A 56,254-nucleotide genomic window follows, 5' to 3' on the forward strand; every position below is an offset into this window, starting at 1 on the left:
TGGAAATACGCGCCGGCATGATGCCATAGTGAGAGGAGCTTCTTGTCATCACTGACGTGGCCCAGCCACTGGACGTTGGGATGTTCACCCAGCCGCTGGGCGGCCTCATCCAGCGGCCCGCCATATCCGCTGGATCCGACGATCACCACAGGATGTTGCTCCGCCAGGCGTTCAGCTGCCTGGAAAAACTCAGACACCGTGTTCTCGGGAACAAACCGGGCCACCATGAGCACATAGGACTCCGGTTCGAGGCCGGGAACCACCTCGCTGGGGCTGGCAAGGTTGGCGCCGTACGGAATGAAGACGCTTTTGCGCCCAAAGTCCCGCTTCCAGCGCCGCTGGATCTCAAGGGAGTCGCTGATCAGGATGGTGCCGTAGCGCGCCGTGAGCCGCGCGCCCAGCCGGAAGACGAACTTGGCGAAACGGTTCCACTTGGCGCGTTCCCATTCGATTCCGTCCACGTTCACCACGGTTGGTATTCCGCGAAGCTTCAGCAGCGGCAGGAAGAAGCCGTTGGCAACGTTCATGACGAGCGCCACCTGGGGCTTGTGCCACAGGGCGTGAAGGACCGAAGACAGCCCGAAGGAGAGGGTGCTCAGTGACTTGCTCTCAAGCCCCACTGTCCTGGTAGTTCGGATGCGTGGGTCGCGTGCCTCGTCGTCGTCCTTGGTTTGGCCTGCCCGGCAATAGACGTTAACGTCCCAGCCGGCATCGGCGAGGAATGGTGCCAGGCGCCGGACTGCAGTCTCAAAGCCGCCGTAGTAACTTGGGTAGCCGCGTGTCCCGATGACGACGACAGACTTGGACATGGGTTCTCCTAGATGAGTATGTCGGCCGGTGCGCGCGTAACCGGGTTGGCTCGGATATGGCGCACGTGGTAGCTGCAGGCGTTGGATGGTAACTAGAAGGAAGTGACGCTCCGCGAAGTCTGTTCCCTGCTGGAACCACGGAATGCAGGGGGGCTTTCGGGCTCAATCACCACAGGTGAGTCGTCCGCATCCCCGGATGGATCGCTGTCCGCAGAGTCCGGATCCGAGGAGTAGTACGAGTAGCCGTCAAACTCCTTGGCCGGCACGCAATTCAGCAGGGTTCCAAGAACGGCTCCATGCACCTTCCGGATGTTTCCAAGCGACTTTGTCAGCTGGTCCTTGGTTGTCCGGCCAGCCCTGACAACCACAATGGCGCCGTCCGCGATCCTGGCAAGGAGCACAGCATCAGTCACCGGGAGCAGCGGTGGAGCGTCAATGATCACGATGCCCTTTTCTGACAGGGATTCGATCAGCTGCTTCATGGCATGCGAGCCGAGGAGCTCGGTGGGATTGGGCGGGATCCGGCCGGAGCCCAAAATCGACAGGTTGGGCAGATCGCTCCGCTGCTGGAGAACGTCATCTACCTCTGCCTTTCCGGTGAGGACGTCGGTGATGCCTATTCCGGGAATTACGTCGAAGATCTTGGCCATGCTGGGGTGCCGCAGGTCGCCGTCAACAACTATGACCTGTTCCCCTCCGGCCGACATCGCGGAGGCCAGGTTGGCTGCAATAGTTGACTTGCCTTCCCCGCTCACCGAGCTCGTGACGACGATGATCCGGGGTGGGTTGTCCACGTCAAGGAACGTCAGGTTGGTGCGGAGTTCCCGGAGCGCCTCGGCGAAGGCAGGGCTCTGTGCCCGTGAACCAGGCGTAGGAGCTGCGGGGACGCCTCCCAGGACCTTGTTCTCGCCCGTCAGCCGGAGGTCGACCGGGAGGGCGCCGATGACCGGTACGGAGAAGAGATGTTCCACTTCAGCTGCGTTGTGCAGGCGGCGGTCCAGCCGGTCTCGAAGGAGCGCGGAAGCATAGGCCAGGAGGAGGCCCAGTGCTGCCCCGTAGAGAGCTGTCAGTGCCACGCCGGGAGAGACGGGTTTTGTTGGCAAAGCCGCTGGATCCAGCGGTACCAGGGAGAGGGGCGGCGTAACGGCTTCGAGGGCCTCGCCTGAAGCGGCAGTGGCGGCCCTCTCCCTTTCCTGGACCTGCTTGCTCAGCTCGACGATCCAGGCGTCCGCAACCCGCTGGGCAATGGTGGGATCCGGCGACTCTGCCGTGATCCGGATTTCAGCAGTGTCGCGGGGTACGGACACAGAGATGGCACCCAGCAGGGCATCACTGGACATGCTTAGCGCGGTGGACAGGCGCACGTTGTCCGCCACGAGCCGGGATTCAGCCAATGACTTGTAGTTCTTTGCCCTTGCTTTGGCCAAGGTATCGCCGGCCAGCAGGCTGCTGACGTTGTCCGTCCCCACCGCAATAACAACTGCGCTGGCTTCAGCGGCATATATGCGGGGGCGGAACGTGCTCCACGCTGTGGCCAGCAGGGTGACGATCAGGGTCACAACCGCAATGTGCTTCCAGTACGTCCTCGCGACCCGGGCGTAGTCCCTCAGTCCCATCCCCGCGGCTGGTACGTCGCCGCCGCTAATATCCTGATTACTCAAGGATCCGATCCCTCCTGCAGGTTGACGTGCTGAATGGGCAGGTGCGACGGAAGGGCCTGGTGCGGCCGGGTCGATTCGAAAGACCTTTTCTTCTGCCATGATTGCCCCTTTTCCGGCGGGTTTCCTGTGTCTCTGTGCCGCTTTGGCGTGTTGCAAAGCTAGTACGGGGCCGGATGCCGCGGTCCGATAAACCAGGGGGCTTGTGGCTGCCCGGGGGTAAGAATGTGGAAATTGCGGTTACCTGCAGCCCGAGGTCCCCACCCAGGCCTAGCGCAGGGTGAGGACGAGTTTGGGTGCGGTGGTGCTGCCGGCTTCCTTGGAGTTGAGGTCCAGGCCGTCGGTGCTGGTGGCGTCCAGGCCGAGGGAGAGTTGTTGGCCGGGCTCGCCGGCCAGGGCGCTGGCAGTGAGCGGGACGCTGTAGTTGCTGTTGGCTGCTGTGGGTCCGAGGGTGCCGATGCTGGTGCCGAGCGCGGGGCGGTTGTTGTAGGTGATTCCGCTTTCGGTCCAGCTGTCATCGGTGACGAGTTTGATGTTTTGTTTGCCTATTGATCCGCTGCCGGCGCTGCGCAGTTGCAGTGTTGCGCTTTCCACGGTCCGGCCGGCGTAGGCTGAGAGGTCGAATTTCAGGTAGGTGGTTTCCACGGGACTGTTGTCCACGCTCATTGTGGTGGAGGTGCCGTAGTTTGTGTTTGCTGCTCCGCCTGCCACCCAGCTGTCAGCGGTGGCGGTGAGGGTGACGGTCTCGGACGTCCCGCCGCCGCCGCTCGCTGGGGCTGTGGTGAAGGTCCAGGTCTTGTCCGAGGCCAGCGCGTTGCCGGCAGCGTCCTTTACCCCGGTGGAGCCGCTCTTGACGGTTGCGGTGTAGGTGGTGCCGGCTGCCAGGTCGGTGCCTGGGTTGAGCGTCGCGGTGTTGCCGGTGCCGCTGTACGTCACTGCGGCTGAAACCGCCGTCGTCCCTGTCTTGAGAGTGAACGTGGCCGCATTAATGGTCGAGGTGTTCATCGCCTCGGAGAACGTGGCAGTCACGTTTGCCGTCGCTGCCACGCCGGTAGCACCATCAACCGGGGACGTTCCCGAAACCGTCGGAGCCGCCGTATCACCGCCACCACCACTGCCGCTCCCGGACATCGTGAGGACGAGTTTGGGTGCGGTGCTGCCGGCTTCCTTGGAGTTGAGGTCCAGGCCGTCGGTGCTGGTGGCGTCCAGGCCGAGGGAGAGTTGTTGGCCGAGCTCGCCGGCCAGGGCGCTGGCAGTGAGCGGAACGCTGTAGTTGCTGTTGGCTGCTGTGGGTCCGAGGGTGCCGATGCTGGTGCCGAGCGCGGGGCGGTTGTTGTAGGTGATTCCGCTTTCGGTCCAGCTATCATCCGTGACGAGTTTGATGTTTTGTTTGCCCGTTGACCCGCTGCCGGCGCTGCGCAACTGCAGTGTTGCGCTCTCCGCGGTCCTACCCGCATACGCTGAGAGGTCGAATTTCAGGTAGGTGGTTTCCACGGGACTGTTGTCCACGCTCATTGTGGTGGAGGTGCCGTAGTTTGTGTTTGCTGCTCCGCCTGCCACCCAGCTGTCCGCGGTGGCGGTGAGGGTGACGGTCTCGGACGTCCCGCCGCCGCCGCTCGCTGCCGCCGTGGTGAAGGTCCAGGTCTTGTCCGAGGCCAGCGCGTTGCCGGCAGCGTCCTTTACGCCGGTGGAGCCGCCCTTGACGGTTGCGGTGTAGGTGGTGCCGGCTGCCAGGTCGGTGCCTGGGTTGAGCGTCGCGGTGTTGCCTGTGCCGCTGTATGTCACTGCGGCCGAAACCGCCGTCGTCCCTGTCTTGAGGGTGAACGTGTCCGAGGTGATGGTCGAGGTGTTCATCGCCTCGGAGAACGTGGCGGTCACGTTTGTCGACACTGCCGTGCCGGTGGCCCCATCAGCCGGGGACGTTCCCGTAACCGTGGGAGCCGCCGTATCACCCGGAGGGGGAGCCGTTCCAAGCGACCGGTCCGAGTACCAGTAGCGCGAGGTGGCCGTGTTGGTGGCCATAACCACAACACCCGTGGTGGCGTTCACCCCCTGCTTAGTGGTGGTGACATTGTTCATGTTTGCTGACGCGCCGTCCTGGATAACCGGTGTTCCCCGTCCGGTGCCGAAGACAGGACTGTCCATGGAGGCGGTCTTCTCGTAGATGCTGCCGGACATTCCCGAATATGCGCAGCCGGATACTGATGTTGACGGGGCTGTATAGAACGCCCTCACCTGGTTAGTGGCCGTATCCAACAGGATTTGAGGTCGGGAAACACAGTCAGCAATGGTTGCGATAGTTGATTTTGTGAACGCACCTGTTCCGGGTTTGAAGACCAGTAGCTGCAGCTGGGGCAAGGTCTTATCCGATGAGGTGCCGTCAAGGCTGGTCTTTGTCGCTGCGTAGACCCGTCCTGCCGAATCAGCCAAGAGGGCTTTAAGGTTCAGGTGATCGTCGGCCTGGCCTTTGCCCTGGACGGCGGGCTGCACCTTCCACGACGATGCTGCTGTTGGGGACGTCCCGTCGGTGCGGGTGGCCCAATAAACGGCTCCCGCAGGCTGGTCGCTCCACATTACGCCGATCTTGTTGTTGCCAAAGGCAACAACTGCCGAGATGTCATCGGGGGCGGGGTTTGGATCCGTAACAGGTAGCACGAACGGAGACCCCCAACTGGTCCCGCCCGGTGCGGACGAGTTCACGTAAACGCTGCTGGTGTAGCCGGAGCTTGAGCTTCCTGCCACCTGCGTCCACGTCGCCCAGATGGCGCCGGTGGTGTCCTTGTCGATTGTCAAGGACTCGCTGCTGTTGTTGTTGATGTTTGTGGGAAAGCCGGAGTCGAGCGTGTACTTGCCGGCACTGTAGCTGTACCTGTAGAGCTTGGCGGGCTGCCCTGGGACTGAAGCTTTTGCGCCGGAGTCCCCGGACACCGTCACCACATGGGAGGCGATGTAGAGTTTGTTCCCATCCCACAACGTGTCCGCTGACGCAGTGCCGCGGCTGTCATTCGTAACACCCGTGCTCACCCAGGTCCTCGTGGCCCTGTCCAGCCTGTAGATCTGCCAGCCGGTTCCGGTGGTCCACATCTGCGCCCACCACGATCCGTCATTCCACCACAGTTTGCTCTGCGGTTTATCAGCGGTCGGGGGGTTGTCCACGCCGGAGTAACTGATGCTCTGGTAGCCGTAATTCTCTGCCGCATGGGCTGGGCCGCCAGACGTAAGAAGGCCTAGGACAAGCGCAACGGCCAAGGCCAGGGCTTGCGGAACGGGATGGCGAACTTTTGCTGTGTGCATATTCAGGTCCTTGGTGGCGCAGGTAGTCCTTAACGGCGTACCGCTGCTCTGGCGTCCCTCGCTTGAGTGCGGGTGGAAGCCAATGTAGACCTCCGAAATTGCCGGGGGCAATGGGGGAAACCGGGAGTAAAACCACTAGGGGATACGGGGCTGCGGACTATTTCCTCCGTGTTTCCTTGTTGCCTGTCAGGCTCCACTTGTTTCGTGGGTGTACCTGCAGTTGGGCCAGGGCCAAAATTCGGCAGCCCAAGGCTGTGCCGATGCACAGCGCATCCGCTTATCGGCGCAATTTACAGTGAGAGAAATGTGTGACCGGCCCCACTGGAGGGAGCGGTCCTCAATCTTTCCGGCAAGCCCTGCCTGCCGATCCCATCTGCATAACCACCGAAGGACGGCACTCCCATGCCCGCTGACCAGCAATTAGCCAAGTCGCTTAAGCCGCGGCATCTTTCCATGATCGCGATTGCCGGCGTTATCGGCGCCGGCCTGTTTGTCGGCTCCGGCGCCGCCATCCAGCAGGCGGGACCGGGGATCCTGCTCGCCTACATGGCTGCCGGCGTCGTGGTCATCCTGGTGATGCGGATGCTCGGTGAGATGGCGGCGGCCAACCCGGAGACGGGCTCCTTTTCCACCTACGCCGACAAGGCGCTGGGCCGTTGGGCCGGTTTCAGCATCGGCTGGCTGTACGCCTGGTTCTGGATCATCGTGCTGGGCATTGAGGCGACGGCCGGAGCGGCCATCATGCACCGCTGGGTTCCCGGAATCGACCAGTGGGTCTGGGCGCTCATCCTGATGGTCCTGCTGACGCTGACCAACCTTGGGTCCGTGAAGTCCTACGGTGAATTCGAGTTCTGGTTCGCTTCCATCAAGGTCGCTGCAATCGTACTTTTCCTGCTCTTCGGCGCCGCCGCCATCCTCGGGCTCGTCCCCGGCGTCCCCGCTCCGGGGCTCAGCAACCTCATCGACAACGGCGGATTCCTTCCAAACGGGCCGGGTGCTGTGCTGGCCGGGATCCTGGTGGTGGTCTTCTCCTTCTTCGGTGCGGAGATCGCCACCATCGCCGCCGGCGAATCGGAGAACCCCGTGGACGCCGTCAAGAAGGCCGTCAAGTCCACCGTGTGGCGCATCCTGGTCTTCTACATCGGGTCGATCGCCATCGTTGTCACCCTGCTGCCCTGGAATGACGCCAGCGTTGCCAAGAGCCCCTACGTTGCAGTCATTGAACTGTTCGGAATCCCGGGCGCCGGCACCATCATGGACATCGTGGTCCTCACGTCCGTGCTGTCCTGCCTCAACTCCGGCCTGTACACCGCCAGCCGCATGCTCTTCTCGCTGTCCAAGCGGGGAGACGCCCCGGCCGCCTGGACCAGAATCTCCCGGCGGGGCGTCCCCGCTGCTGCCGTGCTCGCCTCCACCGTGGTGGGTTTCGTAACAGTGGGCCTCAACTACATTGCACCCGACACGGTTTTCCTCTTCCTGGTCAATACCTCCGGTGCCATCGCCCTGTTCGTGTGGCTTGTCATCGCGTCCTCCCAGCTGATCCTCCGCAAGCGCATGGGTGCCGCAGGCAAGGATCTTGCGCTGAAGATGTGGCTCTTCCCCTACCTGACGTGGCTTTCCATCGTCAGCATCGTGGCGCTGCTGATCGGCATGGTCATCCTGGAGTCCACCAGGGAGTCCCTGCTGCTGTCCGTGGCCCTGGCGGCTGTTGTGGTGGCCCTGGGCGTGTGGCGCTACCGCAAGTCGGGTAAGAGTCCGAAGGACGGGGAGCCGCAGGATCGCACAACCCGGGAGTCGGCTGTGGAGGCCGTTTCGGCGTCGTAATTTCCTTGTTTGTTCGCTTGCACATTTTCCACATAGGAGCCGTTGGTGCTGCAGCCCCTGCCAACACGGCCATAGCCTAGAGTCAGGCGCGAATCGCCTATCCGGTCCAGATGCACTAAGATATTGAAGTCTGTGCTGCGTCCTGCCTCCGTTCCGGCGGCGGGGCCTTGCATGGCATCGCAAATGAACCTCCTGTTACGGAAATGCCGTAACCGCTTAGCCCAAAGGAGGTGGGTTCACATATGCGTCCTTACGAATTGATGGTAATCATCGACCCCGAGGTCGAAGAGCGTACCGTTGAGCCGTCGCTTCAGAAGTTCCTGAACGTCATCACCAACGATGGTGGAACCATCGAAAAGGTTGACATCTGGGGCCGTCGTCGTCTGGCTTACGAAATCAAAAAGAAGTCTGAAGGTATCTACGCCGTGGTGAACTTCACCGCCAAGCCGGACACCGCCAAGGAACTTGACCGCCAACTGTCTCTTAACGAGACCATCATGCGCACCAAGATCACCCGCCCCGAAGAGCAGAAAGTTGTTGCTGAGTAATTTCAGCACCGATTCTTCAATCTCTAACGCAGGAACGCACCCTTCACCCAGGATCAACAAGGAGGCAGTAGATGGCAGGCGAGACCACCATTACGGTCATCGGTAATCTCACCAATGATCCGGAATTGCGGTTCACACCGTCCGGTTCAGCAGTAGCGAACTTCACCATCGCTTCCACCCCGCGTACCTTTGATCGCCAGTCCAACGAGTGGAAGGACGGGGAAACCCTGTTCCTCCGCGCCGCTGTCTGGCGTGAAGCAGCCGAGAACGTCGCCGAGTCCCTTACCAAGGGAATGCGCGTGATCGTGACCGGCCGCCTGAAGAGCCGTTCCTACGAAACCAAAGAAGGCGAAAAGCGCACCGTTATTGAGCTTGAGGTCGATGAAATCGGCCCCAGCCTGCGCTACGCCAATGCCAAGGTCAACCGCACCCAACGCTCCGGCGCTGGGGGTGCCGGAGGCGGCGCCCAGGGTGGCTTCGGCGGCGGCAACAGCGGCGGCGGCTTCGGAGGCGGCAACTCTGGTGGAAACCAGGGCGGCAACTCCGGTGGAGGCTGGGGCGGCGGCAACCAGCAGGCTGCGCAGGACGACCCCTGGGCAACGCCCGGCGTCTCCAACGCAGGCGGCTGGGGCAACGGCCCCGATTCCGAACCTCCCTTCTAAACACCCATTCAAGCCCGACGCCGGGACAGCCGAAAGTGCCTCCGGGCACCCCGGTGACTGCCGCCGTCGGACCACCACCATCCCGTGGATCAACATCCACGGGCTCCCTAGAATAGGAGCTCCACGATGGCTAAGGCTGAACTCCGTAAGCCCAAACCAAAGTCCAACCCCTTGAAGGCCGCTGACATCACTGTCATCGACTACAAGGACGTAGCATTGCTGCGCAAGTTCATCTCCGACCGCGGAAAGATCCGCGCCCGTCGCGTCACTGGCGTCACGGTGCAGGAACAGCGCAAGATCGCCCAGGCAATCAAGAACGCCCGCGAAGTTGCTCTGCTGCCTTACTCCGGCGCTGGCCGCGGCTAAGGAAGGGATTAACTAACATGGCAAAGCTCATTCTGACCCACGAAGTAACCGGTCTCGGTGCTGCTGGCGACGTTGTCGAGGTCAAGGACGGTTACGCACGTAACTACCTGCTGCCCCGCAACTTTGCCCTGACCTGGTCGAAGGGTGGCGAGAAGCAGGTTGAGTCCATCAAGGCTGCCCGCGCTGCCCGCGAGCACGCTTCCCTGGAAGATGCTCAGAAGCAGGCCGCTGCACTGTCCTCCAAGCCGGTCAAGCTCGTCGTCAAGGCTGGCGAAACCGGACGCCTGTTCGGCACCGTCAAGCAGGGCGACGTCGCTGACGCCGTCGAGGCCGCCGGCCTTGGCAGGATCGACAAGCGCAAGGTTGAACTGCCCGTGCACATCAAGTCGGTAGGTTCCTACCAGGCCAACGTCCGTCTGCACGAGGACGTTGCCGCTGTCATCGAACTCGATGTTGTGGCTGGCAAGTAGTCCCTGACTGCTCGAAAGACCCCCGCTGCCGGATTCCGGCGGCGGGGGTCTTTTGCTTGATAGCTTCGTACGGTGAACAGAACCGAACTTCCAGCCCGCAGCCGCCCGTTCCACCAGGTCGATGTCTTCTCTCGCGAGCCCTACCGCGGAAACCCGCTCGCCGTCGTCGTTGAGGCCGAGGGGCTGACGCCGGAGCAGATGCAGCAGTTCGCCAACTGGACCAACCTCTCGGAGACCACGTTCCTGCTGCCCCCAACCGATCCGCGTGCAGATTACCGGGTCCGCATCTTTACCGGCAGTGAGGAATTCCCCTTCGCCGGGCACCCCACGTTGGGGTCTGCCCACACGTGGCTTGAGCGCGGCGGAATTCCGCAAACGGACGGCTTCGTTGTCCAGGAATGCGGCGCGGGCCTGGTTCGCGTTAAGCGCGACGGCGGGATGCTCGCCTTCGCAGCTCCCCCTTTGACCCGTTGTGGTCCAGTGGACGGGGCTATCCGGCGCCGGATCGCTGCGGGGCTCCGCCTGGCTGAAACCGATGTGGTGGATGCGTCCTGGCTGGTGAATGGTCCCGAATGGATCGGTGTGCTGCTGGGTTCCGCGGAGCAGGTCAGGGCTGTGAATCCTGACGTCGCGGCCCTGGGCAGCCTGAAAATCGGGATTATCGGGCCGGGGCCGGGGGATGGCGGCGCAGACTTCGAGGTCCGCACGTTCATCCCGGGCGACGCCATGGTGGAGGATCCCGTCACGGGCAGCTTTAATGCGGGTGCAGCGCAATGGCTGATCGGCAGCAACAGGGCTCCGCAGGAGTACGTGGCGGCCCAAGGGACGGCACTGGGCCGCGCAGGCCGCGTCCACGTCAAAACCGACGGCAGCGACATTTGGGTGGGCGGACACTCCACCACCTGCATCCGGGGATCAGTGCTTCTTTAGCGGGAATACTCCGCACGCTCCCACCGTTCACCGTGTAGATGCATATGCATATATGATGGAATGATAGAGCAACAGGAGAATGCCATGGAGACCCGCCGCATCACAGTCCTTTCCGCCGGACTCGGCGTACCGTCGTCGAGCAGGCTGCTGGCCGACCAGTTGTCAGCCGCAGCCGAGCGGCACCTGAACGGCGCCGGCCTCAGCGTGCAGGTGGACGTCGTCGAACTCCGCGACCTGGCGGTAGACATCGCCAACAACTTCGTCACAGGCTACGCCGCGCCCCGGCTGGCCGAGGTGATAGCCGGCGTGGAAGCCTCGGACGGGATCATCGCGGTGACGCCGGTGTTCAGTGCGTCCTACAGCGGCCTGTTCAAATCCTTCATCGACGTCCTTGACCCCAAGTCACTCGACGGCAAGGCCGTCCTGCTGGGCGCTACCGGCGGCACCGACCGCCACCAGATGGTCCTGGACTACGCCCTCCGCCCGCTGTTCAGCTACCTGCGGACCAGGATTGTAGCCACGGGCGTCTTTGCGGGTCCACAGGACTGGGGCACCGCGGACGACGGCGGCTCTTCACTTTCGGACCGCATCGATCGGGCCGCAGGGGAGTTCACGCGGCTCCTTGAAGGGGCCCAGCCCGGCCGGAAGCCCGCTCCAATGGAGTCCCTCCCCTTTGAGCAGCTTCTGGCCGGCATCTCCGGCAACGGGTGACGGCCGGCCGCCCCAAGTGAGGTAGTGTCCCGTTCGAATTAGGGGTTGCAATTATGGGCTTCGCGGTTGACACTGATCGAGCGTGGGGACCGACGTTCAACTCCGGGGAGCGCACATGGGCGGACATGCTACAGGTCGGCGTATTCATGCTGTAAGCCGGGGAGGTGGTTGCCTGGACGGTGCCCGTTCACGCCGGCCGCGGACCCCATGGCTCGCTGCACTGATGGCCGCGCTGATGCTTGCCCTGGGCGTTGTGGTGGTGCCGGTTGGGGCGTCGGCTGCTGAGGGTGACGTCGGGGTCGAGGGCCCGTCGCACTCGGGGACGGGAACGCCGACGGGTACCAAGCGGGCGACGAGTGCGTTGTGGTTCAACGACGGTCTCTGGTGGGGGAACCTGTGGGACACCGCCAGTTCGGATTTCCATATCTTCCGGTTCAATGCCGCCACGAGCGCGTGGGTAGATACCGGCGTGGCGACGGATACCCGCTCGAACACGCATCACGACGTCCTCTGGGACGGCGCGACGCTGCATGTGGCGAGTTACCGGTTCGTCAACGACGGTTTGCCGGCTGAGCCGAACTTCCCGTCGACGATGAGGCGTTTCAGCTACGATCCTGGTACAAAGACGTACTCGCTGCAGAGCGCTACAAACATCAACAACTACCGCGTTGAAACCCTGTCCATTGACAAGGATTCGACCGGCCGCGTGTGGGCCACCTGGCAGCAGGGAAACCGCGTCTACCTGAATGTCACGGGCACGGATGGCAGGACGTGGGGGACACCGTTCCCGCATCCTGCGTCGTTGAGCAACGTGTCTGTTGACGACTCGTCAGCGGTGATCGCGTTCGGGCCGGGCAAGATAGGTGTGATGTGGAGCCGGCAGCTCGATGATTCCTCCGACGGCATGTACTGGAGCTATCACGTCGACGGAGCCTCGAATACCGACTGGACTACGCCCGTGGCGGCTGTCTCGGGGCAGCGCAGCGGTGATGACCATATGAACCTGAAGTGGCTTGACTCCTCGGGTGGCCGGGTTTTCGCCGCGATCAAGACGTCGTTCACCTCGGCGGCCCAGCCGCTGATCCAGCTGTTGGCGTTGAACGGAACCACATGGTCGGCGCACACGATCGCGACTGTGTCGGAGTGCCCGAACCGGGTGATCGTCCTGATCGACGAGAGCGCCCAAAGGCTGCGGACCTTCGCCACCTATCCGAAGCCGAGCGGCACAACGAACGCCGGTACCTGCACCAGCTCGGGTGGTGCGATCTATGAGAAGTCCACGCCGCTGGACAACATCAGCTTCAGCAGCGCTAAGACCGCCCGGATCGTCGACGCCGACCAGTATGTCCACAACGTGACGTCGACGAAGCAGAACCTCAACAGTGCGGCGCGGGGCACGGCCGGCAGCGGTTTGCTGCTGCTTGCGGATGTGAACGCCACCAGCCGGTACTGGCACATTTACGATCCCAGCGGCGGTGGCGGTAGCGGTGGTGATACGACGGCTCCGGTGGTGTCGGGCACGTCCCCGGCTGAGGGCGCTACCGGCGTGGCGGTGACGGCGGACGTGACTGCCACGTTCTCTGAGGCGATGGATGCGTCCACCGTTGGGTCGGGCACGTTTACTTTGGAGTCCGGGACGGGGGCGGTCACGGCCTCGGTGACCCTCAACGGCGCTGGCAACGTTGCGACGTTGAGCCCTGACGCGGACCTGGCGGCCGGCACCAGGTTCACGGCCACGATCGAGGGCGGTTCCGCCGGGGTGAAGGATGCTGCCGGGAACGCATTGGCGTCGGATAAGACGTGGACGTTCACCACGGCCTCTGCGGGCGGCGGCGGCACACCGGAAACCGTCACCCTCACCGCCACGGCGGACAGTTACGTGGCGGGCACGTCGGCCGGCACGAACTACGGGTCAAGTACCCTGCTGGGAGTGGACAAGAGCCCAGTGGAGGTCACGTACCTGAAGTTCGACCTGTCGGCGTACGCTGGCCGCACCCTGGAGAGTGCGACACTCCAGCTGCGCAGCGCCGGGAGCGGGTCCAAGGGTACGCAGAACGTCAAACTGGTGGGTGTCGACACCTGGACAGAGGGCGGAATCACGTACACCAACCGCCCCGCGCTTGGAAGCAGCATTGCGACCTTCGGCCCGACGACGGCCAACACGAACTACAGCGTTCCGCTCACGGTAGCCGGCCTGGCCGGTGAGCTCGGCCAAGAGCTTTCGCTGGGCCTGGACACCGGCAGCAGCGACGGCCTGGACCTCAACTCCAGGGAGGCCGGCAGCGCTGCCGCACCCAAACTCGTCCTGGCGCTGAGGTAGTCCTACAGGACCGCTCAGGTAGTCCAACATGACAGGGATGATCCGGCCGCCCCAGGGCGGCGAGGCGCCTGGCCAGGCTAGTCGTCCAGCAGTTCGATGAACTCCCGGGCCTGTTTCATGGAGATATCCGAGTGCCGCGTGAGCGCCGAGGCAGCAGCCTCCGTGTCGCCGTTGCGGGCCAGGGTGCGTATCCGGCCATAGATCTCGTCGTTGAGCATGTTGCTGCTGACCTCGCGGGTCACGTCGCCCTTGCTGGCGATCGCCCGGTAGCGGTAGGGGAACCTTTGGGGCTCATCATCCTCATCGTCCGGTTCCGGGGTGGCCACCTCCGGGCCCCGGTAAGGCTGCGGGTGTGCCGCCAGCGCTCCTACGGCATCGCGTGATGCGCGCAGTCCGTCGCCGGTGGCTTCGTAGTACAGCTTGATGGCGGCCATGGCCTGGCCCTGTGCGATCAGGGCATAGAGCCGCCGGTGTTCGTCCTCGGAAAGTTTGGCAGCCGCCGCGCGGGCGAGGTCGGCGGAGGTGGCTGCGGGCGCCTGCGGCTCGGCGCCCGCGGAGGCCTTCCGCTTGCTGATGGCGCGGGCCGCCAACGTGACTCCGGCAGCCACGGCCAGGAGGATGAGGACAGGGACCACAAGCGATTCCATTTTCTAGCGCCGTTCTGTGTACTTCCTGGCTGGGGCAAGGTCTGAATGCATCGCCTGGGTGTTTTGGCTTGGCCTCGTGGTGGACTCCAGGCGTGCGCGGGCCGCCGTGGCAGCCTGGACCTGGGCCGCGTAGTGCTGCGCTGAACGTTCCGCCAGGTCACGCTGGTATTTCTCGGCATCGGACAAGCCCGTATCCCGCGGACTGAGGGCCGTGGCCAGACCCCAGATGAGCGCCACCAACACAATCGCCGGCAGCAGTACCAGCACTAGTTCGCCCATGTATAGAGCTTATGCCAGATCCGGTTTATCCACAGCAACATTCATCTATGCGCATACTCAACGGTCCGCTGGGGCGTTGACCCCGCGACCCGGGTAGCAACGGTCCGCACCGGTCGCAGCATGAACTGCATCACTGCCACGGGCGGGGCGGTTTTACTCCACCGGTGCTGCCATGGGCTGTGGATGAAATTATCCGGAAGAAATCTTTACTCCACATGCTGGCGGCGACGTTTCCGCTGGTCAGCACGCTTAAGGCGCGTAAAGATTTTTGCTTTCCACAGCCTTTCCCACAGGCTGTGCACAAGCTATGCCCCTTAGTGCACAGGTTTTCCACAGGGCCTGGTGCCTGTTGACTTTGCCGCTGGGGCGCGGGGGACTAGCGTAGCGGGGTACCTGTTTTTCAGGGCTCCTGTGGTTCCGGACGGATGCCGGGAAGGGCAGCCGCAGTGCATCCGGAGCCTTAAGAAGAGGCCCATTGTGGAAAACCTGTGGATATGGGGATAACTCTCAAAATTCCCGGCTGCAGGGCTGGATCCCCAGCGATTGTCACACCCCGCTGGTACACCTGGACAGGTAGCGGAGCCCGGCTTTCGGGCAACGCCCTCGCAGGACGGTTAACCACCGGTGCCACCAAGGCCCCGGCTCACATGGAGGACGGCAGCTTTGTCAATCGCGCATCTGGATCCGGTAGAGACAACCCGTGGATCTGAAGCCAGCCGCAAGCCGCCGCAGGACATCCCTGCCGAGCAGTCCGTGCTGGGCGGCATGATGCTGTCCAAGGATGCCATCGCCGATGTTGTGGAAATCCTCCGCGGCCAGGACTTCTACCGCCCGGCTCACGAAACCATTTACGAAGCCATTATCGACCTCTATGGCCGCGGTGAGCCCGCCGACGCCGTGACTGTCTCCGATGAACTCACCAAGCGTGCAGAGATCAACAGGATCGGCGGCCCTGCCTACCTGCACGAGCTTATCCAGACCGTTCCCACCGCCGCCAACGCCGGCTACTACGCAGAGATCGTTGCTGAACGGGCCGTGCTCCGGCGCCTCGTGAACGCGGGCACCAAGATCGTCCAGCTGGGCTACGGCTCCGACGGCGAGGTGGAGGACCTGGTGAACCAGGCCCAGGCCGAGGTGTACGCGGTGGCAGAGCGCCGCACTGCCGAGGACTACGTCGTCCTGAAGGACGTCATGGAGTCCACGGTGGATGAGATCGAAGCCTCCGGCCACCGCGGTGAGGGCATGACCGGTGTGCCCACGGGGTTCTACGAACTGGATGAGCTCACCCACGGCCTGCACCCCGGCCAGATGATTGTGATCGCAGCCCGCCCGGCTGTGGGTAAGTCCACCTTCGCGCTGGACTTCGCCCGCTCGGCAGCCATCAAGAACAACCTGGCCACAGTGATGTTCTCGCTCGAAATGGGCCGGAACGAAATCGCCATGCGCCTCCTGTCCGCCGAGGCCACCATCGGGCTGCAGGACCTCCGCAAGGGCACCATCAAGGACGAGCAATGGTCCAAGATCGCCACCACCATGGGCCGGATGAATGATGCCCCGCTCTTTATCGATGACAGCCCCAACATGTCGCTGATGGAGATCCGGGCAAAGTGCCGGCGCCTGAAGCAGCAGCACGATCTCAAACTCGTGATCCTCGACTACCTGCAGCTCATGAGCTCCGGTAAAAAGGTTGAGTCCCGCCAGCAGGAGGTCTCCGAGTTTTCACGTGCGCTGAAGCTCCTGGCCAAGGAGCTCCAGGTCCCCGTGATCGCACTGTCCCAGCTCAACCGTGGCTCTGAGCAGCGCCAGGATAAGCGGCCCATGGTCTCCGACCTCCGCGAATCGGGCTCCATCGAGCAGGACGCCGACATGGTGATCCTGCTTCACCGTGAGGACGTCTACGACAAGGAGTCCCCCCGCGCAGGGGAGGCTGACATCCTGGTGGCCAAGCACCGTAACGGCCCCACCAAGGACATCGTGGTTGCCTTCCAGGGCCATTACTCACGGTTCGCCAACATGGCAGCCGACGCCGGCGGCGGCGGCTTCTAGGAGCGCCGCCGTGGGTGCCCCGGGCTTAGCCCTTGGCCAGCAGGTGGTTGGGCAGCCGGTTTCCCGGGGCTGTGCCCCTGATTTCCAGCAGTTCGCGGGCATGGGCGTGCAGTCTCTTGTCCTCTTCGCTGACCGGCACCCACGAGGGCACGGGGACGGAGTTGCCGTCCGCGTCGCGCGCCACCATCACTGTCAGGCAATAGGTGGTGAGGTTCATCTCGCGGCTCTTGGGGTCGCCTGAGCGGACATGTACGGCAATGTGCATGCCTTTGGTGCCGGTGTACACCAGCCGCGCCTCCACCTCCACCACGTGGCCAATCAACAGGGGACGGTAGAACCGGACCCCGCCGGAGAAGACAGCCACGGTGTCCATGCCGCAGTACCGGGAGGCGCACACGTAGGCGGCCTCGTCGATCCACTTCATGACGATCCCGCCGTGGACCTTGCCGCCCCAGTTCACGTCTGTGGGTGCGGCCATGAACCGCAGGGTAACCCGTTCGGCCGTACCCGCGTCCGTATATTCCTGCCGGTTCATGGCTTCGACGATCTGTTCGCGTACCTTGATCCGTGCCAGCGCGTGGTCCCGCTGTTCAATCTCTCCGGCGGTGACGGGTTCGAACTGCTGGACCGGGATCGGTTTTCCATCCTCGCCCACAGCCACGAAAATCACCATGCACTGGCTTCGCATGGTGGCCGGACCGCCCTTGGGATCCCCGGAGGAAACTACGGTGCGGATGTGCATCGAGGACCGTCCGGTGTAGACGATGGTGGCTTCGACCTCCACCATGTCGCCGCTGTTGACGGGATCGGCGAAGTGAATGTTTCCCACGTAGGCGGTGACGCAGTAAGACTTCGCCCACCCCACCGCAGCGGCATACGCGGCCTTGTCCACCCACTCCAGGACGGTTCCGGCGTCTACGGAGCCGCTGTGGCCCACATCCATGGGAGCGGCCAAAAAGCGGAGTGTCACGGAGTTGGAGGCAGGCGTCTCGGTCATGCTGTGATCATACTGACGCCCGGTGTTACCGGCGGGTTGCATCCAAAACGGGCCCGGACATGGCGCTGCCCCGCCCGCCGGGCTGGCGGACGGGGCAGCGGGCAGATCCGACGGGTCAGCCTGCGCGGGTGTACACGATGTCCGGCTGGGCCGGCAGTTCCATCCCAACACCCACGTAGAAGCTGGGGTGTGGCGGCTGGTTGTACGAGACGTTCTCGCGTGCAACCGAGAGCCGGTATACGGGATCGTGCATCAGCGTCCGGAGCCGGACGTCGGTACCGGCGGTGGTGGTGTAGATGCGCAGCTCCGTGCTGTCCGACGACGGCCACGCAATTTCCTCACGCCAGTCACCGAGGAGGTCGGCCTGGATGGCCGGGGTTCCCTTGGTGCCGTTGTTGGACTTCGCACCGGTGGCCGTGAGCAGCCGGTCGCTGGATTCCGTTTCCCAGTTCCACTTGGCGATGCTGGGCGTGCCGGTGGTGGTTGCCGCGTTCCAGTCATGGTCAACGATCTCCCGCAGCAGGTCGCCGTCCCACCAGGCCAGGAAGTTGGCTGCCGGGATGCTGTTGGCGATCAGCTCGCCCCTTGCGGAGCGCAGCTCGCCCACCGGGGAGTTCCAGGCAGCGTCGCCGCCGATGGCCCAGCCCTCCGCCCCCGCGTGGCGCGGGTCGATGTCACCGGCGGCAGCGCGTCCGGTGTCCTTGGCGGCCGGGATGCTCCAGAGGATCTCCCCGGTGCGCGCATCACGGAATGTGGCTCCCCTGTTGCCGCTGGCCCCCATGTCCTCGTGGGCCGCGAACGTTTCCAGGCCCGGACGGGACGGATCGAGGTCGCTGGTGTGGATGGCATCACCGTGGCCCAGGCCAGTGTTGTACAGCGGCTTGCCGTTGTCGTCGATGGTCAGGGAGCCGAAGACGAACTCGTCCTTTCCGTCGGCGTCCACATCCGCTACGGACAGGTTGTGGTTGCCCTGGCTGCGGTACTGGGCGCCTGCGGCGTCCGAGTCGAAGATCCAGCGCTTGCTGATTTTGCCGCCCACGAGGTCGTAGGTGGCAAGCACGGTGCGGGTGTAATAGCCGCGGCTGAACATCATGGACGGGCGTTCCCCGTCCAGGTAGGCCACTGCGCCGAGGAAGCGGTCAACGCGGTTGCCGTAGCCGTCGCCCCATGCTGCCACGTCACCACGGGGAGGGTCGTAGGCCACCGTGTCCATGATGGTGCCGGTTGCCCCGTGGAAGACACTGAGGAACTCCGGGCCCGTCAGCACGTAGCCGCTGCTGTTGCGGTGGTCTGCTCCAGCGTTTCCAATCACCGTTCCGGCAGCGTCGCGCGTGCCGTCCGCCGTCTTCATGGCAACTTCGGCCTTGCCGTCGCCGTCGAAGTCGTAGGCGAGCAACTGCGTGTAGTGGGCGCCGGCGCGGATGTTTGGACCCATGTTGATCCGCCAGAGCCTGGTGCCGTCCATGCGGTAGGCGTCCACGTACACCAGTCCGGTGTAGCCCGCCTGTGAGTTGTCCTTGGAGTTGGAGGGCGACCACATCTGGAGGATCTCGTACGTTCCGTCGCCGTCCAGGTCAGCCACGCTGGAGTCGCCGGCGGAGTAGCTGTACGGCTGTCCGTCCTTCGTGTAGTCATCCGCAGGCTTGTCCAGCTTTACGGCCAGGTAGTTCTTCGCCAGCGGCGTGAACTCGGCGGTGAGCTGTTCCCCGCCGTTGCCCACGGTCTTGACGGCGTACCGGGACGATGAGGTCCCGGAGGGGTCCAGGAACGTGGTGCTGCTGCGGATCGGCTCCTCGGTGAGCTGAACGCCGTCGCGGATGACATGGAAGCCGATCTGTTCAGGGTCCAGGCCGAGCATGCGCCAGCCCACCCGCACGCCTTCGCCGGTCAGCAGGGCCACCGGTGCCCGGTCCAGGTTTTCCATCTGCCGGTTCACTACGGTGACCTTTTCGGTTCCCACCACGGGTGAGGGCGCGGATTCGCCGCCCTTGTTCACCGTGGTGACCCGGTAGTAGTACTTGATGGTGGTCAGGACCGAGTAGTCGGTGTAGTTCACTTCGGTGGCGCGGCCCACGTAGCCGAAGGGGCCGTCGGGTGAGGTGGACCGGTAGACGAGGTATGCGGCAGCGCCGGACACCTTCTGCCACTTGAGCATGACGCTCGTCTTCTCCACTGCCTTCACGTCCACCTTGCCCGTGGCAGCGGGCACCGGAGTGGCGGGGTCAACCAGGGCGGTCTCCACCGTGTTGGACGGAACGGACTCGAGGCCGGTGCTGTCCAGGGCGCTGACGAAGTACGTGTACGTCAGTCCCGCGAAGGCCGTGGTGTCCTGGAATGACGCAGTGGCCACGTTCCCGGCGATCAGCTGCGGTTCGGCTTCGAAGGACGCCTGGCGGAAAACCTTGTAGCTGGCGGCGTCTGCCACGGCGTCCCAGGCGAGGTCCACGGTGGGCGGCTCGGAAGCCGCATTCACACCAGTGGTGTGCAGGTTGGTGGGTCCCACGAGCAGCGGGGTGACCTCCAGGCCGTTGAGCCGCTGGCCGGAGCCGCTGATGGTGAGGTTGAGCTGCCCGTCGGAGACCAGGACCTGGTTGATGATCTTGGTTGCCGAGGATGCCCGGCCGGACGAGACCTGGCCGTAGGGGGTGCCCTCGGCCGCAACGTCGGTCCTTGTGGAGCCGATCCAGTCGCTGTGGTAGGTCTTCAGTGCGTAGGTGCCGTTGGGGACGTCCAGCTGGAATTCGAAGCTGGAGCCGCTGAGGACGAAGTCCCGCAGCAGGTTGCTGGTCACCGCTCCCCGGTCCCGGTCGCTGAGCACCGAGATGTCCTTGAACCCAAAGCCGCGCCCGCCTGTGTAGCCCATGGTCCGGTTGACTTCTGTGTACCCCGCCTCGACCGGAGCTCCCACGGGCCCAAAGTCGAACTTGTACTTTGCCTGCTTGGTGGTCACGGTGAGCGTTTCGCTGGGTTCCGAAAGCCCCTTGCCGTTCAGGGCGGCGACGCGGACGTCATACGCGGTGCCCTCAGCCAGTCCGCCCAGGTTTGCAGTGGGAACCGTTGCTGTGGTGGTCAGCTTGTAGGCGCTGTCCGGCTCGGAGGCCAGCTTGCGGTACACCTTGTAGATGTCCGCGCCTTCAACGGGCTGCCACTTGAGGAGCGCGCCGGCGTTGGACACGCTTCCGGCCACCAGTCCCTGCGGCTTGGCGGGAACGGACGACGGCGGTGCGATTTCCTTGACGCGGGAGGCCAGCGGAACGTCGAGCTGCTTCACGCCTCCCGCCACCAGCCGGGCAATCTGGATGGCGCCGTACTCCTGGAAGTGGGTGTTGTCCACTGTCCCGGTGGGGCGGTTGGGGTACACGCCGGCATCGACGTGGAGGAAAACGGACTTAGTGTCCTCCGGGCCGATTTCGTCGTAGTAGGCGCGGCTCGAGGCGGACAGGTCCACCAGGGCCACGTTCTCCTCGGCCGCGAGTTCCTGCATCTTGGCCACGTACTCGGGGAAGCTGACGCGGAACTTGCCGGTGGCTTCGTCGTAGTCCCGGCGTCCCACGGGGGTCACCAGGACAGGGGTTGCGCCGCGCTGGCGGGCGCCGTTGACGTACGTGCGGAGGTATTCCTTGTAATCGGCGGGGGAGGCGTAGCGGTCGTCCACGCCGATGGTGGCGTCATTGTGGCCGAACTGCACCATCAGGTAATCGCCCGGGTTGATGACCCGCAGGATCTCATCCAGGCGTCCCTGGGTGATGAAGTTCTTGGAACTGCGCCCGCCGATCGCGTGGTTCTTGAAGGAGACGCCGTCCTCGAAGTACCGGTCGATCATCTGGCCCCAGCCTGCCTGCGGGGCGAAGCCGGGGTCGTAGGTCTGCACCGTGGAGTCGCCGGCGAGGTAGACGCCCGGGTCCGTGGTGGCCGTGCGCGGCGCCCGCGCCGCAACCACCAGGGAGTTGATTTTGGCCGCTGTGCCCGTGAAGTCGAGGTTGAGCTGGCCGTCCACGAGGGAGATGGGGAACTCCATCTCCAGGTACTGGCCCGCCGGCTTGTCGGTGAGCTGGACCTTGGCCATCTTTTCGGCGGTGATGGCAATGTTCGTGGCTTCGGCGGCGTCGCCGGCAATGAGTTTGACGGTGTAGTCGCCATTGGGCAGGTCCACCTGGAACGTGCTGCCCTGCGCCTGGACAAAGTCGGACCGCAGCGGGTCTCCGGTGCCCCGGTCCACTCCGGAGGTGGCGGCCGTGTCCGTGAAGCCGAACCGCGCGGCGGTGGAGTACCGGCTGGCGGCGCCTACCGGCGTGTAGCCGTCGGCTGCCGCTCCGGGACCGAAGTCGAACTTGAAGCCACTTCCCACTGCGGGGAGGGCGGTGTCGGCCTGAACGGCCGGGAGCCCTGTGAAGGCGATGGCGGCAGAGGCAACGGCCGCCGTCACGGCTTTTGCGCCGGCCGGCAGCTTGCGGCGGGGCGGAGGCCCTTCCTGTGGAAGCGTGGTCAGTTGAGGGGGTCGATTCACGAACATCTCCTTCGATGAGCGGTGGCAAGGCGGACCCAGGAAGTTTGGAACGATTCAAAGACACGCCGGCGCGTCAGTCGGACGTATAGCGCGAAAGGTTCCGGGTGATGACTCGGGGAATGGCTGAGACCTGGGAAGGGTGCTGCAGCTCTCACTGCGGCAATCTTGGTTTACCAGTCCGGACGCCGTCATGGCAAGCGTTTTCCCATCTTTCCCGTGACTTTGTGGTGTTTGATGTTCGGGATTGTTAGGTGTAGGCGGGCTGTTCAGAGGGCAGCGGCGGCGGAATCGCCGAAAGTCGCCCGGCTCGCCGCTTCCGAACGGCGAGTTCGCACCGTTCCGGCGATTCCGGCCGGGGGGATCAGGACGTAGCGGCCCGGCGGCGGTCCTGCCGGGTTAACGGCCGACGGCGGATGCGCACCAAGGTGCCCATCCGCCGTCGCGCGTTTCCGGACTCGAGCCGGAGGTGGTGGGTCAGGCCAGGACGGCGAGCTTTGAGTCGCTCCGGCCGAAGAGGGCGCGGTCCACCGAGGCGCGGCCAGCGCCGGTCAGGGCCAGGGCAAAAGCTCCAGCCGCGAGGAGCAGCACCAGCTCGTACCCGCCGTTGGCGGCAAAAACGCCGGCCGGGGCGTGCACCAGGAAGAGGGCGCCCAGCATGTTCAGGGCCAGCAGGGCTGCCACTACGCGGGTGAGAATGCCCAGGATCAGGGCAATGCCGCCTACAAGTTCCAGCACGGCAACGGCCGGTGCGGTAATTTCCGCAGCCGGAACGCCCATCTTGGCGAACGAGGCCTGCGTTCCCGCGATGGTCCATTCATTGAACTTCTGCCACCCGTGGGCTGCAAAAAGGAAGCCCAGGACAATCCGGAGGGCAGTGATGGCGGTAGTGGTGAGTCGTGACTGATTCATGAATCCAGTGTCCACGGTAAATGGTTGAAGAGTCAACTATTGGCGTCATAATGTGTCCCTTGTCATGCAAGTCTGCCTGCGTGCGGCCGGCCGATTAGGCTGGCAGCGTGCCTTACCTGCCTGCCCCTGCCACCGCTGCGCCGCGCAAGGGGCAGGCCCGCGAAATCCTTCGCCTGGCCGTCCCGGCATTCGGTGCGCTTGTGGCCGAACCGCTGTTCCTGCTTGCCGATTCCGCCATCATCGGCCACCTCGGAGTGGCGCAGCTGGCCGGGGTTGGACTGGCATCGGCGGTGCTGCATACCGCTGTGGGCCTGATGGTTTTCCTGGCCTACTCCACCACTCCCGCCGTGGCGCGTGCCATCGGCGACGGCCAGCTGGGGAAAGCCCTGGCGGCCGGGCGCGACGGCGTGTGGCTGGCACTGCTGCTCGGCGTCGTCCTCGCCGTGGCCGGCTTCCTGGCGGCGGATCCGCTGGTCGGACTCCTGGGGGCGGACGGCGAGGTGCGCGTCTTCGCCGTCGATTACCTGCGCTGGTCCATGCCGGGGCTGGTGGCCATGCTGCTCATCTTTGCCGGCACGGGCCTCCTCCGCGGACTGCAGGACACCCGGACACCGCTGGTGGTGGCCACTGCCGGATTCGCCCTGAACATTGTGCTGAACCTGTGGCTTGTATACGGGCTGGGATGGTCCGTAGCCGGCTCGGCGGTGGGCACCAGCGTGGCGCAATGGGCCATGGCCGGCGTCTACCTGGCCATCGTCAGGCGGAACGCCGTGCGGAACGGTGTGGGCCTGCTGCCCAGCTGGCGGGGCATCCGCAGCATGGCGCGCGTGGGATCCTGGCTGATGCTGCGCACCCTGAGCCTCAGGATCGCCATCCTGGCAACGGTGGTTGTGGTGACCTCGCAGGGCGCTGTCAACCTTGCCGCCCACCAGCTGGCAATGACCATATTTTCCTTCCTCGCCTTCGCCCTGGATGCGCTGGCCATTGCCGCCCAGGCGCTGATCGGCAAGGAGCTGGGAGCCTCGAATGCCGGCAAGGCACGGCTCCTCACCGGAACCATGGTCCGCTGGGGGCTTGGCTTTGGCGCAGTGACGGGACTGCTCCTGGCGGTGGCGGCTCCGTGGGCCGGTGCCCTCTTCACTTCCGATCCCGAGGTGAGGTCGGCGCTGGCCCTTGCCCTGTGGGTCCTCGCCGTGGGCCAGCCCCTCGCCGGATACGTCTTCGTCCTGGACGGGGTGCTGATCGGCGCCGGGGACGCCAGGTACCTAGCCCTGGCCGGTGTGATGAATCTCGCCGCCTACGTGCCGATGCTTGTGGCCGTTGCACTGCTGGGAGCCTCGGGCGGCGCGGGCCTGGCCTGGCTCTGGGCCGCCTTTGCCCTCGGGTACATGGCGGCCCGTGCCGTGACGCTCGGCCTGCGTGCCAGGTCGGACCGCTGGATGGTGCTCGGGTCCGCATGAGCGCCGGCCGGGACGCGCGAAGTTCGGCCGGCGGCGCGCCGCCACTAAACTGGACCGGTGACGCAATCAAGGACACCCGCAGGCACCACTTCCGGAACCGACGCCGGGCCCGGCCTTTGGCAGCCGGTCCTGCTCCGCTCGGCCGCAGCCCTGGTGTTCGGTGCCCTCACCATCTTCTGGGTGGCTCCCTCCGTCGAGGTCATGGGGTGGGCCGGAGGACTGTACCTTCTGGCCACCGGCGTGCTGCTGCTCCGGACTGTTCCGGCCACCGGGCTGCCCCAGGGAGCCGCGCCGGGCAAGATGCTCGCGGCCGCGGGTGCGGTGATGGCCGGCGCGGGATTCTCACTGGTGCTGATGCACGGGGACCTGCTGTTCGGCGTGGTTGCTGCCGTGGGCCTGGGCCTGGCGGGAGCGCTTGAACTGGCCTGCGGGCTGAAGCTCCGCGGCCGGCATGTCCTGGCCCGCGACTGGATCACCTCCGGGATCGTTGGCCTTGGCACCGCAGCCCTCCTGCCGTTCTTTATCGGGCTGGGCGCCCACGCGCTGCTGGGTGTGGCCGGCGGAGGGGCGATTATTTCGGGTGTCCTGTGGGTCCTGTCAGGCCTGACTCTCCGGCACGATGCCCGCAGCGCCGCCGGTAAGCCGTAAACTAGGAAGGCGCGGTTCTACTTCTTGTAGAAAAAATTGCCGGGCAACCACCGCAACACTTAAACCAGGCCGGCCGGCGTGCCGCCTGCAGGGAGGAACCACCGTGGCAGACCAGCATCCAGGAAAACCGCGCAAGCTGCGGACCTCGGTGAGGGGCCCGCTGATGTTCTCCGCGTTCTGGGCCGTGATCGCTTTCCTTGCCGTTGTCATCTTCGCTTCCGGCGGCAGCGCCCGTGCCCCCCGCTTTGACCTGGCCTTCACCGCGGCCGGCATCGCATTCATCGTCACGCTGGTGGTGGCGGCAATGCTCTCCATGAGCCACAAGGAGAACGCAGAGCACCTGGGCAAGGGCTCCGGCGTGAACCTCAGTTCAGCCCGGAAGCCGTCCCACGGCTACGGCGCAGCCCCAGGCCCGCAGGACCCGCCGGCTGACGGCACGGACACCCGGGGCAGCCACTAACCGGTGGCCGCCTGCCGCGCCCGGTAGGCGGCAACGTGCGCGCGGTTGGCGCAGTTGCCCGTATCGCAGTAGCGCTTTGACCTGTTCCGGCTGAGGTCCAGGACGGCGGCATCACAATCCTCCGCCTCGCACGTCCGCATCCGGTCCATTTCCTTGCCGCGGATGACATCTGCCAGGGCCATCGCGGCCTCTGTGCTCATCCTGTACACCAGCGGAGCCTCCGGCGTTGTGGCGTGCAAGTGCCAGTCCCAGTCGTCGTGCTTGACCAGCTGGGGCAGGGCGCGAGCTTCCCGCAGGAGGCGGTTTACCGTCTCCACCGCGGCGTCCTCATCCGCCCTCCACAACTGGGAAAGCTCGTGGCGCAGGCGGCGGACACTTTCCAGCTCATCCCCGTCCCGGGTGCGGGACCCGCTGAAGCCCTCGGCCGCCAGGAAGCGGTCCAGGTCCGCTTGGGTGCCAAGGCCCTCGCTCCCGTTCGCAGCTGAATTGACCAGGTTCACCACGGTCCGCAGTGCCACCTCAGTGTCAGGGGCAAAAACCATCTTGACTCCTTACAGCGCCGTCCCGTACTGTCATGACCATAACCCCATTTTACTCCTGACAGGAGCCGACCAATGTCCGCTGCACGCCGCGCGCCCGGCCGTCTGCCCGCAGCCAGGCGTGGCTTCCTCGCCTCCGGCCTGGGCATTGCACTGTTCTCCTCCGCGGTCTTCGGCCTTTCCGGGTCCTTCGCCAAGGCGCTCCTGGAAGCGGGGTGGACGCCGGGGGCGGCCGTCACGGCCCGGCTCACCGGGGCAGCCCTGATCCTCGCCGTGCCCGCCATCCCTGCGCTCCGGGGCCGCTGGCATCAACTGCGGGACAACTGGGTGACCATTGGGCTGTTCGGGCTGATCGGCGTCGCAGCCTGCCAGCTCTTCTACTTCAACGCAGTCGCAAGGCTGTCGGTAGGCGTGGCTCTTCTGCTCGAATACCTCGCCCCGGTGATCATTGTGCTCTGGCTGTGGGCCGCCAGCCGGAAGCGGCCGCGCCTGCTGACCTTCGGCGGGACGCTGCTGTCCCTCGCCGGCCTGGTCCTGGTCCTTGACCTGACCGGCGCCGTCAGGATCGATGTTGTTGGCGTCCTCTGGGGAATGGCCGCCGCAGTATGCCTTGCCATCTACTTCTTCATCACCGCGAAGGAGAATGACACACTGCCGCCCATCGTGCTTGCCTCGGGCGGGCTGTTTGTCGGTGCCGCCGTGATGTGGCTTGCGGCTGCCACCGGCCTGCTGCCCATGGCATTCAGCACGGCCGACACCAGGCTGGGACCCTGGATCACACCCTGGTGGGTGCCGCTGGCGGGGCTGGTGGTCCTGGCAACCGTGCTGGCCTACGTCTCCGGCATCATGGCCGCACGGGCGCTGGGCTCCAAGGTGGCGTCCTTCGTGTCGCTGACCGAGGTCCTCTTCGCCGTCGTGTGGGCTTGGCTGCTGCTCGGTGAATTGCCGGGGGCCATCCAGCTCCTCGGCGGCGTCCTGATCGTGGGCGGCGTGGTACTGGTCCGGCTCGATGAGTTGCGGGGGCCGGCCGCCGGCCGCACAGCGGGCGGGGAGGAGCCGCGCGGCCAGGAACGGCCCAGGGCGGCGTCGCCGCTGGAACACGCGAACGACGTCGAACCCGTCCCTTAGCCTGTGCGGCACCAGGGCGGACCGGCTCTTAAACGCAGCGGGGCCCGGACACCGGTGGGGTGTCCGGACCCGCTTGACAGGCCTTGCGCAGTGCGCAGGGACTAGTTGGAGGCCTGCTCCTGCTGTTCGGCGTTGCGCTTGGCCTTGGTGCCGGCTTCCCGGAGCGCGTCGGCCACCTTGGTCAGCATGGTGGTGTGGGTACCGGACCATTCGTCGCGGAACTTGTCCGCGTCCGGTCCCTTCCAGTTGGTGCTCTGCAGAAGGCTGTTGAGATTGGACTTCTGGTTGTCGATCTCGGTTGCACCTGCCTGAAGCTTGCTGCCCAGCTGACGAAGCTGCTGAACGTCTGCACCCCAAATAGCCATCAGTTTCTCCTCATAGAATCGTGGATCCGAACCAGGTCGGCATCCCCCTCGGCCCCCCGGCTCATCCGGAAGATCCATTGCCTAAAACCTACCCCGCCCCCTGAGGCAGCGTCGATGGGCAGCCCTGCCCATGCCGGGCTCCCCATGGCCGGTGCTTGCGCAAACCGTTCCGAGGGGGGTCGATCCCAGGCGTTCCAGAGCCTAGCATGGCTGTATGTGCCGGAATATCCGAACCCTCCACAACTTCGAACCGCACGCCACGTCGGAGGAAGTGCACGCCGCCGCACTGCAGTACGTGCGCAAGATCAGCGGCAGCACCAAGCCGTCCAAGGCCAACCAGGAAGCCTTTGATGCGGCCGTCCACGAGATCGCCCACATCACCCAGCACCTCCTGGACGCCCTGGTCTCGCAAGCGCCGCCAAAGGACCGGGAGGCCGAGGCAGCCAAGGCCAGGGCGCGGGCAGCCGTACGGTACGGCGCCGCCTGAGCCCAGAAGCTACGTGGCGTGCCCTAGCTGGCCGGCGGCTGCTTGCCGAAGCTCCGCAGGCGCAGGGAGTTGGCCACCACCAGGACGGAGCTGGCGGCCATGGCGGCCCCGGCGATCATCGGGTTGAGCAGGCCCAGGGCAGCCACCGGGATGCCCACGGCGTTGTAGAAGAATGCCCAGAAGAGGTTGGTCTTGATGGTGGCCAGGGTCCTGCGGGAGAGTTCGATGGCCTGCGCCACCTGGGCAAGGTTGTTGCCCATCACCGTCAGGTCCGCGGCTTCGATGGCCACGTCCGTGCCGGAACCCATCGCAATACCCAGGTCAGCCTGGGCCAGTGCGGCAGCGTCATTCACGCCGTCTCCGGCCATGGCCACGGTGGCGCCGCCGGCCTGCAGCCTGCGCACCGCCTCCACTTTCCCTTCGGGCAGGACCCCAGCGTAGACGTCTTCCTTGTCTATGCCGACGGCGGCCGCCACCTGGGCGGCAACGGCCGCGTTGTCGCCGGTGAGCAGGATGGGGCGCAGGCCCAGCCGCTTCAGGTGTGCGATGGCGGCGGGGGAGCCTTCCTTGAGGGTGTCCCGAAGGCTGATGATGCCGGCAACAAGACCGTCCACGGCAACCCAGATGGCGGTGGCGCCGGAGGCTTCCGCAGCTGCCAGTGAAACCTGCTGCTCCTGCGGGATGGTGATGTTGTTCTGCTCCAGCCAGCCTGTCCGGCCTGCCAGGACCACCCTGCCCTCGACGGTTCCGGTAACGCCGCCGCCGGGCGCGGAACGGAAGCCTTCCACGGCAGGGAGGGCGCCGTCGTCGTCCGCTGGGCGCAGCCCCCCGGTATCCGCACGGGCCGCGGCAGCGATGGCCCTGGCCACCGGGTGCTCCGACGCTGCCTCCACGGCGCCCGCCAGGCGCAGCACCTCCGCCTCGCTGAAGCCCTCAAAGGCAAGCGTCGCGTCCACGGCAAGGACGCCGGTGGTCACGGTCCCGGTCTTGTCCAGCAAAATAGTGTCTACGGTGCGGGTGTCCTCCAGAACCTGCGGCCCTTTGATGAGGATGCCCAGTTGGGCGCCGCGCCCCGTTCCCGTCAGCAGGCCAACCGGGGTGGCGAGGCCCAGGGCGCACGGGCAGGCAATTACCAGGACGGCGACGGCGGCGGTGAACGCCGAGCGCAGGTCGTCGCTGGTCACATCCGGTCCCGTAAAGAGAAGCCACAGGACGAACGTGAGCGTGGCAATGGCCAGCACCACGGGGACGAAGACGGAGCTGATGCGGTCCGCGAGGCGGGCAATGGGTGCCTTGCCGGTCTGCGCCTGCGAAACGAGCCGTGCCATTTGGGCAAGGGTTGTCTCGGAGCCAACGCGGGTTGCACGCACCAGCAGGCGGCCCGAGGTGTTGATGGTGGCGCCCGTGACCCGGCTTCCCGGGCCTACCTCCACGGGCACCGATTCGCCGGTCACCAGTGAGGCGTCCACGGCCGAGTCTCCGTCCGTCACCAGGCCGTCGGTGGCAATTTTTTCACCGGGGCGGACCACCAGGACGTCGTCCACCTGCAGGAGGTCGGCCCTGATGCGCTGTTCCTTGCCGTCACGGAGGACGGTGGCATCCTTGGCCCCCAGGTTCAGGAGTGCCTGGAGCGCGTCGCCGGCCTTTTGCTTGGCATTGGCCTCGAGGAAACGTCCCAGGAGCAGGAACGTGGTGACGACGGCTGCCACCTCAAAGTAGAGGCCGCCGGTCTCCATGCCTTCCATTCCCGGGTGTTCAGTCATGCGGGGATCTGCGAGCAGCTGCCAGGCGGAGAACAGGTACGCCGCCGTCACGCCGATGGACACCAACGTGTCCATGGTGGATGCAAGGTGGCGGGCGTTAATGGCCGCGGCCCGGTGGAATGGCCAGGCTGCCCAGGTCACCACCGGCAGGGCCAGTAGGGCTGCCACCCAGCCCCAGTGGGGGAACTGGGCTCCCGGCACCATCGAGATGACGAAGACAGGGACGGTTAGAACCGCTGCAAGGATCAGGCGGGGGCGGAGCTTCGCTGCGGGGAGGTCCCCGGTTTCGCTGGCCGGGCTTTGGCCCTGTTTGAGTGGCTGGCGGATGGTTGCCTTGTACCCCGCTGCCTCCACTGTTGCCGTGATCTGCTCGTCAGTGATGCCTGCCGGCACCGTGACGTGGGCTGATTCCAGGGGCAGGTTGACCGAGGCCTGCACGCCGTCGAGCTTGCCAAGTTTCTTTTCCACCCGGTTGACGCAGGAGGCGCAGGTCATGCCCTCGATGTCGAGTTCCACCACCCGGGTGGCGGGCTGGTGGAGGAGTTCCTGGTTGCTCATGGGGTTCCCTGCTTCAGTGGCGTTCTTAGGCTTCGTTGGCGACGACGAGGTAGCCGGCCTCGGCGACCGCTTCCCCGATCTCTGAAGGGGCCAGCTCCGAGCTGGAGGTGATGGTCACTGTGGAGATGCCTCCGGCGTTCAGTTCCACAGTTACCTCTTCGACGCCGGCCAGCGCTTCGAGTTCTTCGCTGACCGCCGAAACGCAGTGGCCGCAGGTCATTCCCGAGACGCTGACCCGTGTGGTGGTGGGGGAGGTGGTGCTCATGGCTGCTCCTTCAGGTTTGCCGGCGGTAACCGGCGCTGGTTGGGTAGGTTTTTCGTCAGCGGAGCAGCCGGCCGATGGCGTCGGCGGCTTCCTTGACCTTGGCGTCGATAGCGTCGGCACGGGCTGCCGGGTCCGGTTCGGAGGCGGCCCCCACCACGCAGTGGCCGATGTGCTCTTCCACCAGGCCAAGGCTGACGGCGTGAAGGGCCTTGGTGACGGCCGCGACCTGCGTGAGGATGTCGATGCAGTACTTGTCCTCATCCACCATGCGCGCGATCCCGCGGACCTGGCCCTCGATGCGCTTCAGCCGGCGGAGGTAAGCCTCTTTGTTGCCCGTATAGCCGTGCGGCGGCTGCAGGTCCGTAGCGTGCCCGCTGACTGCTTCTTCAATTCCGCTCATGATCACACCATATACCCCCTTGGGGTATATCTACAAGTACCCCCAGGGGGTATGCGCTGCCCTGGGCGGCTCCGAAGCCGGGGCACAAAAAAGCTCCGGAGTGCGTTATTGGGGGATACGCACTCCGGAGCAGCTTTTGGGCAATATCCGGATTCCAACCTTCTTCCATCATGCTGGAACCCGTCTTGCTTGATTCAGCATACTGGCTGGTAGTCCGGTCCGCCAGCACCCCGAATAACTACTTTCGCTTTAGTTTCACGGCCGGTCGTCATGGGCAGGCATCCGGTAGGGAACTATGAGGACAGGCCTGCTCTGATGGTGCGTGAGCCAGGCACCCACGGACCCGCTGAGGGCTTCCGCCAGGCGATGGGAGAAGCCGCGCTCAGAGGTTCCCACGATGATCATCGGCGCGTCGTTTTCGGCTGCGAGCCGGGCGAGTGCGCGCGCAGGATCCCCGGCGAGGGTCTGCAGGGTCCATTCCGCCGCTGCGGTACCGGGCGGGACGCCGGCCACTGCCTCTTCTATGGCCGACTTAAGCTCCAGTGCCACGGCTCCGATGTTGGCGTCGTCCGTGTCGGGGTGCAGGGAAAGCCGGTGGGCGGGCCGCGCAGGGTCCCAGTCCACCAGGAAGCTGGCCTCATCCACATAGGCGCAGAGCAACCGCGTCCCCAGGCGCGCGGCGAGTGAGACGGCGGTCTGCAGGACTTCCGCGTGCTGTCCGGGTGCGATGCCCACCACCAGGGGAGGGTTACTGCTCATCTGTTCCGGGCTCATAGCTTATTTTCAGCCTCCTTGAATGCTCTTGGATAGGGCGGGTGGAGAGCGTGTGCCTTTCGGGCCGTCAGGGAACGGCGGGCGAGGCCGTGACAACCACGTTTTTCCCCCATGGGTCCTCCGTGTAGCAGCTGATCAGGACCAGGCGGTTGGGCACGATCTCCCAAATGAGGCTGTCCTTAAGGGTGGCCTTGAGGTACGTGGTGACGGTGTCCACATGGTAGGGGATAGTGCCGGTTGCGGTGTCCACCTCGAACCGGTCACCCACCGTTGCCGCTGAACTCAGGTGGTTAAAAGGTGCCTCCGCGCCGTCCCAGCTGTGGCCGATGACGTAGGTGGTGTTGGCTGAGCCGTGGCCGGGGGTGCCGAAGGGCGCCAGCCAGTAGCCGTCCTTGGTTTCGGGCGGCACAACGGTCTGGTTTGCCTGGGCGTCGCTGTCCAGGTCCAGGCGATGGACGGGGACGTCGAAGCCGGCGGCTGGGTAGCGGATGCGGCGGGGCTCTGCGGCGTCGGGCAGCAGGGGGGCCGGGGCGGGACTGGCGGAGGAGTCGAAAGGCGCGGCGGTTCCTTCCGTTGTACCCGTTACCGCGATAGGCGCCGAATCTATGGTCGGGATGCCAGCGGCGGTTGGCTGGACAACCACCAGCGAACCCTGCGCGCTGACATTGGGGGCCGTGTGCGTCAGGAGTGGTGCGCCAAAGGTGATGGACAGGAACGCCAGGACGCCGCACAGGAGGATGGTCAGGTCCCCACGGTTCCAGCGCCGCGGTGCGCGCTTCGCGCCCGCTGCGTGCCGGCTGTGGACCTTGGCCATGGTGCTCCTCGATATTTTGACGAAGGGATTAGACGAAAGGAGGGAAGGCGCCCCGCCGGGCACTGGCGGGACGCCTTCCCTGTCAAGGGCCGCAGCCCAGTCCGTGCTCACCAAGCCACGAGCCAGGGCCTGCGGTGATGCTGCCCGCTGCTGTATCAGCCGGCCGGGGTGAACGGGCGGGACCGGCGGCGGAGAGCCACTGCCGCTCCTGCTGCCGCCAACGCTCCCAGCCCGGCCAGCCATGACGGGGTGCTGGCAGAACCACCGACGGCGGTCTGGGCGTTGTACCCCTGGTTGGTACCGAGGCTGGTGGCCCCCGTAACAGCGGTTGGCTGCTGAACGGCTGCCCTCTGAGCAGGGGCAGCCGGCGCGGCTGCCTGCGGGGCCACACCGGCCCCTGCTGCCGGAGGAACCACCGCGGACTGTTCGGCAGGAGGTGTCAGCGCGGGTGTCTCCCCGGCGGGCGCCTGAACAACCGGAGTTTCCACGACAGGCGTTTCCACAACCGGCGTTTCCACAACAGGCGTCTCCACAACCGGCGTCTCCACCACCGGTTCCTCCTCAGCCGGCTCCTCGTCCGGCACCTCCGGCAGTGTTTCGCCCGGCGGCAACGCAGCGCATTTCTCGACGTAGAGAAGCTTTCCGGCGTCGGTCCAGTTCTTTCCGGGCGACTCGGAGGTGGGCGGAATGATGTCCAACGGATGCTGGTCGTGGCCGTTCAGGCCGTTGATGTTGAATTCCAGCGGCGACCAACTGCCTCCGTCGTTGTGGCAGACGATGACTCTTTCAGGCGCTGCCATGGCCGGTGCCGTCACGCTGAGCAGCCCCAGCCCGACAACCCCCACAGTCACAAAGGTACGTTTCATTGTTTTCTCCCCAGACTCTGATGAACGGACCATGATGAGGAGGCCAGCACTTGCGCCGAATGCCCCAGCAACACGGTCAGCTTGCTTGAGTTTTCAGGCTAGGGGTGGCAGCCGGAGGCAGTCCTGAGTAGGGGGTACTCGTCTTTTCCGGCGGCCCGTCCATGCGGTTACTTGCGGGTACCCGCATCATCAGCGGACTCCCCGCACCGGGTACCTGCCTGCCACAGGTGCGTCTTGTCCGCGCATCCGCCCGGGCCTAACGTTGGAACATACGAAAGGTGCATGAAGTCATGGAAATCTACATGTGGTGGCTGGACCTGGACCTGGCAAGCAAGGAATGGCTGCGGGAAAACCTCCGGGCCGATGAGCTGCCCCTTCCGGTACTCCAGGGGATTGCGGAAGCGGGCGGCCCGCATCCGGACAATCCGGCGGCCGTCCTGACCCCGGCGGACTGGGACTTTATTGAAACCCAGTCAGAGTTCGTGGACTAGCCCTCCGCACGCCCGGCATGGAGACAAAATAACCATTGCGGGCTGCTGTGCGCGGTGGTTGCATGGTGGGCATGGCAACCGCAGAGAGTTTTGTCTTAGCGATCGGGACCAAAAAGGGCCTCTGGCTGGCCACCAGCAAGGACAGGCAACAGTGGTCTTTCACCGGCCCCCATTTCCTGATGAGCGAGATCCCCAGCATTGGCATAGACACCCGGGAAGGCCGGACCAGGATCATGGTGGGCGTCCGCAGCGAGCATTGGGGTCCCACCGTTGCGCACTCCGATGACCTGGGCGCCACCTGGTCCGAGCCCGAGCAGGGCGCCGTGAGATTTCCGGAGGACACGGGTGCCGCGCTGGAACGCATCTGGCAGATCTATCCGGATGCGGAGGCGCGGCCGGGCGTCGTCTGGGCAGGAGCGGAGCCCATCTCCGTCTGGAAATCCACCGACGGCGGTGAACACTTTGAACTGAACCGCGGGCTGTGGGACCACCCCCACCGCAGCGAGTGGGGCGCGGGCTACGGCGGTGCCGCCGCGCACTCCATCGTGGTCCATCCGGCCGGGGACACGGTCCACGTGGCCATGAGCACGGGAGGCGTCTACCGGTCACTCGACGGCGGCACGTCGTGGGAGCCGCGCAACCGCGGCATTTCGGCCTACTTCATGCCCGATCCCAACCCGGAGTTCGGTCAGTGCGTGCACAAGATCGCAGCGGATGCCGCCGTCGACGGCCGCCTCTACGCCCAGAACCACCACGGCGTCTACCGCACGGATGACAACGCGGACAGCTGGGACTCCATCGCGGAGGGACTGCCGGCGGATTTCGGCTTTGTGATGCTCACCCATCCCCGCCGGGAGGGAACGGCGTGGGTCATCCCCCTGAAAGCGGACGGCGAACGCATTCCGCCGGACGGCGAACTGGCCGTCCACCGCACGGACGACGCCGGGTCCACCTGGCAACGGCTCAGCAACGGCCTGCCCACCGGGGAGTACAACAGCGTCCTGCGCGATGCTGCCTGCGTGGACACAGCGGAACCGGCCGGGGTCTATTTCGGGACGCGCGGCGGCTCGGTCTACGCGAGTGCGGACGAAGGCGGGACGTTCCAGGAGGTTGTGTCCCATCTTCCGGATGTGCTCTGTGTCCGGGCAGCCGTGATAGCCGGTGCCTGAGAGCAGCATGCGGGAAATCAGGGTGGTGCTTCCCAGCGTCCTGCAGCCACTGGCCGGCGGGCAGTCCGTCCTGACTGCGCCCGCCGACGGGCCGGTTACGGTGGGAAAACTCCTCGATGCGGTGACCTCGGACTTCGCAGTGCTGGCCCGGCGCCTCCGTGACGAGACCGGTGCGCTGCGGCGCTTCGTGAATGTGTACGTCGGCGGGGACGAGGTGCGGCGGTTGCAGGGCCTGGAAACCGAGGTGGCCCCAGGCCAGGAGGTGCTGGTCATCCAGTCGGTGGCCGGAGGCTGAAAGGCCTTGGTGTCGAAGATTCCGGTGCGGCGGGCAGCCCTTGCTGGCTACACCCGGGCCGCGGATCCCGACAATTTCAGGCGAGCCGCCAGACGCTGCATTCGTCCGTATTGATGGCTTTGCGCAGGCCGGTGAGCCGGTCCAGGATCCAGACCACGCCGATGCCTGGCGCGGTTTCCTGAACACTTCCGCGGCGGATCACAACGTCGTCGTAGGAAGGGCCCACGGAGAGGCGGGCTTCAATCTCGTCGCCGCGGTGGAGCTGGTCCAGGGCACGGACTCGGGTCACATGTGGTGTCGCTTTCTGCTTCATGGCGGGGCCTCCTGACTGGGGCTGGTGCCGGCTCTTGCCTGCATAATCCAGTGTGCCGAGGCAATGTTGCGCCCGCGTTTCCCCGCGGTTAGGCGCGGGTTAGTTCTTCGCGCCGGAGCTGTTTCCCGGGCACTGTTTTTCGTCCACCGCAGCAGAACAGGCGGGGCTAGGCCCGACGGCGGCCGCGGCCTTGAGGGGCTACGGCAGTTCCACGCTGGCGCGGTATGCCGCCAGGAAGGTGGAAATGCGGTGCACAGCCTCCCGGATGTCCAGGACGGACGGAAGGATCACAAACCGGAAGTGGTCCGGCGTGGGCCAGTTGAACGCGGAACCGTGCGAGACGAGGATCTTTTGGTCCTTCAGCAGGTCCAGAACGAACTGCTCGTCACTGCTGATGGGGTAGAGCTCCGGATCGAGGCGGGGGAACAGGTACATGGCCCCCGCTGCGGGAACACACGTCACGCCGGGTATCTCGGTTAGGAGCTGGTAAGCAAGATCGCGCTGTTCACGGAGCCTGCCCCCTGGCCGCACCAGGGCGTCGATGCTCTGGTAGCCGCCAAGGCAGGTCTGGATGGCGTGCTGGGCCGGAACGTTGGGGCATAGCCGCAGGGAGGCCAGCAGCTCCAGTCCTTCCCGGTAGGCGGCGGTGGCGGCAAGTGGTCCGGTGACGGCAACCCAGCCGGCCCGGTAGCCGGGCATGCGGTACGCCTTGGACAATCCGCTGAAGGTCAGGCAGCAGACGTCCTCGGCTACGGCCGCAGTGTGGATATGCTGGGCCTCCTCGTAAAGCACCTTTTCGTAGATCTCGTCGGAGAACAGGACCAGGTGGTGTTTCCGGGCCAAAGCCGCGAACTGCTCCAGGATGTGCCGCGGGTAGACGGCGCCCGTGGGGTTGTTGGGGTTGATGATCACAATCCCCTTGGTGCGGCTGGTGATCTTGGCCTCCACGTCGGCCATGTCCGGCCACCAGTTCTCGCCCTCGTCGCAGAGGTAGTGCACAGGCTTGCCCCCTGTCAGCGTGACCGCGGCAGTCCACAGCGGGTAATCCGGAGCGGGCACCAGGATCTCGTCGCCGTTTTCCATGAACGCCTGCAGGCACATCGAGATGAGCTCGCTGACGCCGTTGCCGATGAAGATGTCCTCCACCCCGATCTGCATCAGGCCGCGCGTCTGGTAGTACTGCGAGATGGCGGTACGCGCGGAGAAGATCCCTTTCGAATCGCTGTACCCCTGGGCGCCCCGCAGGTGGTGGATCATGTCCACCACCACGGACTCCGGCGTTTCCAGGCCGAACGGGGCAGTGTCCCCGAGATTCATCTTGAGGATCCGGTGCCCCTCCGCCTCCATGGCCTTGGCGGCCTGGAGGATGGGTCCGCGGAGTTCGTACCGGACGTTCTGGAGCTTGCTGGAGTGCTGCATGGGGCGCATGGTTGATTTTTTCATACCCGGACGACGACGGCGCGCCGGCTAGGGTGCCAGCCTGTCGCCTTTGCGGTGCAGGCGGTACCAGCGGTAGCCGTAACGTCCCAGCTCAACCTTGAAGCCGCCGTCGGGATCCAGTGGTACGTTGTCGCCGTCGAACAGGTCCAGCAGGATGGCGTCCTTGAAGGCGTTCCGCGGCCCGTCCTCGGTGCCCAGGGTGCCACTGACCTTCACGGGCTCCTCCCCGAAGTTGTGCAGGAGCACCAGTGCGCCGGTGTCCGTGCTGCAAGTGTGCGCGAAGACGGCCGGCTCGGGCTGGTCAATGATGGAGAATTCTCCCCAGCCAAGCTCTGCGGACTCCCGGTAGCGGCGGATCAGGGTCACCATGAAGTTGAACAGCGAGTCCGGATCGCGTTTGGCGGCAGCGGCGTTGACGTGCTCCGGGCCGTACTCTCCCCGGGCCAGTGGTGCCACCAGGTCCGCAACCTTGGCGGTGGAAAAGCCGCCGTTCTTATCGTCGGTCCACTGCATGGGAGTGCGCACCGCCGCGCGGCTCTTTTGCCGGAGGTCCTCGCCCATGCCGATCTCCTCACCGTAGAACAGCACCGGTGTGCCGGGCAGGGCGAACATCAGCGAATAGACCATGCGGAGGCGCTCAGGGTCGCCGCCAAGCATCGGCGGAAGCCTCCTGCGCAGCCCCCGTCCGTAGATCTGCATGTTCTTTTGGGGCCCGAAAGCTGCGAACACCTCTTCACGCTCGCCGTCGCTGAGCTTGTCCAGGGTCAGCTCGTCATGGTTGCGCACGAACATGGCCCACTGGTTGTCCGGGTGCAGCGGCGGCCGGCTCTTCAGGGTCTCAGCCAGGGGCCGGGCATCCCCGCGGGCCAGGGACAGGTAGATGTACTGCATGGACATGAAATCGAACTGCATGTTCAGTTCGTTGCCGTCCGGTCCGCCGAAGAACTCCACCTGTTCCTTGTAGGGCAGGTTGACCTCGCCCAGCAGAACGGCGCTGCCGTTGCGGCGGCTCACGAAACTGCGCAGGGCGGCGAGGAAGCCGTGCGGATCCAGGTTGGCGGCCTCGTCCCTGGGCTGCCCCCGGGTTTCCAGGAAGAAGGGCACAGCGTCCAGCCGGAACCCGTCCAGGCCCAATTCCAGCCACAGGCCCATGGCCTTGGCAATCTCGTTGCGCACGTCGGGATTGGTGACGTTCAGGTCCGGCTGGTGCTTGGCGAACATGTGCAGGTACCACTCGCCGGTGGCGTCATCCTTTTCCCACAGCGAGTCCTCTTCGCCCGGGAACACCACCTCGGAGGACGTGTCCGGGGGAGTGTCGCTCCGCCACACGTAGTAGTCCCGGTACTTGTTGTCCGTTGATTTCCGGGCCTCAACGAACCACGGGTGCTGGTCCGAGGTGTGGTTCACCACGAAGTCGGCGATGACCCGCATGCCCCGGTCCCTGGCCGCCCGCATGAACTCCACCAGGTCCCCCATGGTTCCGAGCCGGGGGTCCACGGTGAAGAAATCCGTCACGTCGTAGCCGTCGTCCCGGTCCGGGGAGGGGTAGAACGGCATGAGCCAGATGCACGTCACGCCCAGCGCGGCCAGGTAGTCCACACGCTGGGTGAGGCCCGCGAAGTCACCGGTGCCGTCGCCGTCGTCGTCAAAGAAAGTCTCAACGTCCAGGCAGTAGATGACCGCGTTCTTCCACCAGAGGTCCGAGGTTTCCGCGAGCCTCATGCCGGTGCCTGCGCCCGTGCCTGGGCCCGCGAGCCGCGCAGCTGTGGAAGGACGTCCGTGGCAAACGCATCGATGAACGGGGCCTGCTCCTGCCCGACGAAGTGCAGGTAGATTTCATCAAAGCCAAGGTCCGCGTAACCGGCCAGCCACTCGGCGTGCTGCTCCAGGCTTGCCGAGACGTTGACCGCCTTCCTGACCTGGGCCTCGCCGATCTGCCCGCTGACGCCGTCGAAATGCCCGGCGGTGGGGAGGTCCCACGGGACCGGCGGGGCGAAGGTGTTGGTCCGCCACTGGTCCAGGGCAATGGCTGCCGCGTCCTGTTCACGGGGGGCCCATGACAGGTGCACCTGCAGCACGGCCTTGCCGCGGCCGCCGTTGTCCCGGTATGCCGCCAGCATGTCCTTGAGCTTGTCAGCGGGCTGGTTGATGGTGACCAGGCCGTCCGCCCAGGCGGCCGAGCGGCGGGCGGTCTCCACACTGATGGCCGGGGCGATCAGCGGCGGCGGGGAGTCCGGAACATCCCAGATTCGGGCCTGTTCCACGGTGACAAGGCCGTGGTGGGTCACCTCTTCGCCCCGGTGCAGCCGGCGGATCACTTCCACACACTCTTCAAGCCGGCGCTGCCGCACCTCTTTGGGCGGCCAGGCGTCGCCGGTGACGTGTTCGTTCATGTTCTCGCCGCTGCCGGGTGCCATCCAGAAGCGGTCCGGAAACATGCTTGCCAGGGTGGCGGAAGCGTGGGCGATGATGGCGGGGTGGTAGCGCTGGCCCGGCGCGGTCACCACGCCGAAGCGGAGGGTGGTAGTGGCCAGCGCCGCGCCGAGCCAGGACCAGGCGAAGCCGGAGTGTCCCTGCCGGGCGGACCAGGGCTCAATATGGTCCGAGCACATGGCGGCATCGAATCCTGCCCGTTCCGCGTGCTGGACGTCTTTGAGCAGTTGGGCGGGACTGATCTGTTCGTGTGAGGCGTGGAAGCCGACGGTAACCATCGTTAACCTCTACCGTCCGGAGGGGTGCCGTGTCGAGGGCTGGCCTGCCCGGCACCACTTGTCCGATGAGTCTTAGGCTTGTAATACTGCGCTTCCCGGAGCTCCCGCGCAGGCGGAGCTGGAAGGCAAGTACGGGCGCGGGGTTGCCGTGGCCGGGAAACCGCTGTCCACGGCGGGTGTGGCGCCGTTGCTGATCCTCATCGTGTGGCTGCTCGCGGGCTGAGCCTGCCGCCTGCTGACTGTGGTCTTACGCCGGAGCACCTTCCCGGGCAAGAATGGGCAGCATGGAACTTCCCGTGATGCCGCCCGTCCCGCCCATGCTCGCCAAGGCCGTCAGCGGCATTCCTGGTGTTGCAGGAGGCGGGGAGCTCAGCTACGAACCAAAGTGGGACGGCTTCCGGTCCATCATCTTCCGCGACGGCGACGACCTGGAGATCGGCAGCCGCAACGAGAAGCCCATGACGCGCTACTTCCCCGAGCTCGTTGAGGCACTGAAGGAAAACCTGCCCCCGCGCTGCGTGGTGGACGGCGAGATCATCCTGGTGGGCTCCTCCGGGGACCGCCTCGATTTCGAGGCCCTGCAGCAGCGCATCCACCCTGCCGCCAGCCGGGTCAAGCTGCTCGCTTCCCAGACGCCGGCCTCCTTCGTGGCGTTCGATCTTCTGGCCCTGGGTGACGACGACTACACCGGGAGCCCCTTCACCGAGCGGCGGGCGGCCCTGGAAAAAGCCCTCGCGGCAAGCAAGGCCCCGGTCCACCTCACCGCCGCCACCACGGACAAGGACACGGCGGAGCAATGGTTCCGGCAGTTCGAGGGCGCCGGGCTGGACGGCGTTGTGGCCAAGCGCCTGGATGGCCGGTACGAGCCGGACAAGCGGGTGATGTTCAAGACCAAGCACGAGCGCACCGCCGACTGCGTGGTGGCCGGATACCGCCTGCACAAGAGCGGGCCGGATGTGATCGGCTCGCTGCTGCTGGGGTTGTACAAGGACGACGGCGGCCTGGCCAGCGTGGGCGTGATCGGCGCCTTCCCCATGAAGCGGCGCAAGGAACTGTATGAGCAGCTCCAGCCGCTGGTGACCACCTTCGATGACCACCCGTGGGCGTGGGCCAAGCAGGAGGAGGGGGAACGGACGCCGCGCAACGCCGAGGGCAGCCGCTGGAGCGCCGGCAAGGACCTGTCCTTCGTGCCGCTCCGCCCCGAGCTGGTGGTGGAGGTGCGGTACGACCACATGGAGGGGGAACGGTTCCGGCACACGGCCCAGTTCAACCGCTGGCGGCCGGACCGGGACCCGGAATCGTGCACATACGCGCAGCTGGAGGAACCGGTCAGCTTCGACCTGTCATCGGTGCTGGAGACCGGCCGGCCGTAGGCTTCGCCGCTCGCTGCCAAGGCAGCCCGTTTTTCAACGGGGAAAGCCCGCCATTTGGGGGAATGGCGGGCTTTCCGGTCTGAAAACCGGGCTGGAACGTGTCCTGTCCGGCGGAAGTGCTACTTCAGGCCGAGCTGCGAGGTGGGGACCTTGTAGGATTCCTTGGCAGTCAGGGCGGAGATGGCCGCGATGCCGCAGATGACGGCGGTGAAGATGCTGATCTGCACCCAGCCGCCGGGCCTGATCCCGCCCATGGCCGCAACGATCGCCGGGGCGAAACCTGCCATCAGGAAGCCCAGTTGGGTGCCGATGGCCAGGCCGGAGAAGCGGACCTTGGTGCTGAACATCTCGGCGTAGAAGGACGGCCAGACGGCGTTGGAGGCTGCGTAGCCGCAGGAGAAGAAGCCGATGGCGGCCAGGAACATCAGCGGCACGCTGCCGGATTCCAGGCTGAGCAGGAAGACAGGCGTCAGGATGGCGCTGGCCACCGCCCCATAGATGAAGACGGGCTTGCGGCCGATCCTGTCCGCCAGCATGCCGAAGAGCGGCTGGGTGCCCAGGGCTACGAAGTTGGCGCCGACGACCAGCCAGAGGGTTGTGGTTCCGTCCACGCCCGCCACGGTCTTGGCGTAGCTGATGGCAAGCGTGCCGAACACCGTGGACACGGCGGCGATGAAGGCGCAGCAGATCACGCGGAGGACGTCGCGCCAGTGGGCCTTGAGCAGATCGGCAACCGGGAGCTTGGAAATCTGGGCGGTTTTCTGCGCTTCCTCGAAGGCCGGCGGCTCGTGCAGCGTGCGCCGGATGAAGAAGGCAACAACAACCACAACGGCGCTCAGCCAGAACGGAATACGCCAGCCGATGCCGTACTTGATCTCGTCCGGGAGGGCAAGGACGGGGATGAAGACCAGGGCCGCGAGGATCTGGCCGCCCTGGGTGCCGGTGAGGGTCCACGAGGTGAAGAAGGACCGGCGGTTGTCCGGGGCATGCTCCAGCGTCATGGACGATGCGCCGGCCTGCTCGCCGGCGGCGGACAGGCCCTGGCAAAGCCGGGCCAGCACCAGCAGGGCAGGAGCCCACCAGCCGACGGTGTTGAAGTCCGGCAGGCAGCCGATGAGGAAGGTGGAGGCACCCATTAGGAGGAGCGTGAACATCAGGACCTTTTGCCGGCCCACCCTGTCGCCGAAGTGGCCCAGGATCACGGCGCCCACGGGGCGGGCCACGTAGGCGAACCCGAACGTGGCGAAGGACATGATGGCCGCGTTTGCATCAGCATCCGGGAAGAAGACCGTGGGAAAGATCAGCGCGGCGGCGGAACCGAAGATGAAGAAGTCGTAATATTCGACGGCGCTGCCCAGGAAGCTGGCGAGGGCTGCCTTCTTCGGCGTCCCGGCCGGGGCGGCAACGCCTGGCTCGGCGGACGGAAGTGTCTGGCTCATGGAGTTCCTTAGGTGTGACGACTTTGTCGCGGATGGATCAGGGGGCTCGCGGCCGGCGCTGCCTTCAGGTGGAGGCGCGGCTCGGCATGTGCGGGATAACCCGGGTAGTAGCCACATGGTGGGAGCTACTTGTGCGATACAGCAATAGTGACTGTGAGTGCGGTCACCTGTCAAGAAAATAATCACTATCTAGAAATAACTCTCACGATGTGGGAACATTAATGCATGAGTGTGAACCATGCCACAGTTGACAAAGACGTAGCTGCTGAGACCCCCGCGGACACCAAGGTGGCCAAGCCGGACCGCACGGACATGGTGGGCAAGGCCCTGGGCCTCCTGGTCCTCCTGGGCGATGAGCCGCGCGGGGCCAGTGCCGCGGAGATTTCACGACGGGCCGAGCTGCCTTTCAGCACTACGTACCGCCTGCTGGGGTCGCTGACCCGCGACGGTTTTGTGGACTACGAGCCGGACGGCCGCCGCTACCACCTGGGCCTGCGGATCTTCCAGCTGGGCCAGCGGGTCTCCAACCATCACGGTTTCGCCGGCACCGCAATGCCGGTCCTCCGCCGGGTCACGGAACAGACGGGCGAGGCCACCATCCTCAGCGTCCGCGACGGGCTTCACCACCTCACGGTCAACAAGGTGGACGGTCCGCAGATGTTCCGGGTGACCAGCGACCCCGGCCACCTGGGCTCGCTGTCCACCACCGCCGTCGGAAAAGTGCTGGTCGCCTTTGCGGAGGATGCCGAGCGCGAGCGGCTGCTGGAGGACCTTCCGCTTGATCAGCTCACCGAAAAGTCCATCGCGGACCGGGACGCCTTCCGCGCGGAAATCGAGAAGGTCCGGCGCCAGGGATATGCCGTGATGGACGAGGAAAACGAGATGGGCATGCGTGCCGTCGCCGTACCCCTCCTCAACACCCAGGGCCACGCCTTCGCCTCCCTGGCAACGGCGGTGCCCGTCTTCCGCATGGGCATGGAGGAACTGGAGGCGTGCGTCCCGCTGCTGCAGGAGGCGGCCGCGGAGCTCGCGGCGCGCCTTCCGCAGCGCTGACCTGATGCATTGTTCGAATGTAGAACAAAAGTGCGCTGAGTGAACAAATAATGTACTGTAACTTTCAACACCGAAGCAGCAGCATCCGCTTGGCGCACTGCTCCTGCCCGGTGCCGTACCAAAGGAGCTGCACGGATGAGTAATCGAACTGAGTCCTACCTGGTGGGACTGGTCGGCGATGGTGTGATGCCGTCACTCACCCCGCCCATGCACGAGCGCGAAGGGGATGTGCAGGGCCTGCGCTATCTCTACCGGCCCATCGACCTCGTGGAGCTCGGCCTTCCCGGCAAGTCCGTGGGAGAGCTGCTGCGCAGTGCCAGGAACCTCGGTTTCAACGGCCTGAACATCACCCACCCCTGCAAGCAGCTGGTCCTGCAGCACCTGGATGAGGTAACCCCGGACGCCTTGCGGCTCGGTGCAGTCAATACCGTGGTGATCGATGATGGCCGGTTCATAGGCCACAACACAGACTTTTCCGGCTTTGCCGCGGCCCTCTCCTCAGGACTTCCCGGCGCCAAGCTGGACCGCGTGGTCCAGCTGGGCGCCGGCGGGGCAGGTTCCGCCGTGGCCTACGCCCTCCTCACCGCCGGTGTCCGCCACCTGGACCTCGTGGACATGGACGCCGCCCGCTCCGCCGCCAGGGCGGCGGAACTGGCCGGCTTCTTCCCGGACAGCACCGTTGTGGCGCGCACGACGGCGGAGCTGCCGCAGCTGATGCCGCTGGCCGACGGCCTGGTGCACTGCACCCCCGTGGGCATGGCCGCCCACCCCGGCGTTCCGCTGGACCTGGAGCTTCTGGAAGGACGCCACTGGGTTGCGGACATCGTGTACCGCCCCATCGACACCGAACTCGTCCGGGGCGCCCGCGCCAAGGGCTGCGAGGTCCTGGACGGCGGCCGGATGGCTGTGGGCCAGGCCGCAGACGCCTTCCGCATCTTCACGGGCCTGGAACCCGATCCGGACCGCATGCGCTCGCACTTCCTGGAGCTCGTGGCCGCAGAAGAGGTGGCTGCCTGATGCGCACCGGAATCGCTACCGTCTGCCTCTCCGGCACCCTGAAGGAGAAGATGCAGGCCTGTGCCATCGCAGGATTCGACGGCATCGAAATCTTTGAACAGGACCTGGTCACCTCGCCGCTGAGCCCGGGGGACGTGCGGGCCATGGCCGCAGACCTTGGCCTGGGGCTGGACCTCTACCAACCGTTCCGCGATTTCGACGGCGTGGCCCCGGACCTGCTGAAGGCGAACCTACGGCGGGCGGAGGCGAAGTTCAACCTGATGTCCCGCCTGGGCATGGACACCATCCTGGTCTGCTCGAACGTCGCCACGGCCACCATTGACGACGACGGCCTGCGTGCCTCCCAGCTGGCGCAGCTGGCCGAACTTGCCGGCGACCACGGCATCAAGGTGGCGTACGAGGCCCTGGCCTGGGGCAAGCACGTGAACGACTACGAGCACGCCTACCGCCTGGTGGAGATGGTGGACCACCCCAACTTCGGCACCTGCCTGGACTCCTTCCACATCCTGTCCCGCAGCTGGGACACCGCGCCGATTGAAAAGCTCAACCCGGAAAAGATCTTCTTCGTCCAGGTTGCGGACGCCCCCCAACTCACCATGGATGTGCTGTCCTGGAGCCGCCACTACCGCGTGTTCCCGGGCGAGGGGCAGTTCGAGCTGGCCAAGTTCATGGGCCACGTGGTCCGGGCGGGCTATTCCGGCCCGGTCTCCCTCGAGGTCTTCAACGACGTCTTCCGCCAGTCCGACGTGGACCGCACAGCCGTGGACGCCATGCGCTCGCTCATTTGGCTGGAGGAACAGAGTGCCGCGTGGCTGGCAGGCAGCGCGGAAGCCGCAGGGGGAGGCAGTGCTGCCTCCCGGCGTCGTTATCCCATGGAACTCGCCACGCTGCCCAAGGTCAGCGAACCGGCGGGCTTCAACTTTGCCGAGGTCAAAGCTGACGATACCGCCCGGCTGGAGAAGCTCCTGGGGCAGCTCGGCTTCGGGTTCGAGGGCCGGCACCGCACCAAGGACGTGCAGCTGTGGACCATGGGCCAGGCGCGCGTGATCATCAACGAGCAGGCGGCATCGCACGCCGAACCGTCAATTGCCGCGTTGGGGTTCGACGTCGATTCACCCGTGATTGCCTCCGCCCGGGCCCAGCAGCTCAAGGCTCCCGTGGTTGCCCGCAAGGTCCAGGCCGACGAGGAAGTCTTCCAGGGCATCTCCGCGCCGGACTCAACGGAAATTTTCCTGTGCCAGGGCAGCCCTGACGGCACGGCAGCCTGGACCCGTGAATTCGGGGAAGGCCTGGAACACCGCGCTCCTTCCGGGGGGCCGGGTGCCGCTGCGGTCATCGACCATGTCAACCTTGCCCAGCCGTGGCAGCACTTCGACGAGGCCGTCCTGTTCTACACCAGCGCCCTGGCCCTGGAACCGCAGCCCTTCGCCGAAGTACCCAGCCCCAGCGGGCTGGTGCGCTCCCAGGTGATGACCACTTCGGACGCCGCCGTCCGGCTGGTGCTGAACCTGGCGCCGGTGCAGCAGGCCCGCAGCGAAGTCCGCAAGACCTACCAGGAGCACATCGCGTTCGCCGTGTGGGACCTCGTGGCCACCGCCCGGGCCGCCCGGGACCGCGGCCTCGAATTCCTGCAGATCCCCGCGAACTACTACGAGGACCTGGACGCCCGGTTCGACCTCGACCCCGGGTTCCTGGCCACACTGCAGGAGCTCAACCTCCTCTATGACCGCGATGCCGACGGCGAATTCCTCCACTTCTACACCGCCACGGTGGGCAGTGTGTTCTTTGAAATGGTGGAACGCCGCGGCGGCTACGACGGGTACGGGGCGCCCAACGCCCCAGTCCGGCACGCGGTCCAGTACGACTCCCTGCACCGGACCTGAGCCGGCCCGCCGAACCACTGTCCCCGCCGAACTGCCCAACGAATCACAACGAAAACCAGAAAGGAGCCAGCCGTGCCGGAAGAAACCAACGCCCAGCTTGATACCGACGAGTCTGTGCCGCCCGCCGAGCCGAAGGCCGCACACATGCCCCTGGACCGCGCCATTGAAACCCAGGCTGACCTCAGCGCAGAGATCAACGCCCTGGGCGAAGCCTATGCACGGGCCCTCAAAGAGGGCTCCCCCGCCGAAACCCAGCCGCGGCTGGACTACCCGCCCTACCGCTCCAGCATCCTGCGGCACCCCACCAAGAGCCTGCACCACGCGGACCCGGAAACCATCGAGCTGTACTCGCCGGCCTTCGGCCACCAGGACGTGCACGCCCTCGAGTCCGATCTCACCATCCAGCACAACGGCGAGCCCCAGGGCGAGCGGATCATCGTGGCAGGCCGGGTCCTGGACGGGAACGGCCGCCCCGTTGCGGGCCAGCTCGTGGAGATCTGGCAGGCCAACTCCTCCGGCCGGTACATCCACAAGCGCGACCAGCACCCGGCGCCGATCGACCCGAACTTCACGGGCATCGGCCGCTGCATCACCGGCCCGGACGGGTCCTACCGGTTCACCACCATCAAGCCCGGGGCGTACCCGTGGAAGAACCACCTGAACGCCTGGCGCCCGGCGCACATCCACTTCTCCCTGTTCGGAACCGAGTTCACCCAGCGGATCATCACCCAGATGTATTTCCCGGGCGACCAGCTGTTCCCGCTGGACCCGATCTACCAGACCATCGTGGACCAGGACGCCCGCGACCGGCTGGTGGCCACTTACGACCACAGCCTCACCGAGCCCGAGTGGGCCCTGGGCTACAACTGGGACATTGTCCTGACGGGCCCCAAGCGGACGTGGACCGAAAACGAGGCGCTTGGCGCAGAAAGTGATGAGGAGTAGGGACATGAGCAACCAGACCAAACTTGTCCCCACCCCGGGGCAGACCGTCGGACCGTTCTACGGCTACGCCCTGCCGTTCGAGAAGGACAACGAACTCCTGGCCCCCGGCTCGCCGGGCTCCATCCGCCTGCAGGGAACCGTCTACGACGGCTCCGGCCAGCCCATCCCGGACGCCATCCTGGAAATCTGGCAGCCCGACGCCGACGGCAACATCGTCCAGAAGACCGGGTCCCTGGTCCGCGACGGCTACACCTTTACCGGATGGGGCCGCGGCGCCGTGGGCAACTCCGGAGTCTTCACCTTCACCACCGTGAACCCGGGCCCCACCAAGCCGGTCCCAGGAAAACCGGCGGCGGCCCCCTTTATCTCCGTGGCCATCTTCGCCCGCGGGCTCACCAACCGGCTCTTCACCCGCATCTACCTGCCCGAGGACACGGAGGCGCTGGCCAATGACCCGCTGCTCAGCTCCCTGGATCCCGAACGCAGCAGGACGCTGATCGCACGCCGTGACGCCGACGGCGGCCTCACCTGGGACGTCCGCCTCCAGGGTGAGGGCGAAACAGTCTTCCTGGACTTCCAGTGACCGGGTCCGCCGGCCTGGGAGATGCGGACGCCTTCGGGGGAGAGGGCGACGCCGGCCTGCTCAGTCCCGTCTCGGCGTCGCCCCTGGTGGGTGCGCTGACGGGTGACCGGGCTGTGCTGGCGGCGATCCTCGCCGTCGAGTCCGGCTGGGCCGCCGTGCTGGAGAAGGTGGGCCTGGCGCCCGCCGGTTCCGCCGCCGTCGTCTCCGCCGCGGCCGAGCCCGGCAAGTACAGCGTGGCAGGCATCGCCCGCCGCGCCCAGGGCGGCGGTAACCCGGTGATCCCGCTGCTGGCGGACCTTCGGAAAAACGTCCAGGCGCTGGACGGCATCGGCATCGGCGCCGGAAAGGCAGTGCACACGTCCCTGACCAGCCAGGACGTTCTGGACACCGCCCTGATGCTGCTGGCACGCAACACCGTGGAGGCGCTGCTCGGCGACCTGAAACGCACGACGGCGGCACTCGCCAGTTTGGCGGAAGAACATGCGGACACGCTGTGCGTGGGCAGGAGCCTCACCCAGCACTCGCTCCCCTTCACATTTGGCCTGCGGTCTGCGCAATGGTTCCACGGCGTTGCCGCCGCGGGACGCGAGCTGGAGGGCCTGGCCTATCCGGTCCAGTTCGGCGGCGCGGCAGGTACGCTTGCTGCGGGAACCGTGCTTACCTCCGGCTCACCGGCCACCCCCTTCAGCCTGGCCGACGCCCTGGCATCCCAGCTGGGCCTCGCCGCCGCTCCGGCTCCCTGGCACACCAACCGGCTGGTGGTCACGTCCCTGGGCAACGCCCTGGCGGCAGTGCTGGACGCGTTCGGCAAGATCGCCGCGGATGTCCTGTTCCTGAGCAGGCCCGAGGTCGGCGAGCTGGCCGAGCCGCGCGCCGCCGGCCGCGGCGTCTCCTCTGCCATGCCGCAGAAACAGAACCCGGTGCTGTCCGTCCTGGTCCGCAGCGCGGCGCTGCAGGCACCCCAGCTCGTGGCCCAGCTGCACCTGGCGGCCGCCAACTTCAACGATGAGCGCCCGGACGCTGCGTGGCACACCGAGTGGCCCGCCCTCCGGCAGCTCCTGGCCCTGGCGCTGGGGGCGGCCGGGCACGCCCGCGAGCTCACCGAGGGCCTGCAGGCCTTCCCCGACGCGATGCGCCGCAACCTGGACCTCGCCGGCCCGCTGCTCCTGGCCGAGGGAGTGGGCGCGGCGGTGTCGCCCCTGCTGGAGGAGAAGTATGGCCTCACCGGGAAGGAGCAGCTGCAGGCCATCGTGGACCAGACTCTGCGGGCACCTTCCGGGGAGCAGGCGGCCACCTACCGCAAGCTGCTCCGCGACGCCGTGCCCGCCGGGGTGCTCACCGACCTCCGGCTCGAGGAACTCCTCAACCCCGCCAGCTACCTGGGCGAGGCGGCAAACATTTCCCGCCGTATCCTGGCCGCCTTCCCGGAATACGCGGCGCCCACTGCACTTCCCGATACCGATCCGAACGGAGACCCCCGTGGCTAAGCCTGCCCTGAAAGCCGCCCTGCTCTCGCCCCAGCGCCCCCTGGGTGACCACCCGCTGCTGGTGGTGGGACCCTCCCTGGGCACCTCCACCATCCTGTGGAACCGCACCGCCTCGGTGCTCGGCAACGATGTGGACGTCGTTGCCTGGGACCTGCCCGGCCATGGGGTCTCACCCGCAGCCACCGGGACCTTCGATGTTGCCGCCCTGGCTGATGCCGTGGTGGACCTCGTGGACTCCATCGCACCCGGAGAGGCCTTCCACTACGCGGGCGTCTCCCTGGGCGGTGCCACCGGCCTGCAGCTGGGCATTAAGCACGGGGAACGCCTCAAGAGCCTGTCCGTCCAGTGCAGCGGCGCCAAGCTGGGTACGCCCGAAGGGTGGCTGGAACGGGCTGAAACAGTCCGCAGCCAGGGCACCCCGGTGATGATCCAGGGCTCGGCGGAACGCTGGTTCGCCCCCGGTTTCATGGAACGCGAGCCCGAACTCAGCAGCCGGCTCCTGCATGCCCTGCGCGACGCCGACCGGTTCAGCTATGCCTTCTGCTGCGAAGCACTGGCCGCGTTCGACGTCCGGGAGGACCTGGGCAGCATCCGGGTACCAACCCAGGTCATCGCCGGGGCGCTGGACGGGGTGGCCCCGCCGTCGCTCGCTGAAGAAGTGGCGGCCGGCATCACGGCCGGAGGAGGGACGGCCACCGCTGTCACCCTGGAGGGCGTGGCCCACCTTGCCCCGGCCGAAGCCCCCGCCCACGTGGCCGAGCTGATGCGCAGCCTCATCACCTGGACCGAATCGCAGGGAGCAGCCAAGTGAACGGCACTGACGGGAAGAACCCCGAACGCAACGGCGCCGTCCAGCCCGGTGCCACCAGCCAGGACATTTACGACGGCGGCATGAAGGTGCGGCGCGAAGTGCTGGGCGACGCGCACGTGGACCGGGCCAACGCCGCCAAGGACGAATTCACGGACGACTTCCAGGACATGATCACGCGGATCGCGTGGGGCGGGATCTGGACCCGGCCCGGCCTGACGCGGCAAATGCGCTCCGCCGTCACCATCACCGCCATGGTGGCGCACGGGCACTGGGAAGAGCTGGCCATGCACATCCGGGCAGCCCTCACCAACGGACTCAGCAGGGACGAGATCAAGGAAATCCTGCTGCAGACCGCCATCTACTGCGGAGTGCCCTCCGCGAATACGGCTTTCAAGACCGCCCAGCAGGTGTTTAAGGACATAGACGCGGACACCACCGCCCCACCCACCAACGAAACCCCCACCCCGCCCAACTAGGTAGCGCCAAGTGTCGTTATGAGCCTCCAAAACGACACTTACCGCTACCTAGTTGGGCCGTACAGACAAAGATGTAGAGGAACAGTGATGAACCAGGCTTTTGTGTACGACGCCGTGCGCACCCCGTTCGGCAAATTCGGATCCGGCCTCGCCGCCGTCCGCCCGGATGACCTCGCCGCGCACGTGATCAGCGAAACCGTGAAGCGGGCTCCTGCCCTGGATCCGGAGCGGATCGACGAGGTGGTCTTCGGCAACGCCAACGGCGCCGGCGAGGAGAACCGGAACATCGCCCGGATGGGCACGCTACTGGCCGGCCTGCCGGTCTCGATCCCGGGCACCACGGTCAACCGGCTCTGCGGGTCCTCGCTGGACGCGGCGATCATCGCCTCCCGGCAGATCAACGCCGGCGACGCAGAGCTGATGCTGGTGGGCGGGGCGGAATCGATGTCCCGGGCCCCGTGGGTGCTGCCCAAGACCGAGAAGCCCTACCCGGCCGGCGACATGACCCTGGCCTCGACCACGCTGGGATGGCGCCTGGTGAACAAGGCCATGCCCAGGGAATGGACCATTTCCCTGGGCGAGGCCACCGAGCGGCTCCGCGAGAAGTACGGCGTGAGCCGCGAGCAGCAGGACGAATTCGCGGCGAACTCCCACAACCTCTCCGCCGCGGCGTGGGACGAGGGGTTCTACGACAACCTCGTCTCCCCGGTGCCGGGCACGGACCTGGTCCGGGACGAGGGCATCCGTGCCGGGTCCTCAGCGGAGAAGCTCGCCGGCTTGAAGACGGTGTTCCGCACCGAGGACGGCACGGTCACCGCCGGGAACGCGTCCCCGCTGTCCGACGGCGCCTCCGCGGCATGGGTGGGCTCCGAGGCTGCCGCCGGGCTGCTGGGGTTGGACCCGCTGGCCCGCATCGCCGGGCGCGGCGCGCACGCCAACGACCCCCAGTACTTCGGGTACGCCCCGGTGGAGGCGGCGAACAAAGCACTCGCGAAGGCGGGCATCGGCTGGGACCAGGTGGGCGCCGTCGAACTTAACGAAGCGTTCGCCGCGCAGTCCCTGGCGTGCATCAACGCCTGGGGCATCGACCCCTCCATCGTGAACCGGCACGGAGGGGCGATCGCCATGGGCCACCCATTGGGTGCCTCCGGCACCCGCATCCTCGGCACCCTGGCCCGGTCCCTGCAGGCGTCCGGGGAACGCTGGGGCGTCGCGGCGATCTGCATCGGCGTTGGCCAGGGCCTGGCCGTGGTCCTCGAAAACGTCACCTCCTCCGCAGGCACCAGTACAGGAAAGGCATAGGCAATGCTGAACTTCGTAGAGTCGGTCCAGGAGGCCGTCTCCGGAATCAAGGACGGTTCCACCGTGATGATCGGAGGGTTCGGCAACGCCGGGCAGCCGTTCGAACTGATCGACGCGCTGCTGGACTGCGGCGCCAAGGACCTGACGGTGGTGAACAACAACGCCGGCCAGGGCGACCAGGGCCTGGCCCTGCTCATCAAGGAAGGCCGGGTCCGGAAAATGATCTGCTCCTTCCCGCGCCAGTCCGACTCCTGGCATTTCGACGCCAAGTACAAGGCCGGGCAGATCGAGCTGGAACTGGTGCCGCAGGGCAACCTGGCCGAGCGGATCCGGGCCGCCGGCGCGGGAATCGGCGGGTTCTTCACGCCCACCGGGTACGGCACCATGCTCGCCGAGGGCAAGGAAACCCGGATCATTGACGGCCGCGGCCAGGTGTTTGAGACCCCCATCCATGCCGACGTCGCCCTCATCAAGGCACTCAAGGCCGACGGCAAGGGCAACCTGGTGTACCGCAAGACTGCCCGGAACTTCGGCCCGATCATGGCCGCGGCCGCGAAGCACACCATCGTCCAGGTGTCCGAGATCGTTCCCACCGGGGCGCTGGACCCGGAAAACGTGGTCACTCCCGGGATTTACGTCAATACTGTGGTCCGGGTTCCCGCTGCTGCCGGCAATACCGCCGGCAGCACCACTGGCACTGAAGAGAAGGTGGCCTGAGATGGGCGTCATGGAATCGAGCATCAAAACCTCCGAGGCCCCGCTGAGCCGGGACGACCTCGCCCGCCTGGTGGCCAGGGACATCGCCCCGGGCTCGTTCGTGAACCTCGGCATCGGCCAGCCCACGCTCGTGTCCAACTACCTCACCGAGGACCAGGACATCACGCTCCACACGGAGAACGGGATGCTGGGCATGGGCCCGGAAGCCAAGGGTGATGAGATCGACGAGGACCTCATCAACGCCGGCAAGATCCCCGTCACCGAACTCCCGGGGGCGTCCTACTTCCACCACGCCGACTCCTTCGCGATGATGCGCGGCGGGCACCTGGACATCTGCGTGCTGGGGGCGTTCCAGGTATCGGTGACCGGCGACCTCGCCAACTGGCACACCGGCGCTCCCGGCGCCATTCCCGCCGTCGGAGGTGCCATGGACCTGGCTACCGGCGCCAAGGACGTGTTCGTGATGATGACCCTGCTCACCCGCGAAGGCGCCTCCAAGATCGTGGAGTCCTGCACCTACCCGCTCACCGGCGTCGGCTGCGTCACCCGCGTGTACACGGACAAAGCCGTCTTCCTCACCGGGCCCGGCGGCATCACCGTCCGTGAGACCTTCGGCTGCACCTTGGAGGAACTCCAGGAACTGGTGCCTGTTCCGCTCAAGGCGGCCGCCGCGGCCTGAGCCGGCCCTAGGATTGGTAACCATGACCGACGCAGCATCAGCGGGTGCCCCGCAGGCCAGTGACCAGTACGTCCAGTCCCTGGCCCGCGGGCTCGCCGTCATCCGTGCATTCGATACGGACCACCCGGTGATGACCCTGACGGAGGTGGCAGCCCGCACGGGGCTGACGCGCGCCACTGCCCGGCGGTTCCTGCACACGCTGGTGGAACTGGGCTACGTTCGAACGGACGGTAAAACCTTCGCGCTGACGGCCAAGGTGCTCCAGCTGGGTTACGCGTACCTGTCCGGGCTGTCGCTGCCGCAGATGGCGCAGCCACACCTTGAGGAACTGTCCCTGAAGCTGGGGGAGTCCACCTCTGCGGCGGTGCTCGACGGGGCTGACATCGCCTACATCGCGCGGGTAACCACCCGCCGGATCATGAACGTGGGCATTACCGTGGGCACCCGCTTCCCTGCGTACGCCACGTCCATGGGCCGCGTTCTGCTCGCCGGGCTGCCTCCGGCGGACCTGAAGGCCTACCTGGCCACGGCCGAGATCAAACCGCTGACCCCGCGCGCCCTGGGCACTGCCAAGGACCTTCTGCCAGTCCTTGAGACGGTCCGGGCGCAGGGCTGGTGCCTGCTGGACCAGGAGCTGGAGCTGGGCCTGATGTCCGTGGCGGCCCCGGTTTACGACCGCTCCAGGGTAGTTGCCGCTGTCAACGTGTCCCTGCAGGCCCAGTCCGTCGCTGCCAAGCCGGACCCGGACGCCTTCCTGGCTTCGGTGGCGCAGGAGATCATTGCGACGGCGAAACTCATCTCCGCCGATCTCAGCGCGCGGGGTTAGCCGGTCCAGGGGGCCGCATACTGGTGGTGCCTAGGTCCCCTGCCGGAGCATGGACAGGAAATGCTGCCTCATGCGCGAGCGGTCCGGTTCCACGCCCGTGATGAGGCGGAAGGCGTCCACCGCCTGGCCCACGGCCATGTGGCCGCCGTCCAGCACACGGCACCCTTTGGCAGCGGCGGCTTTGACCAGTTCGGTTTCGATCGGGCGGTAGACGATATCGGCCACCCAGTGCCGGGACTGGAGCAGGTCCCCGTCTAGGGGCATGCCCGGATGGGCGTGCATCCCCACAGGGGTGGCATGCACCAGGCCGTCAGCCTTGGACATCAGATCCCCTAGCTCGCCGATCGGCCGCCATTCGATGGTCCTGTCCGGGAAGAACCGTGCGAGGGCCTCGGCCCGCTCCCGGGACCGGGCGGGATCCAGGTCCACGACGCACAGGTGCTCCGCCCCTGCTGCAAGGAGCGCGTACGCCGTAGCTGCGCCGGCGCCGCCGGCGCCCAGCTGCACCACACGTCCAAGGGACGCGCCTGGAAGGCCTTCCTCGAGGGCGGAGCCAAATCCGGAGTAATCGGTGTTGTGGCCGATGAACTTGCCATCACGGATAAGGACGGTGTTGACGGCCCCCAGCCGGGCCGCATCGTCCGAAAGATCATCAAGGTAGCCAAGGACAACCTGTTTGGCGGGAACGGTGATGTTGAAGGCATTGAAGCCGAGGTCGCGTCCGGCCGAGAGCAGGGACCCCACGTCTTCAGCCGGACGTGCCAGGACGGTCAGGTCCACGGTCCGGTAGATGTACCGCAGTCCGTGATGGTCGGCTTCCCTCTCGTGAAGGGCAGGGGTCAGGGAGTGCGTGGTTCCTTCGCCGATCAACCCCACCAGGTACGACTCCGCCGGAGTACTCATTCTGTCCACCTTCCGGCCCCGCCAGTGCGAAGCGTCCATGGGTCGGATTGCCTGGTCACAATTTCGGCCGCGGCCTTGTTCCGGGCCTCGATGTGAACTAGATTACAACTACTGTACGTTTTATGCACACATGTTCGTAATGCGTACAAAGTCCCAGATGAGGCGCACTGTTGGAGATGACAGCCGGCAGCCTTGTCGGAGTACGGGTATCAAAGGAGAAAACCGTAGTGAAAACCCTTCTAAAATCACTCGCAGTGGGCACGGCGGGGTTGCTTGCGCTGACTGGTTGCGCCTCGGGCAGCAACAGCAGTTCCGAAGCCGACTTCCCCGCACAGGACATCCGGCTGACCGTTCCCTGGGCCGCAGGCGGCTCGGGGGACCTGACAGCCCGTACCATTGCACCGCTGCTGGAAAAAGAGCTGGGCGTCGAGGTTATCGTCGAAAACAAGCCGGGGGCCAACGGCTCGGTGGCCTACAACTGGCTGAAGGACCAAAAGCCGGACGGCTACAACCTGTCGATGATGGGCGTAGAGGTAGCCACCCTGCAGTTCCAGGATTACGACATCGACCCGTCCAACTACGCGCCGATTGGCCAGGGCCTGGCCGGACCCGGTGCCATCGCTGTCCCGGTGGACAGCCCCTACCAGTCGCTCAAGGACCTCGTCGCGGACGCCAAGGCCAACCCCGGAAAGGTCACCTACTCCAGCCCGGGCGTTGGCTCGGTCTGGGATTCCCCCGCCCAGGGCCTCCAGGAACTCGCCGGAATCGAGCTCACGTCCGTCCCGTTTGACGGCTCCGCCCCGGCAGTTGCTGCTGCGGCTGCCGGTGACGTCGATT

At 65.8% G+C, this 56,254-nt stretch carries 52 protein-coding genes and 2 pseudogenes (2 of these 54 running past the window's edge); 31 read left to right on the forward strand and 23 right to left on the reverse strand.

Annotated features, from left to right (window positions below):
* The 3 genes from IEX43_RS10245 to IEX43_RS10260 form a co-directional block, all read right to left on the reverse strand.
* Positions 1-809: the 5' portion of a glycosyltransferase gene (locus IEX43_RS10245; protein ID WP_188810702.1), read on the reverse strand. 325 nt of this gene lie to the left of the window's left edge; 809 of the gene's 1,134 nt are visible here — the first part of the coding sequence; it begins with the start codon at positions 807-809; its stop codon lies beyond the left edge, outside the window.
* 92 nt (positions 810-901) lie between these two features.
* On the reverse strand, positions 902-2,470 hold the full coding sequence (locus IEX43_RS10250; protein ID WP_188810704.1) for a tyrosine-protein kinase domain-containing protein: 1,569 nt from the start codon (positions 2,468-2,470) through the stop codon (positions 902-904).
* A gap of 267 nt (positions 2,471-2,737) precedes the next feature.
* Complete coding sequence (locus tag IEX43_RS10260; protein ID WP_229666401.1) at positions 2,738-5,623, reverse strand: CBM96 family carbohydrate-binding protein; 2,886 nt, start codon at positions 5,621-5,623, stop codon at positions 2,738-2,740.
* 540 nt (positions 5,624-6,163) lie between these two features.
* Here IEX43_RS10260 and IEX43_RS10265 point away from each other — a divergent pair.
* The 8 genes from IEX43_RS10265 (at position 6,164) to IEX43_RS10300 (ending at position 13,592) form a co-directional block, all read left to right on the forward strand.
* Positions 6,164-7,585 carry an amino acid permease gene (locus IEX43_RS10265; RefSeq protein WP_188810707.1) on the forward strand — a complete coding sequence of 474 codons (1,422 nt, stop codon included), beginning with the start codon at positions 6,164-6,166 and terminating at the stop codon, positions 7,583-7,585.
* A gap of 242 nt (positions 7,586-7,827) precedes the next feature.
* Positions 7,828-8,133 carry a 30S ribosomal protein S6 gene (rpsF, locus tag IEX43_RS10270; protein ID WP_011693941.1) on the forward strand — a complete coding sequence of 102 codons (306 nt, stop codon included), beginning with the start codon at positions 7,828-7,830 and terminating at the stop codon, positions 8,131-8,133.
* A 71-nt stretch (positions 8,134-8,204) separates the two neighbouring features.
* Positions 8,205-8,795 (forward strand): single-stranded DNA-binding protein, encoded by a 591-nt coding sequence (locus tag IEX43_RS10275; protein WP_188728389.1) that lies wholly within the window; start codon positions 8,205-8,207, stop codon positions 8,793-8,795.
* Positions 8,796-8,921: 126 nt separating this feature from the next.
* Positions 8,922-9,161: a 30S ribosomal protein S18 gene (rpsR, locus tag IEX43_RS10280; protein WP_003800144.1), complete on the forward strand. Its 240-nt coding sequence runs from the start codon at positions 8,922-8,924 to the stop codon at positions 9,159-9,161.
* A gap of 17 nt (positions 9,162-9,178) precedes the next feature.
* Positions 9,179-9,631: a 50S ribosomal protein L9 gene (gene rplI, locus IEX43_RS10285; protein WP_188810710.1), complete on the forward strand. Its 453-nt coding sequence runs from the start codon at positions 9,179-9,181 to the stop codon at positions 9,629-9,631.
* 72 nt (positions 9,632-9,703) lie between these two features.
* The gene (locus IEX43_RS10290; RefSeq protein ID WP_188810712.1) at positions 9,704-10,561 is read left to right on the forward strand and encodes a PhzF family phenazine biosynthesis protein; all 858 of its coding nucleotides are present in this window, start codon (positions 9,704-9,706) and stop codon (positions 10,559-10,561) included.
* Between the two features lie 84 nt (positions 10,562-10,645).
* Positions 10,646-11,272, forward strand: coding sequence for an FMN reductase (locus IEX43_RS10295; RefSeq protein WP_188810714.1), 627 nt, complete (start codon positions 10,646-10,648; stop codon positions 11,270-11,272).
* Positions 11,273-11,495: 223 nt separating this feature from the next.
* Entirely contained in the window at positions 11,496-13,592 is a 2,097-nt protein-coding gene (locus tag IEX43_RS10300; RefSeq protein ID WP_188810716.1) for a CBM96 family carbohydrate-binding protein, read from the forward strand.
* 77 nt (positions 13,593-13,669) lie between these two features.
* Here the strand turns inward: IEX43_RS10300 and IEX43_RS10305 are convergent, their stop codons facing one another.
* A complete protein-coding gene (locus tag IEX43_RS10305; protein WP_188810718.1) occupies positions 13,670-14,239 on the reverse strand; it encodes a hypothetical protein in 570 nt (189 codons plus the stop codon).
* A 3-nt stretch (positions 14,240-14,242) separates the two neighbouring features.
* Positions 14,243-14,518 carry a hypothetical protein gene (locus IEX43_RS10310; RefSeq protein ID WP_104186784.1) on the reverse strand — a complete coding sequence of 92 codons (276 nt, stop codon included), beginning with the start codon at positions 14,516-14,518 and terminating at the stop codon, positions 14,243-14,245.
* Positions 14,519-15,181: 663 nt separating this feature from the next.
* Here IEX43_RS10310 and dnaB point away from each other — a divergent pair.
* Entirely contained in the window at positions 15,182-16,564 is a 1,383-nt protein-coding gene (gene dnaB, locus IEX43_RS10315; protein ID WP_066272593.1) for a replicative DNA helicase, read from the forward strand.
* Between the two features lie 25 nt (positions 16,565-16,589).
* Here the strand turns inward: dnaB and IEX43_RS10320 are convergent, their stop codons facing one another.
* The 4 genes and pseudogenes from IEX43_RS10320 to IEX43_RS10330 form a co-directional block, all read right to left on the reverse strand.
* On the reverse strand, positions 16,590-17,561 hold the full coding sequence (locus tag IEX43_RS10320) for an acyl-CoA thioesterase (protein WP_188810720.1): 972 nt from the start codon (positions 17,559-17,561) through the stop codon (positions 16,590-16,592).
* A gap of 115 nt (positions 17,562-17,676) precedes the next feature.
* Positions 17,677-19,491 (reverse strand): annotated as a pseudogene (locus IEX43_RS20605) (rhamnogalacturonan lyase); the annotation flags it as partial.
* Positions 19,492-20,121: 630 nt separating this feature from the next.
* Positions 20,122-22,074: pseudogene (locus IEX43_RS20610) on the reverse strand (SGNH/GDSL hydrolase family protein); the annotation flags it as partial.
* 468 nt (positions 22,075-22,542) lie between these two features.
* Positions 22,543-22,977, reverse strand: a complete 435-nt coding sequence (locus IEX43_RS10330) for a DoxX family protein (RefSeq protein ID WP_188810724.1) — start codon at positions 22,975-22,977, stop codon at positions 22,543-22,545.
* A gap of 107 nt (positions 22,978-23,084) precedes the next feature.
* On the opposite strand from IEX43_RS10330, the gene IEX43_RS10335 reads away from it, so the two are divergent.
* The 3 genes from IEX43_RS10335 to IEX43_RS10345 all read left to right on the forward strand — a co-directional run bounded on the left by IEX43_RS10335 (position 23,085) and on the right by IEX43_RS10345 (position 25,545).
* Positions 23,085-24,437 (forward strand): MATE family efflux transporter, encoded by a 1,353-nt coding sequence (locus tag IEX43_RS10335; RefSeq protein WP_188810727.1) that lies wholly within the window; start codon positions 23,085-23,087, stop codon positions 24,435-24,437.
* Positions 24,438-24,494: 57 nt separating this feature from the next.
* Positions 24,495-25,085 (forward strand): hypothetical protein, encoded by a 591-nt coding sequence (locus IEX43_RS10340; protein WP_188810729.1) that lies wholly within the window; start codon positions 24,495-24,497, stop codon positions 25,083-25,085.
* Positions 25,086-25,188: 103 nt separating this feature from the next.
* Positions 25,189-25,545, forward strand: a complete 357-nt coding sequence (locus IEX43_RS10345; protein WP_188810731.1) for a hypothetical protein — start codon at positions 25,189-25,191, stop codon at positions 25,543-25,545.
* Here the strand turns inward: IEX43_RS10345 and IEX43_RS10350 are convergent.
* Entirely contained in the window at positions 25,542-26,087 is a 546-nt protein-coding gene (locus IEX43_RS10350; RefSeq protein WP_188810733.1) for a CGNR zinc finger domain-containing protein, read from the reverse strand. The two genes, IEX43_RS10345 and IEX43_RS10350, sit on opposite strands and share 4 nt — an antisense overlap.
* 72 nt (positions 26,088-26,159) lie before the next feature.
* Here IEX43_RS10350 and IEX43_RS10355 point away from each other — a divergent pair, with 72 nt between their 5' ends.
* On the forward strand, positions 26,160-27,212 hold the full coding sequence (locus IEX43_RS10355; RefSeq protein ID WP_188810735.1) for an EamA family transporter: 1,053 nt from the start codon (positions 26,160-26,162) through the stop codon (positions 27,210-27,212).
* Between the two features lie 101 nt (positions 27,213-27,313).
* Here the strand turns inward: IEX43_RS10355 and IEX43_RS10360 are convergent, their stop codons facing one another.
* Positions 27,314-27,577, reverse strand: a complete 264-nt coding sequence (locus tag IEX43_RS10360; RefSeq protein ID WP_104186801.1) for a WXG100 family type VII secretion target — start codon at positions 27,575-27,577, stop codon at positions 27,314-27,316.
* Between the two features lie 214 nt (positions 27,578-27,791).
* On the opposite strand from IEX43_RS10360, the gene IEX43_RS10365 reads away from it, so the two are divergent.
* Positions 27,792-28,064 (forward strand): DUF2277 domain-containing protein, encoded by a 273-nt coding sequence (locus IEX43_RS10365; protein WP_188810737.1) that lies wholly within the window; start codon positions 27,792-27,794, stop codon positions 28,062-28,064.
* Between the two features lie 23 nt (positions 28,065-28,087).
* Here IEX43_RS10365 and IEX43_RS10370 read toward each other — a convergent pair whose 3' ends face one another.
* The 6 genes from IEX43_RS10370 to IEX43_RS10395 form a co-directional block, all read right to left on the reverse strand.
* A complete protein-coding gene (locus IEX43_RS10370) occupies positions 28,088-30,385 on the reverse strand; it encodes a heavy metal translocating P-type ATPase (protein WP_188810739.1) in 2,298 nt (765 codons plus the stop codon).
* A gap of 25 nt (positions 30,386-30,410) precedes the next feature.
* Entirely contained in the window at positions 30,411-30,650 is a 240-nt protein-coding gene (locus IEX43_RS10375; protein ID WP_188810741.1) for a heavy-metal-associated domain-containing protein, read from the reverse strand.
* Positions 30,651-30,705: 55 nt separating this feature from the next.
* Positions 30,706-31,050: a metal-sensitive transcriptional regulator gene (locus IEX43_RS10380; RefSeq protein ID WP_188728362.1), complete on the reverse strand. Its 345-nt coding sequence runs from the start codon at positions 31,048-31,050 to the stop codon at positions 30,706-30,708.
* A 255-nt stretch (positions 31,051-31,305) separates the two neighbouring features.
* Positions 31,306-31,824 carry a universal stress protein gene (locus tag IEX43_RS10385; protein WP_188810743.1) on the reverse strand — a complete coding sequence of 173 codons (519 nt, stop codon included), beginning with the start codon at positions 31,822-31,824 and terminating at the stop codon, positions 31,306-31,308.
* Between the two features lie 67 nt (positions 31,825-31,891).
* A complete protein-coding gene (locus IEX43_RS10390) occupies positions 31,892-32,638 on the reverse strand; it encodes a class F sortase (RefSeq protein WP_188810745.1) in 747 nt (248 codons plus the stop codon).
* Between the two features lie 155 nt (positions 32,639-32,793).
* Positions 32,794-33,504 carry a hypothetical protein gene (locus IEX43_RS10395; protein ID WP_188810748.1) on the reverse strand — a complete coding sequence of 237 codons (711 nt, stop codon included), beginning with the start codon at positions 33,502-33,504 and terminating at the stop codon, positions 32,794-32,796.
* Positions 33,505-33,794: 290 nt separating this feature from the next.
* Here IEX43_RS10395 and IEX43_RS10400 point away from each other — a divergent pair, with 290 nt between their 5' ends.
* The 3 genes from IEX43_RS10400 (at position 33,795) to IEX43_RS10410 (ending at position 35,459) form a co-directional block, all read left to right on the forward strand.
* Positions 33,795-33,995: a hypothetical protein gene (locus IEX43_RS10400; RefSeq protein ID WP_104187071.1), complete on the forward strand. Its 201-nt coding sequence runs from the start codon at positions 33,795-33,797 to the stop codon at positions 33,993-33,995.
* A gap of 62 nt (positions 33,996-34,057) precedes the next feature.
* Positions 34,058-35,164: a WD40/YVTN/BNR-like repeat-containing protein gene (locus IEX43_RS10405; RefSeq protein ID WP_188810750.1), complete on the forward strand. Its 1,107-nt coding sequence runs from the start codon at positions 34,058-34,060 to the stop codon at positions 35,162-35,164.
* 7 nt (positions 35,165-35,171) lie between these two features.
* Complete coding sequence (locus tag IEX43_RS10410; protein ID WP_188810752.1) at positions 35,172-35,459, forward strand: MoaD/ThiS family protein; 288 nt, start codon at positions 35,172-35,174, stop codon at positions 35,457-35,459.
* Positions 35,460-35,535: 76 nt separating this feature from the next.
* Here the strand turns inward: IEX43_RS10410 and IEX43_RS10415 are convergent, their stop codons facing one another.
* The 4 genes from IEX43_RS10415 to IEX43_RS10430 all read right to left on the reverse strand — a co-directional run bounded on the left by IEX43_RS10415 (position 35,536) and on the right by IEX43_RS10430 (position 39,923).
* Positions 35,536-35,772, reverse strand: a complete 237-nt coding sequence (locus IEX43_RS10415; RefSeq protein WP_066272548.1) for a hypothetical protein — start codon at positions 35,770-35,772, stop codon at positions 35,536-35,538.
* Between the two features lie 198 nt (positions 35,773-35,970).
* Positions 35,971-37,200, reverse strand: a complete 1,230-nt coding sequence (locus IEX43_RS10420) for a pyridoxal phosphate-dependent aminotransferase (protein ID WP_066272546.1) — start codon at positions 37,198-37,200, stop codon at positions 35,971-35,973.
* A gap of 39 nt (positions 37,201-37,239) precedes the next feature.
* Entirely contained in the window at positions 37,240-38,934 is a 1,695-nt protein-coding gene (locus IEX43_RS10425) for an alpha-amylase family protein (RefSeq protein ID WP_188810754.1), read from the reverse strand.
* On the reverse strand, positions 38,931-39,923 hold the full coding sequence (locus IEX43_RS10430) for a TIGR03885 family FMN-dependent LLM class oxidoreductase (RefSeq protein WP_188810756.1): 993 nt from the start codon (positions 39,921-39,923) through the stop codon (positions 38,931-38,933). The genes IEX43_RS10425 and IEX43_RS10430 overlap by 4 nt, the downstream gene beginning before the upstream one ends.
* Before the next feature lie 284 nt (positions 39,924-40,207).
* Here IEX43_RS10430 and IEX43_RS10435 point away from each other — a divergent pair, with 284 nt between their 5' ends.
* Positions 40,208-41,296 carry an ATP-dependent DNA ligase gene (locus tag IEX43_RS10435; protein WP_188810758.1) on the forward strand — a complete coding sequence of 363 codons (1,089 nt, stop codon included), beginning with the start codon at positions 40,208-40,210 and terminating at the stop codon, positions 41,294-41,296.
* A gap of 119 nt (positions 41,297-41,415) precedes the next feature.
* Here the strand turns inward: IEX43_RS10435 and IEX43_RS10440 are convergent, their stop codons facing one another.
* Positions 41,416-42,735 (reverse strand): MFS transporter, encoded by a 1,320-nt coding sequence (locus tag IEX43_RS10440; RefSeq protein WP_188810760.1) that lies wholly within the window; start codon positions 42,733-42,735, stop codon positions 41,416-41,418.
* A gap of 225 nt (positions 42,736-42,960) precedes the next feature.
* On the opposite strand from IEX43_RS10440, the gene IEX43_RS10445 reads away from it, so the two are divergent.
* From IEX43_RS10445 to IEX43_RS10500, 12 genes are all read left to right on the forward strand, one after another.
* Entirely contained in the window at positions 42,961-43,788 is an 828-nt protein-coding gene (locus tag IEX43_RS10445) for an IclR family transcriptional regulator (RefSeq protein ID WP_229666402.1), read from the forward strand.
* Between the two features lie 135 nt (positions 43,789-43,923).
* A complete protein-coding gene (locus IEX43_RS10450) occupies positions 43,924-44,805 on the forward strand; it encodes a shikimate dehydrogenase (RefSeq protein WP_188810762.1) in 882 nt (293 codons plus the stop codon).
* On the forward strand, positions 44,805-46,688 hold the full coding sequence (locus tag IEX43_RS10455; protein WP_188810764.1) for a bifunctional sugar phosphate isomerase/epimerase/4-hydroxyphenylpyruvate dioxygenase family protein: 1,884 nt from the start codon (positions 44,805-44,807) through the stop codon (positions 46,686-46,688). The genes IEX43_RS10450 and IEX43_RS10455 overlap by 1 nt, the downstream gene beginning before the upstream one ends.
* 72 nt (positions 46,689-46,760) lie before the next feature.
* Positions 46,761-47,633, forward strand: a complete 873-nt coding sequence (pcaH, locus tag IEX43_RS10460; RefSeq protein WP_188810766.1) for a protocatechuate 3,4-dioxygenase subunit beta — start codon at positions 46,761-46,763, stop codon at positions 47,631-47,633.
* A gap of 4 nt (positions 47,634-47,637) precedes the next feature.
* A complete protein-coding gene (gene pcaG, locus IEX43_RS10465; protein ID WP_188810768.1) occupies positions 47,638-48,216 on the forward strand; it encodes a protocatechuate 3,4-dioxygenase subunit alpha in 579 nt (192 codons plus the stop codon).
* Complete coding sequence (locus tag IEX43_RS10470) at positions 48,213-49,703, forward strand: lyase family protein (protein WP_188810770.1); 1,491 nt, start codon at positions 48,213-48,215, stop codon at positions 49,701-49,703. The genes pcaG and IEX43_RS10470 overlap by 4 nt, the downstream gene beginning before the upstream one ends.
* The gene (locus IEX43_RS10475; protein WP_188810772.1) at positions 49,696-50,514 is read left to right on the forward strand and encodes an alpha/beta fold hydrolase; all 819 of its coding nucleotides are present in this window, start codon (positions 49,696-49,698) and stop codon (positions 50,512-50,514) included. Before IEX43_RS10470 ends, IEX43_RS10475 begins: the two co-directional genes overlap by 8 nt.
* Complete coding sequence (gene pcaC, locus IEX43_RS10480) at positions 50,511-50,990, forward strand: 4-carboxymuconolactone decarboxylase (RefSeq protein WP_188810774.1); 480 nt, start codon at positions 50,511-50,513, stop codon at positions 50,988-50,990. The genes IEX43_RS10475 and pcaC overlap by 4 nt, the downstream gene beginning before the upstream one ends.
* 87 nt (positions 50,991-51,077) lie before the next feature.
* Positions 51,078-52,292 (forward strand): thiolase family protein, encoded by a 1,215-nt coding sequence (locus IEX43_RS10485; RefSeq protein ID WP_188810776.1) that lies wholly within the window; start codon positions 51,078-51,080, stop codon positions 52,290-52,292.
* 3 nt (positions 52,293-52,295) lie between these two features.
* Positions 52,296-53,009 (forward strand): 3-oxoacid CoA-transferase subunit A, encoded by a 714-nt coding sequence (locus IEX43_RS10490; protein WP_188810778.1) that lies wholly within the window; start codon positions 52,296-52,298, stop codon positions 53,007-53,009.
* Position 53,010: 1 nt separating this feature from the next.
* Entirely contained in the window at positions 53,011-53,688 is a 678-nt protein-coding gene (locus tag IEX43_RS10495) for a 3-oxoacid CoA-transferase subunit B (protein ID WP_188810780.1), read from the forward strand.
* A gap of 22 nt (positions 53,689-53,710) precedes the next feature.
* Positions 53,711-54,514, forward strand: coding sequence for an IclR family transcriptional regulator domain-containing protein (locus tag IEX43_RS10500; protein WP_188728323.1), 804 nt, complete (start codon positions 53,711-53,713; stop codon positions 54,512-54,514).
* Positions 54,515-54,544: 30 nt separating this feature from the next.
* Here IEX43_RS10500 and IEX43_RS10505 read toward each other — a convergent pair whose 3' ends face one another.
* Positions 54,545-55,417, reverse strand: coding sequence for a shikimate dehydrogenase (locus tag IEX43_RS10505; protein ID WP_188810782.1), 873 nt, complete (start codon positions 55,415-55,417; stop codon positions 54,545-54,547).
* A gap of 227 nt (positions 55,418-55,644) precedes the next feature.
* Between IEX43_RS10505 and IEX43_RS10510 the strand changes: the two genes are divergently transcribed.
* Positions 55,645-56,254 carry the 5' portion of a Bug family tripartite tricarboxylate transporter substrate binding protein gene (locus tag IEX43_RS10510; RefSeq protein WP_188810784.1) on the forward strand. It continues 362 nt past the right edge of the window, so the window shows 610 of its 972 coding nt (coding positions 1-610); it begins with the start codon at positions 55,645-55,647; its stop codon lies off the right edge, out of view.

This window comes from Pseudarthrobacter polychromogenes (genome assembly GCF_014644495.1).
In the GTDB taxonomy this organism is placed as follows: Bacteria; Actinomycetota; Actinomycetes; order Actinomycetales; family Micrococcaceae; genus Arthrobacter; species Arthrobacter polychromogenes.

What these genes read in the sequence shown, in the direction of transcription:
- IEX43_RS10265 (WP_188810707.1), top strand. Translation starts at nt 6,164, where the DNA reads ATGCCCGCTGACCAGCAATTAGCCAAGTCGCTTAAGCCGCGGCATCTT.
- rpsF (WP_011693941.1), top strand. Translation starts at nt 7,828, where the DNA reads ATGCGTCCTTACGAATTGATGGTAATCATCGACCCCGAGGTCGAAGAG.
- IEX43_RS10275 (WP_188728389.1), top strand. Translation starts at nt 8,205, where the DNA reads ATGGCAGGCGAGACCACCATTACGGTCATCGGTAATCTCACCAATGAT.
- rpsR (WP_003800144.1), top strand. Translation starts at nt 8,922, where the DNA reads ATGGCTAAGGCTGAACTCCGTAAGCCCAAACCAAAGTCCAACCCCTTG.
- rplI (WP_188810710.1), top strand. Translation starts at nt 9,179, where the DNA reads ATGGCAAAGCTCATTCTGACCCACGAAGTAACCGGTCTCGGTGCTGCT.
- IEX43_RS10295 (WP_188810714.1), top strand. Translation starts at nt 10,646, where the DNA reads ATGGAGACCCGCCGCATCACAGTCCTTTCCGCCGGACTCGGCGTACCG.
- IEX43_RS10300 (WP_188810716.1), top strand. Translation starts at nt 11,496, where the DNA reads ATGGCCGCGCTGATGCTTGCCCTGGGCGTTGTGGTGGTGCCGGTTGGG.
- IEX43_RS10305 (WP_188810718.1), bottom strand. Translation starts at nt 14,239, where the DNA reads ATGGAATCGCTTGTGGTCCCTGTCCTCATCCTCCTGGCCGTGGCTGCC.
- IEX43_RS10310 (WP_104186784.1), bottom strand. Translation starts at nt 14,518, where the DNA reads ATGGGCGAACTAGTGCTGGTACTGCTGCCGGCGATTGTGTTGGTGGCG.
- IEX43_RS10320 (WP_188810720.1), bottom strand. Translation starts at nt 17,561, where the DNA reads ATGACCGAGACGCCTGCCTCCAACTCCGTGACACTCCGCTTTTTGGCC.
- IEX43_RS10330 (WP_188810724.1), bottom strand. Translation starts at nt 22,977, where the DNA reads ATGAATCAGTCACGACTCACCACTACCGCCATCACTGCCCTCCGGATT.
- IEX43_RS10350 (WP_188810733.1), bottom strand. Translation starts at nt 26,087, where the DNA reads ATGGTTTTTGCCCCTGACACTGAGGTGGCACTGCGGACCGTGGTGAAC.
- IEX43_RS10355 (WP_188810735.1), top strand. Translation starts at nt 26,160, where the DNA reads ATGTCCGCTGCACGCCGCGCGCCCGGCCGTCTGCCCGCAGCCAGGCGT.
- IEX43_RS10360 (WP_104186801.1), bottom strand. Translation starts at nt 27,577, where the DNA reads ATGGCTATTTGGGGTGCAGACGTTCAGCAGCTTCGTCAGCTGGGCAGC.
- IEX43_RS10365 (WP_188810737.1), top strand. Translation starts at nt 27,792, where the DNA reads ATGTGCCGGAATATCCGAACCCTCCACAACTTCGAACCGCACGCCACG.
- IEX43_RS10370 (WP_188810739.1), bottom strand. Translation starts at nt 30,385, where the DNA reads ATGAGCAACCAGGAACTCCTCCACCAGCCCGCCACCCGGGTGGTGGAA.
- IEX43_RS10375 (WP_188810741.1), bottom strand. Translation starts at nt 30,650, where the DNA reads ATGAGCACCACCTCCCCCACCACCACACGGGTCAGCGTCTCGGGAATG.
- IEX43_RS10380 (WP_188728362.1), bottom strand. Translation starts at nt 31,050, where the DNA reads ATGAGCGGAATTGAAGAAGCAGTCAGCGGGCACGCTACGGACCTGCAG.
- IEX43_RS10385 (WP_188810743.1), bottom strand. Translation starts at nt 31,824, where the DNA reads ATGAGCCCGGAACAGATGAGCAGTAACCCTCCCCTGGTGGTGGGCATC.
- IEX43_RS10390 (WP_188810745.1), bottom strand. Translation starts at nt 32,638, where the DNA reads ATGGCCAAGGTCCACAGCCGGCACGCAGCGGGCGCGAAGCGCGCACCG.
- IEX43_RS10395 (WP_188810748.1), bottom strand. Translation starts at nt 33,504, where the DNA reads ATGAAACGTACCTTTGTGACTGTGGGGGTTGTCGGGCTGGGGCTGCTC.
- IEX43_RS10400 (WP_104187071.1), top strand. Translation starts at nt 33,795, where the DNA reads ATGGAAATCTACATGTGGTGGCTGGACCTGGACCTGGCAAGCAAGGAA.
- IEX43_RS10405 (WP_188810750.1), top strand. Translation starts at nt 34,058, where the DNA reads ATGGTGGGCATGGCAACCGCAGAGAGTTTTGTCTTAGCGATCGGGACC.
- IEX43_RS10410 (WP_188810752.1), top strand. Translation starts at nt 35,172, where the DNA reads ATGCGGGAAATCAGGGTGGTGCTTCCCAGCGTCCTGCAGCCACTGGCC.
- IEX43_RS10415 (WP_066272548.1), bottom strand. Translation starts at nt 35,772, where the DNA reads ATGAAGCAGAAAGCGACACCACATGTGACCCGAGTCCGTGCCCTGGAC.
- IEX43_RS10420 (WP_066272546.1), bottom strand. Translation starts at nt 37,200, where the DNA reads ATGCGCCCCATGCAGCACTCCAGCAAGCTCCAGAACGTCCGGTACGAA.
- IEX43_RS10425 (WP_188810754.1), bottom strand. Translation starts at nt 38,934, where the DNA reads ATGAGGCTCGCGGAAACCTCGGACCTCTGGTGGAAGAACGCGGTCATC.
- IEX43_RS10430 (WP_188810756.1), bottom strand. Translation starts at nt 39,923, where the DNA reads ATGGTTACCGTCGGCTTCCACGCCTCACACGAACAGATCAGTCCCGCC.
- IEX43_RS10435 (WP_188810758.1), top strand. Translation starts at nt 40,208, where the DNA reads ATGGAACTTCCCGTGATGCCGCCCGTCCCGCCCATGCTCGCCAAGGCC.
- IEX43_RS10440 (WP_188810760.1), bottom strand. Translation starts at nt 42,735, where the DNA reads ATGAGCCAGACACTTCCGTCCGCCGAGCCAGGCGTTGCCGCCCCGGCC.
- IEX43_RS10445 (WP_229666402.1), top strand. Translation starts at nt 42,961, where the DNA reads ATGAGTGTGAACCATGCCACAGTTGACAAAGACGTAGCTGCTGAGACC.
- IEX43_RS10450 (WP_188810762.1), top strand. Translation starts at nt 43,924, where the DNA reads ATGAGTAATCGAACTGAGTCCTACCTGGTGGGACTGGTCGGCGATGGT.
- IEX43_RS10455 (WP_188810764.1), top strand. Translation starts at nt 44,805, where the DNA reads ATGCGCACCGGAATCGCTACCGTCTGCCTCTCCGGCACCCTGAAGGAG.
- pcaG (WP_188810768.1), top strand. Translation starts at nt 47,638, where the DNA reads ATGAGCAACCAGACCAAACTTGTCCCCACCCCGGGGCAGACCGTCGGA.
- IEX43_RS10485 (WP_188810776.1), top strand. Translation starts at nt 51,078, where the DNA reads ATGAACCAGGCTTTTGTGTACGACGCCGTGCGCACCCCGTTCGGCAAA.
- IEX43_RS10490 (WP_188810778.1), top strand. Translation starts at nt 52,296, where the DNA reads ATGCTGAACTTCGTAGAGTCGGTCCAGGAGGCCGTCTCCGGAATCAAG.
- IEX43_RS10495 (WP_188810780.1), top strand. Translation starts at nt 53,011, where the DNA reads ATGGGCGTCATGGAATCGAGCATCAAAACCTCCGAGGCCCCGCTGAGC.
- IEX43_RS10500 (WP_188728323.1), top strand. Translation starts at nt 53,711, where the DNA reads ATGACCGACGCAGCATCAGCGGGTGCCCCGCAGGCCAGTGACCAGTAC.
- IEX43_RS10505 (WP_188810782.1), bottom strand. Translation starts at nt 55,417, where the DNA reads ATGAGTACTCCGGCGGAGTCGTACCTGGTGGGGTTGATCGGCGAAGGA.